Origin of the sequence: Nostoc sp. (genome assembly GCF_036917615.1) — a bacterium.
In the GTDB taxonomy this organism is placed as follows: Bacteria; Cyanobacteriota; Cyanobacteriia; order Cyanobacteriales; family Nostocaceae; genus Nostoc.
In genome coordinates this window covers 57,672-115,342 of record NZ_JBALCZ010000081.1, presented here as the reverse complement: position 1 = coordinate 115,342, position 57,671 = coordinate 57,672, and the positions used below count along the sequence as shown (strand labels likewise).

The window sequence follows — 57,671 nt, the reverse complement described above, 5'->3', positions numbered from 1 at the left end:
TTAATTTTAATTTATATATGGTGTACTAGAAAATTTTTACCTGCATATAGTCCTGACTACAATATCATCGAATTAGTCTGGTATTCATGTAAGGAATATATTGCTCATCGTCTCTTCCAATCAGTAGTCATCGTCACATTACGCGTACCGAAGAAGTAATCCCCCTTCATCCGTTCTACGAATTGGTCACGTTTTGCCAGAAATTCCTCGATTGTTAAATTAACAACATGCAGGCGCATCCCACAGTTAATATCAGAACCGACAGCGCTAGGGATGATCTGACCCACAGTTTCCACAACTGAACCAATGGCAACACCCGCATCACCTGGGTGAAAGTCAGGCGTAGCACAGGCACGACACACGCATCCACCTGACGGGTGGCGGACGCTTGCCAAATTCGCTAACTGCTTCAGTGCCTTAGCTTCTACGGGGAAACCTTCTGGCAGTAGCACTTCTGCTACAGGGGCATCAGGAGAATTAACTAAACGAACTGAATAAGTACGATTGTTGTAAGTTACATCCAAACCCTGCCGCTCTAAAGCACGCAGGAGACGTTTCAGATTTTTTGGCTGCATGAAAACTCAAAATCGAGCCTTAAAAAAGACTCATTGTTGTGAAGAGATTTACGAGACTTGGGTTCAGCAGCCGCGTCTCAAGTGGTGCGGAAGGTCATTTTCCAGAACTGTGGGGAAAACAACTGGTTATATAGCCTTGATAACACAGACTTGCATCGGAAGACAAGTTTATTGTAGTATGTTGTATTTTTAGCGATTTATATACTACGTCTGTAAATAAATTTGAATTTTAGCGAAAAACTTTTAAAATTCTCTAGACTCTCCAGCCGGCTAGAGAGTCTAGGATGAATTCAAGGCGACTTTCTTTGCAGTTATTTCTGACTGTTGACGGTTGTCCCTCAGTCATCCAGTTTGATCTGGCTAGGTTGTTCATTTTATCCCGTAAATCTATGACTCTCCAACTCACAGTTCCCAACATGGCTTGTTCTGTTTGTGCAGGCACCATCACCAAAGCACTTCAGGCAGTCGATGCCAACGCTAGCATTCAGGCTGATCCGACAACCAAGCTCGTCAGTGTAGAAACTCAAGCATCAGAAACAGCAATTAAGGAAGCGTTGGCTGCTGCTGGCTATCCAGTTGCTTAATCTTTAAGATCCTCCCACATCAATCACGGCGGTTCATCTAGTTATGGATACTCTCACACTCAAACTTCGAGGCATGAGTTGCGCCGCTTGCGCCAACAACGTCGAAAAGGCAATTCGCTCTGTTCCTGGGGTAAGGGACTGCAACGTTAACTTTGGAGCCGAACAAGCCGCCATCAAGTACGATCGCTCTCTAGCCAATTTGGAGAAAATCCAAAATGCGATCGATGCTGCGGGATACTCTTCCTACTCACTCCAGGAAGAAATGCTCTTTGAAGAAGATGATGCTGAGAAAGCGAGTAGGCAAGCATTACAACGCGAACTCTCCCTCAAAGTAGTAGTGGGAGGTGTAATCAGCATTTTCCTATTTTTGGGATCGCTGCCCATGATGACTGGGCTGAACTTGGACTTAATTCCAAGCTTCCTGCAAAATCCTTGGGTACAGTTAGTGCTGACAACACCCGTCGTGTTCTGGTGTGGTGGATCTTTTTACCGCAATGGTTGGAAAACGCTTAAGCGCCATACAGCAACGATGGACACGCTGATTACTTTGGGTACAAGTGCAGCGTATCTATATTCTTTGTTTGTTACTGTTTTCCCGAAATTTTTTATTGCTCAGGGCTTGATACCTCATATTTATTATGAAGTTGCTGCCATTGTGATTACCTTAATTTTGCTGGGGCGGTTGTTGGAAAATCGCGCTAGGGGACAAACTTCTGAAGCCATTCGCAAACTCATTGGCCTACAAGCTAGAGATGCCAGAGTTATCCGTGATGGTAGGGAAATTGATGTTCCCATCGCCGAAGTCAGAATCAACGATGTGATTTTGGTGCGTCCTGGGGAAAAGATTCCGGTAGATGGCGAAGTGATTACAGGCGCTTCGACGGTAGATGAAGCGATGGTGACAGGTGAAAGTTTGCCAGTCAAAAAGCAGCCAGGAGATGAGGTGATTGGGGCGACGATTAACGGTGCGGGTGCATTTCAGTTTCGGGTGACAAGAGTCGGAAATGATACGTTTTTGGCTCAAATCGTCAAACTAGTGCAACAAGCACAAGGTTCTAAAGCCCCAATTCAACGCTTGGCAGATCAAGTGACAGGATGGTTTGTCCCAGCTGTGATTGCGATCGCGATCGCTACTTTCGTCATTTGGTTTAATTTCACGGGTAACCTGACTCTAGCAACAATGACAACGGTGGGTGTACTGATTATCGCTTGTCCCTGTGCTTTGGGTTTAGCTACCCCCACTTCTGTAATGGTGGGGACGGGCAAAGGTGCAGAAAATGGCATCTTGATTAAGGGTGCGGACAGCTTAGAATTAGCACACAAAATTCAAACCATCGTTCTAGATAAAACCGGCACTTTGACTCAGGGTAAACCTACGGTTACAGACTTTGTGACTGTTAACGGCACAGCTAATCGTAATGAAATCAAGCTTTTACAGTTAGCAGCAACGGTGGAACACAATTCTGAGCATCCTTTAGCATCAGCAGTTGTAAAATACGCCCAGTCTCAAGAGGTGAGTTTAATAGATGCAAAGAACTTTCAGGCGATGCCAACGGCTACCCACTTCGTGGCTAACGCAGGTAGTGGTGTCCAAGCAGTTGTTTCAAATCAGCTTGTGCAAATTGGTACACAACGCTGGTTAACGGAACTTGGAATTAACACCATCAGTCTCCAGCAGTATAAGAATGCCTGGGAAGCTGCTGGTAAAACAGTCATTTTGATTGCTGTAGATGGCGAACTACAAGGAATAATGGGTATTGCCGATGCCCTCAAACCTTCATCAGCAGCAGTGGTGAAAGCTTTACAAAAGTTAGGTTTAGAAGTAGTAATGTTGACCGGAGACAATCGTCAAACTGCCGATGCGATCGCTCTACAAGTTGGTATCCAGCGAATCTTTGCCGAAGTGCGTCCAGATCAAAAGGCGGCGATTATCCAATCTTTGCAAAGGGAGATAAAGAGATTTCCCAAATCCAAAATCCCAAATTTAAAATCTAAAATTGTTGCAATGGTTGGTGATGGCATAAATGATGCGCCAGCCCTAGCACAGGCTGATGTGGGAATTGCTATTGGTACGGGAACAGATGTGGCGATCGCAGCTAGCGATATTACCCTAATTTCTGGAGATTTGCTGTTAATTGTCACAGCAATTCAACTGAGCCGCGCCACCATCAACAATATCAGGCAAAATCTATTCTTTGCCTTTATTTACAACGTCATTGGTATTCCTATTGCCGCTGGAATTCTATTCCCTATCTTTGGTTGGTTACTCAATCCAATTATCGCCGGAGCTGCGATGGCTCTTTCTTCGCTTTCTGTTGTTAGCAACGCTCTAAGATTGCGTAACTTTCAACCAAAAGTTATCTCATAATTGCAGGTTAATTTAGAAAATGTTGAGTAAAAAAATGCTTTGGGGAAGCCTTACAGCTTTAGTGCTTCTCACTGGAACATCAGGCGTAGCATTAGCAGAAATGCCAGCCCACTCGTCAGGGCAAACCAGCCAATTTCATCGGATTGAGCAACCTTTGGGCTTGAAAGTTGGTGTTGTGATCGGTGGTTTAGCCTTAATTGGACTAGAGTTGTGGTGGTTTATTCTCTATAAAAGTTCTGAGTCATAAATGAGGAATTAAATCCAACATTATTTGGACATTTGTTGGGTAGAACAAAGCTAAATCTAACCTAAATTCATATTTTTATCCTTACTAATCCCAGTGAGTACTACAGCGGATTTTCAATTAGTGCAGTACACAAACTATGTTTCATAGTCAGATATAAAGCCTATTTTACTCCTGACTCCTACTGTAACTTTTATTTTGAATTATCGGACAAATTCTATCCTCATGGTGGTCGCCGATATTCTTCCAGCCTGAAAGTAATCCATCTATTTCAGAACGTAAGGTTAACAATTGATCAATTTGGCGATCAATCTGCAAGACCTTAGCTTTGAGCTTTTCTTTGATTTCACCACAGGGAGCTTGTCCTTGGTCATAAACCTGAAGAATATTTCCAATTTCTTCTAGGCTAAGACCAAGATTTTGCGCCCTTTTAATGAAGGCTAGACGAGTCAGCACATCCAATGAAAACTGGCGAAAGCCTCCCTCTGTTCGTCTTGATGATTTGATTAAGCCTAAACTCTCGTAATATCGAATTGTCCTGATGGGGATTCCGCTTAAATCTGTTACCTGACCAATTAAAAGCAGTTTTTTCTCTTGAGTTAACACCGGAGATTTTCCCTATTTTTGTAATTATTATTACATATTTTCCTAATTTATGACTTACGCATTGTGCAAAAGAATTATGTTGTGTATCAACGTCAACACGTCGTTTCGGGTTTTTATTAATCATTATTTAATGGTAAATAGACCCGCGCTGTAGGGGCAATTGATGAATTACCCCGACGACAGATATGGCTTTTAAAATAATGCATATTTGTTTTTTTCTGTCAACTAATAATTTATATAATTATTCAGCTATTTGAGAGTTAAGCAAAATATCGGCATCAGTGTTTTAAATTTTTATCTAATTAGAGATTTTACTAAGTTTTAATTTTTCAAATATCTATTCTAAATGGATATTAGCTTAGTTAAGCTGATATTGGATTGGCATAATTTTGACATTGTTAACAATATTTGTTCAAAATTTTACCTGCTAAATTTTATCTATTTATTGGGTTACTATTTCTCATGGTACTGAAAGTAACTGTTTTTTTTTAGTTTGCATGTTATTTCTAGATCAACTGCTTCACCTCAAGTGAAACTATAAAAATGAATCTCAACTCGCAGACTTTTAGCTCAACCCGTAAACCTAAAATTTTCAATAATCCAGAGCGTTTTATTGAGGGCTGGTATTGGGTAATACCCTCTCGAAATCTGCGGGTGGGTGAAGTAAAACCTGTCACGATTTTGGGTAGAGAATTAGTGATTTACCGTGGTAAAGACAAAAGAGTAGTTACCTTTGATGCCTACTGTCCACATATGGGCGCTCACCTTGCTGAAGGTAAAGTTGAGGGTAATGCACTACGTTGTTTTTTCCACCACTGGAAGTTTGATGCTGAAGGGATGTGTATTGATATCCCATGTTTAAATACGTCGCTTTCCTTGAAATTACAAACTTGGCCTACTGCTGAAAAGTACGGGATGATTTGGGTTTGGACTGGAGAAATCCCACAACAACCTCTACCTTTTGTTCCAGAGTTGGAACAAAAAGAGTGTGATATCGCCATCCATTCTCACTTCATGATAAACTGTCACCCCAATGTGGTGATGATTAATGCGATTGATGCTCAACACCTAAATGCAGTTCACAAACTGCCAATAGAAATTATTTTTGAAAGACAGGAACTGAACGAGAATGCGATTATCTTCAGTAATACTACACCCGTCAAAGACAATTTATTTTTCATTAAGCTCATCTGTCTTTTCTACAAAAATGCCATAACTTACAGTATTTGCCATTGGACTTACAGTATTTGCTATTGGTACGGTAGCATTGGCATTGTGACACTTGGCCCGGATTTCTTTCATGTCCACATGATGGTTGCAGTTCGCCTTCACAAAGGCGGAAAAACTGAAGGTCAAATTCTGTTCATGACTAAAAAACGTAAAGGAATTTTTGGTTGGTTATCCAATCGAATTGTGCTAGAGCTGACTAAGATTGCAACTAAGTACTTTCTGATGGGTGACATCAAGATTCTCCAAACAATTCAGTTTAATTTGAAAACTCCCATCAAAGTAGATCACTCAATCATGCAGTTTATTAACCATGTTGAAAAACAGCAATCTCTAATGTGGGGGACTTGGCAAGAAGGGCGATCGCGCGATGTGGAGAGCAAGCCCAAGCGTGAGAGATGGCAAGATACAATGAGTAATGACTAATATCATGTCTATATGCCCAAAATTCCGTTAGACTGCTTGGTCAATTAAACGGACACGATATTATACCATTGTCAACAATCTTTGCAACGAATGAATCGTTTGTAGGGGCGTACAGCTACACGCCCCTACTAGCAATGGAAAATATAGCAGGTATTTTGTCAAATTATATAATAATTAATAAAAGTTAAAAGTTCAAGGAAATTCCTTTTAACTTTTAATTTATTCTTTACTGCGCTACTAGATCAATAAAAAGAAGTGGCAAAGCCACTTCCTAATTCCCAGGTAGAACCTAAGTTATGAGTATAACGATTACAAAAAATTGAAATAGTATAAACAAACACCAATTAACTGAATATCTCTGTTTTCCTTGTTTTCTGGGTGGGGAAATCCTGATTTCCATCGGCCAAATAACTGTATATTTACATAATTCTCATGATTGCAATGCAGACTCAATTTTGTCCAGTTCATCGCCAAGATGTGCCAGTTTTGCCTCTTCATCAAGAAGCTGCTGTTCTAATTGAAACTTAACGGCAGTACCAGCCTCAATTGCTACAGCTTTCTTCATCTGCTTAAACTTCTCGCTGCGGATGTCAAATTCTGCTTGAAGTGCGTCTAGTTTTTGTTGCGATCGCCGTCGCCCTCCAGCAGTTAAACTAGTAGAAATTGGACTAGTTTCAATAGTTGCTGCTTCACCAGATAAAAATTTACTTCCACCTGCGTAATAGCAAAGGGGAAAATTATCGCCCAAATCCAGCACTTTATTTACAAATGGGTGCTGCGGCCCTGATGCTCTTTTTGGCACTTGGTCAAACAAGTAAACTAAAATATCAAGAATACGTGCATAGCCATCCTTATTCACCGCTGCTTTACCTTGCAAGGCTGACAATAAGCAATCTGTGAAAGCACTGTAGGGTTGACCCGTGTAAGAATATTCGTCTTCCCGCGAAGAAGCAACCACAACTCGACCGCTTCCTGTTCCTAGCACATTTAACAGTTCCGGCGGTAAGGGTGATTTTACAAAGGCTTCCCCTGGTTCCTTCAAAGCTGGAACGCCACCAGCATGACAGCAATCTAATAAAACTACGAGTTTACGCGCTGTAATTGCTTCAATTTTTTGGGTAAATTCTACACCTGAGATAGCTGTGTCTGCGCGTTGGCTGGGGTCATAGCCGAATGGTACAAGGAAGTATTCATTGGTACGCTGGATGCGTCCACCGTGACCAGAGTAGTAAATGATCACAGTTGCATCAGGATTTTGATTTACTTGGGTGATGATTTGGTCAAAAGCTGTGAGGATATTTTGCCGAGTTGCAGAGGTTTCGGTTAGCAGTGTGACTTGTTCTGGTCGATAGGCGGCGCGACTTGGGTCAATCAGTACATCTTTTAGGGCAGCTGCATCTAGTACAGTGACAGGTAAATCTGCACCTACGCCAATAAGTAATGCATAACCGTTGGTAAAAGTTTGGTTTGTCATGCTGTGGGTGAGGAATGCGATCGCCTTTTATACTCTATATACTTGTGGGAAGATGCTTAGACGTGAAACGGCTTATCGTCAGATATTGCGCTTTGCTGATGTGATTGTTGATTGCGATCGCCGCTAAATTAGATGTTGAGCAGCCGATTATTGCTTACTAGGATTCAAGATAACAATAATTTCTGTAAGCCTAATTCCCAGAGGTTTCCAGTGGGGATTGCTGGAGGAAAAAGTACCATCACCAGATACTGATTGGTAATCATTGGGGAACTTCTCAGAAGCATTGGGAGCCGTGTCTACTCGTAAAATGAGTTTGCCTTGATAACGGGATAATTTACTACTATCTAACAAAATAGTACCGCCGTAGTCCCACGCCAATCCATAAAGTTTAAAGTTACCTAATTTTTTACGTAATTCGTTCAAAGGGGTTCCTACTGCAATACCTTCGCGGGTTTTCCAAGCTGAACCCAGGTTACGCACATCTAGAGGTTTAGTACGAGTGTTATCACTCCAGACTACTAGCAGAGAGCGCCCCTGATTTAGATTTAACTGAGTAGCTGCAAAACTACCCATTCCTTCAGGGCCTGAAATGGTTTTATCAATGAGATGGGATACACCAAACAGCTTCACTAAATCTTGCTTAGTGGTTGTGCGTCTTATCGGCCCGACTCGTTCGCCAGGAACAATCAAGGTGTCTGTTAATGGTTGCGATTTAGCAACAGTAACTGGATGATTGATTTTCTGGGGTAGTGCAAAGGCTGGGTTTGCTGAATAGTTTAGCAGTAAAGCTAAAGTAGCTGTAGTAATGCCTTTGATTGATGAATTCATGGGTTCTATTTTGGGTAGCAGAATATCAGCCAGAAACGTTAAAAAAAAACTCCTTGTTCTTCAGTTTTAACTTCTACAATTTCCCAATTACAGATTCCCGATTTCCCAATAATTTTATTTCATCACTCTAGTTGCGTTGAAAATTGCTAGTAAAGCTACTCCCACATCAGCAAAGACAGCTTCCCACATCGTCGCTACACCTAAAATACCCAATCCAATAAATACAGCTTTAATTGCTAAAGCAAACCCAATATTTTGCCAAACAATTCTGCGGGTTTTTCTAGCAATTTGTATTGCTTCTGCCACTTTTGACGGTGCATCTGTCATAATCACAATATCGGCAGTTTCTATGGCTGCATCTGAGCCTAAAGCGCCCATTGCCATGCCAACATCTGCTCTAGCAATCACTGGCGCATCATTAATACCATCCCCAACAAAGGCAACTTTACCATGCTTGCCGGCGGTGCTGATTAATTTCTCAATGGCATTAACTTTTTCTTCAGGTAATAACTCTGCTTCGTAGGTATCTATGCCAAGCTGTTGAGCAATCCGAGAAGCGATCGCTTGATTATCTCCTGTCAACATTACTGTTTTTTCTACACCCATTTGCTTGAGTGCTTGAATAGCAAGTCTCGCATCTTCTTTGGGTTCATCAGCAATCAGAATATACCCAGCGTAAATATTATCCACTGCTAAATGAATCACTGTTACCTCTAACTGGCAATTATCATGAGCAATATTCTCTTTATGTAATAGGCGATCGCTTCCCGCTATTACTACCCTATTTTCTACCTTGGCTCTAATTCCATAGCCTGCTATCTCTTCATAATCTCTCACCTCAAATTCATCTATTTTTCCAGCATAAGCCTTGCGGATAGATTGAGCGATGGGATGATTTGAGTGCGATTCTACTTTGGCAGCTAATTGCAGTAACTCTTGTTCATTAAAGCCATTTAATGCTACTATATTTGCTACTTTGAACACCCCTTTAGTTAACGTTCCAGTTTTATCAAAAATAACTGTATTGACTGCATTTAAAGTATCTAAAAAAGTAGAGCCTTTAACCAAAATACCGCGTTTAGCAGCACTTCCTATACCTCCAAAGTAACCTAATGGAATACTGATAACGAGTCCACACGGACAGGAGATAACTAGTAAAATTAGGGCACGATAAACCCATTCTGAAGTAGTTGCACCAGAAATTAATAAAGGAGGTAATACTGCAACTGCTAGAGACGTAAAAACTACGATTGGCGTGTAATATCGGGCAAATTTAGTAATAAACTTTTCTGTTTCTGCTTTTTTACTTTTGGCATTTTGCACCAAGTCTAAAATCTTAGCAATGGAAGATTCATCAAAGAGTTTTGTTACTCTAATGCTGATCACACCCATTTTATTGATCATCCCAGCCAAAACTGTCTCTCCCAGCCTCACCGTTCGCGGCACAGATTCTCCAGTTAATGCAGATGTATCAACTTGCGAATTACCATCTATAATCTCACCATCTAAGGGAATCTTTTCTCCAGGCTTGACAACGATAATATCCCCAATCTTAACCGTTTCTGGCGATACTTTCTTGAGTTCTCCCTCTATTTTGATATTGGCATAGTCTGGGCGGACTTCTAATAAAGCTTTAATAGAATTACGAGAACGACTAACGGCAATATCTTGAAACAATTCCCCAATTTTGTAAAATAACATGACTCCGACAGCTTCGGGTAATTTATGAATTGCGATCGCCCCTAGTGTCGCTACTGTCATTAAAAAGGTTTCATCAAATATTCTAGCTCTGAGTAGATTGCGCCCAGCAGTTTTTAAAACACTCCATCCACTTAATAAATAGGCAGGAATGAAAAGCAGATATTCACCTATCGAGTAGAATGTATTGTGTAATTGATTTTCAAAAATTACACCAGGTGCATATAAACTTAAAATCAATACCAAAGGCAATACCTCATTTTTCAGATTGAATTCTCCACCGTGATCGTGATTGTGGTCATGGTTATGATTATCATCAGGATGGTGATTATGAACATGGTTATGATTCTCGTAATGGTGATGTTCACAGTTGGAACAACCTGAAGATTCTGAATGTACTTTTCGCTTCATTTTTTCTGTTAAGGTTAGTAAGTTATTTGATATATGAGCCTTTTCTCAAATGTAATGAAAAAAAGAAGTTTTTACAAGTTGCTAATTTAAGAACGAGAATCTATATCAATATAAAATTTAGGTTTATCGTTGAATTTTTCTACTAATATTTTATTAATATCAAGATTTGTAACTTTCTGAAGGTAGCTATTCTTGTCAGTAGGGGAGAATTATGAAAATTTGAGAGTATAAACAAATGCCTTTCCAGAAAAGCCCATCATTCAGCCCAGCCTACCTGAAGTTCACCGCAGTATAAAAATTCCTAACACCAAGCATCTGGCGTAAGATGCTGGCTTATGCAGGCCCAGGATATCTCGTATCTGTAGGGTATATAGACCCTGCTAACTGGGACTGACTTAGCTGGCGGGGCTAAATTTGGTTATGCGTTGTTAACGGTAATTATGCTCTCCAACTTGATGGCGATTTATAATCCAATCTCTGTGTGTGCGGTTGGGAGTAGCAACGGGGCGAGATTTAGCGCAGGCTTGTCGAGATCACTTCAGTTTGCGTGTCAACTTCGGGTTATGGGTACTTTGTGAGATAGCGATCGCAGCTTATGACTTAGGGGAAGTTTTGGGAAGTGCGATCGGGCTGCAACTGCTTTTTGGCCGACTTTAACCAGGTAAGTAGATCAACCTAATCAAACATCAAATGCTCAGGACATAAAAGCGCGACTTCTGATTAAAAGTTGGGGTTCTGGGTATTATGTTTATACCAATCTAATTTATGATCAAACTGGGTAGATATGGAACTTTCTTAGGTAACAAGTGTCAACCTAGCTATTCTTAGAGAAAACTCACTTGAAGTTTGAAAGTGAATCGAATACCCTAAGCTAGTAGACAATTTTCTCAACGAAATCTATGAACAAAAAAATTTTCCTGAATTTGCTTTCTAGTTCCTCAATTTTTGTGTCGATGATGTCTACGCTGGCAGTATTTCATCCTGCCCATGCTAGTACTAGCATTACACAGAAATTAATGCATACACAAGATGGTCGTACCTGTATCACTAATCCACATGGGCAAAAAGATTTTGTGTGCATTCGAGATTCAGAGAGAAAGCAACCGTATACCTCATCTACACGTTCCTCAACCATTGTCACATCAGTATCAGATCAGAATATTGCCATGTTGAATTTTACTGACGCGGAAAGTGATCGGGCAATTCAGTTATTTGGATGCGACTGTCCATTGTGTATAAATTCTTTGCGTCAGTTGCAGGGTACTGGAAACTTGGTGTACTAAGGTTGAAGAGGACTGTTCGCAAGGTGTAACTTCTGTTAGATATACGTGATTAATCACGTATAAGAAGATATTCAAAACCAAAAAAGCATTTTTAACTACGTACCACTACTATTATTAAGCCAGCACAAGCGGGTTATTCATGTTTTCGACCGAGAAGGTGACATCACAGAGGTTTTTGATAAACTTCGCCACCAAAAGCACACAGGAGTTATGGTTCGCGCGGCTCATAACCGTAGTTTAGATTCTGATAGTGAGCGTCTTTGGTCAAAGTTAGAAGCACAACCTATTAGTTTTGAACAGGAAATCGAATTACCCCAGACGAGCCAGCGTACTGCTCGTCAAACCAAACTGGCTATACGATTTTGTCCGGTCAATCTCCGTACTCCTTACCGTTTTGATAACCGTGACCGCTTGCTAGAGAGACTTAACGGGAAAAGTCAGATAATCAATACCTCGATTCATCCGTCCAGTTTGTTCTGGTTCAAGATAGGTTAATGTTCCTTTCGTTAGCTTGCAACCATTAGGGCTTTTGTAGGAATCTTAATTACAAATTCAGTTCCCTCCCCTAGTTCAGAGATACAGCTAATTTGTCCACCATGTTTTTCGACTATAATCTGGTAGCTGATCGATAAACCTAGTCCAGTACATTTACCAACGGACTTGGTAGTAAAAAAGGGATCAAATAACTTTGAACGCACTTCCTTATTAATTCCACAACCGTTATCAGCAATACTAATTTCAATCCACTCTTGAGTAAGGATCTTAGTACGGATAAGAATTGTCGGTAATTGTTCATTGGACTTCTCTTTTTTATTACTCATAAACCAGAAAGCATTATGATCTTTTAACGCATCAATGGCATTAGTAAGGATATTCATAAAAACTTGATTAAGTTGTCCAGGATAACATTCTATTAAAGGTAATTTGCCGTATTCTGTAATAACTTTGATTTCTGGATGTTCATCTTGAGCTTGCAAGTAGTGTTCCAGAATCATGAGAGTACTATTGATGCCTTCATGAATATCGACATTTTTGATTTCTGCTTCATGTAAACGAGAGAATATTCGTAGTGATAGAACAACTTCTTTAATTCGTTCTGCCCCCACTGTCATTGAATTTAGGATTTTTGTTAAGTCTTTAGTTAAAAAATCAAGTTCATTTTCTTTGATTAACTCTTGAATTTTTTGAGGAGGATTTGGATAATAATCTTGATAATTTTGTATTACTTTAAGCAAAAAATTGGTATATTCATTAGCATAAAATAGATTACCGTGAATAAAGTTAACTGGGTTATTAATTTCATGAGCAATACCAGCAACGAGTTTTCCTAAGCTAGACATTTTTTCAGTATTCACTAGCTGACTTTGAGTTTTTTTTAGCTCATCTAAAGTTTTTTGCAGATGGATATTTGCTTGCTCAAGGTAATCAGATTGACTGATGGTAGATTGCTCAGAAACATCTAATAACTGAGTTAATGTGGTAATTTGTGATGTGAGATGCTGTAAAACATAATTTTGATTTATTGTCTTTTTATTTTTCTGATTTATAACACATTGACTTTGATTAATAAAAATATTGTTGTCGTCGAAAGGTAAGATTATCATCTTGACATTTAATGCTAGCGGACGCAATAAATCTACAGTCGTCCGAGGAACTAATACTTTCAAAAATATCAGAATCACAAACATATTTCCGGAAGGTAATAAACCTCCAAAGCCAACTACAGATTTAACATTAAATGGAATTACAAATGATTTTTGTGAAGGAATATAAGGGCTATTCAAGGCATCAGTAATGTAAAATACATTATACATCCTCTGTTCTAAATCCGTTAATAAATTAGGATCTGGTTGTATTACAGTACCTGGATTTAACCCTAATTGTTGGATAAGTTGAGAAATCATGGGGATACGAGCAATTGCTTCTTCATTTGCTAGGGGAATTACCTTGTGTCGCTCAGATTGGTATCGAGAATTCCATTGTGGTAACTCTCCAGCAGTTGCCAATAATGTCAAGCATTTTAGACTATCATCAGGTATATAATTACCTAATAAATCATCCGTATATTCTTGTAATTCTGATGTTAATTCTCCATAAGAATGAGTTTTAAAAAATCGAATTAGTATGCAGGATTTTTCCCCAGATTTTTTCTCAATTAAATTTTGATACAGATATTGGATAATGTGATTACTAGCCTCTTCCATGCTGTTAGCTGCATTGCCTAAATTCCGTAGAGCTAAACCGCATTCTGACATATCTCTTAAAGTAAATTTTTGCAAGTCATACATCAGATATCTCCTATGCCTTGAGGCAATCATGACAACATAGGCGCTCAGGGGAGGAGATGTTGTTAACTTTCATAATGGAAAATTACCAAAGCCCCTAATTTACCCTATTTTACGCATAAGACAGTTTTATTCTATACAACGCTAATTTAGGAAATTAATAGGTAAGCCTTATAAAAGCTTTACACTTGCTAAATTATTGATGCAATCTAAGCCTCTATATCTGCCATATCTTCTACATATTTTTCAACCCCCCAATAGTCCAGAGCTTAATCCCATTGAGCGTTTATGGGAACACATTAAGTACGAATTGTCTTGGGAACATTGCATACACTTGGATCAATTAAGACACAAGCTCAAACAGGTCTGACTTTTCCCGTTAAGTCTTGAAAAGCTTGCTTACAAAAGATTTAGGGCAAGGTACAAGGTTGACAGTAAAATAAGTCAAGCGTGGTATTAGAGGCGACAAATCATGTTGGACTGGTGGGAGAAAAATTTTGCGACTTGTGAGTTGTTAGTTGGGCTTTAGAAGCGTTGGCGTTCGCAAAGCGTCTCGTAGAGAAGCCCGCCGTAGGCATCGCTCATCTTGGAGGCTATCTTGAACATCGACATAAAACTCCTATTGGTATCCAGGTACTGTGGAGGGGCTGGTTAAAATTGCATGACCTCTGTGAGGGTTAGCAGCTTGCTAAAGGGACTTAACGGGAAAAGTCAGTTTATTCAACCACCTCATTCACAGGGAATCTATCAATCAACTGCATCGCTCGATAGGCATTACGCTGGAAAGAGTCTGGTAAATGGGGAACGTGGGGTATTTGCGATAATAAATCCAACGTCCGCCGTAAAATTCTCACCACATCGCCTTCGTCCAAAGTGGTATTTTCGCAGAGTTCTGTCCACTCCATTCCCAGCGCCCATTGTTCCACGATCGCAATTAACTCAAACTCCAACCATATAGGCAGCGCTACGTTATACCGCCGTTGTAGTTGGAACATTTGGCGGCGAATTCCTTGCAATTTTTTCAAGGCTTCTGCCACTTCATTACTAAGTTCGTAGTTAACCTTGCTATCTGGACGGGGTGTTTCCATCACCAAAGCCGCTGCTGCTGCTGCTAAATGATGCGGATCTAAATTGCCCAATTCACCACTAGCGAATACTAAACCCAGCCACAATTCATTCTCACCTCGAATGGCAGCAGCGATTTGCCCTAATTGTGTGGGGACTAAGTTATCCAAACCGCCAAAGTGTTGCAAAATTGCGATTAAATTGAGAAACTCTTCCCAATGACGTTGTGACTGTTGCTCTACTTGCCCTTGCAACTGTTCGAGTTCGGCTTCTAGTTCCACATAGCGGGCCCGGCGCTTGAAAAGCGTTGCAGCATTGCCTGATTGATGTAGGGGATGAGCTTCTAGTTGCTCTTGGACGGCAGCAGTGCGACTGAGTTGTTCTGCTACTTCTGGTGCCAGATGCAAAGATTCTACCGGATTGGGAATACGTCCGGCGATCGCAAATGTTTCTTGGCTGCCACGGCGTGACTGTCCTGGTTTCAAAGGCATCTCTGGCGGTGGTAGTACATCAGGCGGCACCTCAACTCGCGGCAGTTCGGCATACAAATCAACTACATCCCCTGTTGTTGCCACATACCAGCGGTTATCGTGTCCCAAGCATACCAAGTAAGGAGCTTGACCAGAACCAGGCGATTTTCCCACTAACACTGCGGTTACGGGTGAAGACACTGTGATGTTTTTGCCTTTGAGACTTAACAGAGTTCCTGACACTGCAAAGCCCAACATCATCCCCAATTCTTCTTGTCTATCATCCTGCGCTTGCTCTTGCAGGGTTTTCAATATCTGGCGTTCCACTTTCAGGCGTTGCCGCAATTTTTCATAAACAGCCAGTTCATTTTCATCAACTGCGGCGATTTGCTCATGAAGTTGAGCTAATTGTGTTTGTAGTTCCCCAATCTCATCGTATTCTGGTCTTAAATGCAAGGTGGCCATGTACTGCCCAAAGCTACGCTCTATGAGTTCCCTAGTTTGCTCTAGGGTGTGGGTTTGCAGCAAATTGAGTACCATGCCATAACTGGGCGTAAACTGGCTGACTAGGGGGTCTGGCTTGGATGTTCCCAAATACGCGGCTTCTTTGGCTCCTTCAAAGGGAGTTTGGACTGTCACCACATGACCTTGTTTATCCATCCCCCGGCGGCCGGCTCGTCCCGCCATTTGCAGGAATTCGGAAGCGTTCAACAGGCGGTGTCCAGTGTCGGTACGCTTGGAAAGGGTGGAAATTACCGTTGTCCGGGCGGGCATATTAATTCCGGCTGCTAGTGTCTCAGTGGCGAATACTACTTTAATCAGCCCCTGCTGAAATAGTTCTTCTACCAGTACCTTCCAAGCAGGCAAAATTCCGGCGTGGTGGGCAGCAATTCCCCGGTACAGGGGTGCAATTTGTCCAGAACGTCCTGCTTCAGGATTGCGGGCTAAAAAGTCATCAATCTGTTCCCGTAAAATTTGGGACTCTTCACTATTTACCAGCCATAAATCTCCCACTTCTGCCACCGCTTTATCACATCCCCGGCGGCTGAAGATAAAGTAAATCGCTGGTAGCATATCCCGTTGCTCTAACTGGCTCAAGGTATAAATTATGCCAGGAGCCTCAGGCCTACCACTTCTCCCCTTTTCCCTTTCTCCCCCTCTCCCCTTCTTCTTCTGAAGGCGGGGGTTAATTTTGGTTTTGCTCTCATTCAGCAGGGGAAATAACCCTTTGGGATTGCAAAAGTGAAATTCTAAGGGGACTGGACGAAAATCGGAGTAAATCAGGTCAGTTGGGCCGTGAACGCGATTTAGCCAATCGGTGAGTTGATCACTATTGGCAACCGTTGCTGAAAGGGCTGCCAGTTGAACTTCACGGGGACAATAGATAATTGATTCTTCCCAAACTGTACCGCGCTGGCGATCGTTCATGTAGTGGCACTCATCAAGTATCACTGCTTCAACGTCTACTAATGAGATGCCGATTTGCCCAATCGGTGTGCCATAGAGCATATTTCGGAAGATTTCTGTGGTCATCACCAAAATCGGTGCATCCCTGTTAATCGAAGCATCTCCAGTTAACAGTCCGACTTGATCAAACCCGAATTTCTCTCGAAAGTCACGTAATTTTTGATTCGACAGCGCCTTCAGGGGAGTAGTGTAAAATACACGTTTTCCTCGCGCTAGGGCGCGATAAATGGCGTATTCCCCTACTAATGTTTTGCCCGAACCTGTGGGCGCACATACGACTACGGAGCGTCCGGCGTTTAGGGACGCGATCGCTTCTTTTTGAAACTGATCCAGTTCAAAGGGAAATATAGACCCTAAGTCAAGTTCTGGAGACGGCGCAGGATAATTCACTCAATCACATTGGCAACCAGATTGTTTACTATACTAACGAGTCTTTTGTCAACTTCGTCATTGGTCATTGGTCATTGGTCATTTGCAAAGGACTAATGACTAATGACTCTTATTTATTTTCCCAGTTCTTGCGATCGCTCTGTGGCAGCTTTTACTGCTTCAATTAAAGCTGAACGAAATCCTGCCTGTTCTAGCTTGGCAATCCCCGCAATCGTTGTACCGCCGGGACTGGTAACACGATCTTTGAGTTCTGCTGAGTGCATTTTGGTTTCATGCAACAGTTTCGCTGTTCCCAGGACAGTTTGCAAGGCTAGTTTATTGGCAATTGCTCTAGGTAAACCTGCGGCTACTCCGCCATCAGCAAGTGCTTCTAACAACAGCGCCACGTAAGCCGGGCCGCTACCAGATAGCCCTGTGACTGCATCCATTAGCGCTTCTGACACTTCCACTACTTCCCCCACAGCAGAAAAAACTTGCTGTGCTATTTCGTAGTGCTTGGGGCTGGTGTATGCACCTGAACAAATCGCGGTAATTCCCGCTCCTACAATTGCTGGTGTATTGGGCATTGCTCTAATTACTGGCAATTGCACAAATGCAGCTTCTAGCTGACTTAAAGGTACGCCCGCCAAGATGGAAATGATCAGCGGTGAGTGTTGTGTATTCAGAAGATCAATATGTGCTAATTCTTGAGCGATCGCGCTGAACACCTGCGGTTTCACTGCCAAAAAGACAACTTCTTTTGCCTGGGTGAAAACCTGGCTATTATCTGTCGTCACAGCAACATCGTATTGCTGTTTTAAAAAATCTAGGCGTGAAGGTAGCGGTTCGCTAACTATGACTTCTGATGATTGATAAATCCCACGCACGATAAGGCGGGATAAGAGCGCTTCTCCCATTACCCCACCACCAATTAAGCCAAATTTTATAGTCATTGATCATGAGTCATTAGTCGTTTGTCGTTTGTCATTTGTCACTATGATCAAAACCCAGGACAAATGACAAAGGACAAAGGACTAACAACTAATTTAACTTTATTGTGCCATCCGGTTAGTTTCGTTGCCCCAGGTTTGATTTGGAGAACCTGTAGGACGAGAGGGACGGGCTGGTGGTTGTGGTACTTCATGAAGAACGCCACCTTGGGTGCTAACTTGCACACAGCTTGGCGTAAACAAAAAGATGCTCTCGCCAATGCGCTCTTGATGTCCATCTAGTGCGTAAGTACCACCTGCAACAAAATCCACTGCTCGTTGAGCTTGATCTGGGTCCATGATTGTCAGATTTAATACCACTGATTTGCGTTCTCGCAACGCTTGAATTGCCTGGGGCATTTCTTCAAAGGTGCGTGGTTCGAGTACTAAAACTTCCGAAATTCCGTTAATTGCTCCTGGCATACCAATCACATTCCCCATTGGCTTTGAACCTGCTGCTATATCATCTTCCATTGTAGGCACTGGTTCCCGCCAGCGTCGATTTTGAGCGGTTGCGCTCTCTTGGGGTGCTGGTTGGGGATTTTCTTGCTGATACAGATTTTGATAATTATTATCTCTATCTGGTTCTTCTTCGTAATATTCGTATTCCACTTGCTCATTTAGACCCACAAAGTCTCTGAGTTTGGAAAATATATTGTTCATTGCGTGTGTACTCTCCTGGTGCGAATAGCCGGTATTGACTTGGCTTAAGATTGATTGAGCTAGGAGCGATGCCTATGGCGGTAAACTAAGCTACATCGGTGGATACTTGAGCAAGCCTATTGCTATTTGTAGCTTATACTACGGGTTTTGGCGATGAACTGACACTTGTTGGAAAGGTCTGTGCATCGCCTAAACAGAATAATGAGTAAAGATTATATCCTAAGGTTTGTCCGAAGGAAAGTTCTTTATACCCCATTTTCCCTTGGCGATTGCTCTTGTCAATACTATATCCTTTGTTTCTAATTGCACCAGTCTGTTACGAAATTGTTGTCATCAAATCCTGAGCTTTATTAATACTGAAGAGCAAGGTTGATGACTAGTAGGCTAAGAGCGATCGCCAAACAAAATGGTTCCTAATCGTACCATCGTTGCGCCTGCTTGCACTGCCAGTTCGTAGTCGCCTGACATACCCATAGATAGATGCTGCATTTTAATATGTGACCAGTTTTGCTCCTGGATTTCTTTTGCCAGTTCACGATTGAGTTTAAACACACTCAAAATTTCGGAATCATTTAATCCTGAAGGCGGAATTGTCATCAAACCTTGAATTTGTAAATTTTTGTATTGATTGAGTGTGGGTAAATCAGCCAACAGTTCTGGCACACTCCAACCAGACTTGTTGGGATCGGGGAGAATTTTCACTTGCAGGCAAACCTGGGGACTCACTCCTAGCTGTTGCGCCAATTGATCTAAGCGCTGTGCCAGCTTCAAGTTATCAACGGAGTGAATCCAAGGGAATAGCTCGATCGCTTTTTTGGCTTTATTGCTTTGCAAATGTCCAATAAAGTGCCAGGTAATATCCGGTAAGTCTTGCAACTCGGCTTGTTTGCTGGCAGCTTCTTGGATACGACTCTCCCCAAAATCACGAATTCCTGCGGCATAGGCAGACCGAATGGCCTGGGCAGAAACTTGCTTACTAACAGCAATCAATCGGACTGAAGTTGGCAGTGAGGAGCGAATGGAAACAATACGTTCGGAAATCGAACTGCTCATTGGAAGGTGCGTTGGAAAACACTCTGAAGCTGATCGTACTCCTGAGATTGTCCACTGCGACGCAGGGTACGTAAGCGATTTTCCAACATCATTCTAGCCTCAGTACGTCCTAGAGACTGGAATTTAACACCTTTAACGTCATTTGCTACCAAAAAAAATAAACGCTGGGCATAAAGTGTGGTAAACAAATCCTGGTTCTCATCAACCATACAGATTTTATAGAGTAAACCCCAAGTTGGATGGTTTATGTAAGTTTCTGCGTTTTCTGGATTCATTTCAGAGTCAAGGTGTAGTCAAGGTGGGAGTATATATATCTTTTCGCAGTGAATTCCAAACATTCAGACGATAATACCTTCCTTTCGCCAGAATATTTCTTTAAAATGCAAAACTGTGGTTATGAAGACCTTGATCTAGTTCTGAATGGGCAGATGAAGCTAGTAGTAGTGAGGCGAAATGGTACAACAGAAGCCGCGAAGCATAGATTTTACAGAGTAGAGGCTGGTCGATAAACATCACCATCTGCTTTGGTGACCCTAATTTCCCAATATGTCGAGACAAAGCACAAAACAGTCCTGATCCTCTTGTTGAAAGTTTGGCGTGGCCAGGAAAAACACCCTTTGAAGTTCCCAACGGCAACAGCGAACTTTTCAACTTCTTTCCATACTGCCACAACTGTCGCCCAATGGCGCAAAATAGCTAATTTAACACCAGAGTGGGGAGTGGGGAGGAGAAAGAAAACTATTCCCTATTACCTGTACCCTATACCCTTATTGAGGATTCAGCATTTTCAGTGCTGCCAGTTGTGCCTGAGCTTTGTGCAGAGATTCATACCATTCTCTCTCAGGATTGCTGTCTGCGACAATTCCTGCGCCAACTTGTCCCCAAACGATGTTGAGTGCTGAGTGCTGGGGGATGAGTCTTGAGTGGGGAGATGAGGGAGATGAGGAAGATGAAGAAAAATTTACTCCCCCTGCCTCCCCTACCTCCCCTGCTCCCCCTGCTTCTTGGGACACGGGAGCCATTAGCAGGGTGCGAATTAAGATATTCAAGTCTAAATGACCGCGCCAATCTAAATAGCCACAGGAACCGTAGAACAAGCTACGCCGCACGGGTTCTAATTCTTCAATAATTTCCATGCAACGGACTTTGGGACAACCTGTGATTGTGCCACCTGGGAACGTGGCGCGAATCAAATCAATGGTAGTGTATTCGCCTTTTAAAGTACCTTTGATGTTGCTGACAAGATGCATCACATGGCTATATCGCTCAATTGTCAGCAATTCGTCAACAGTAACCGTTCCCCATTCACAAACTCGCCCTAAATCATTGCGTTCCAAATCCACTAGCATGATGTGTTCTGCAAGTTCTTTGGTGTTGCTGAGTAAATCTTGTGCCAGTTGAATATCTTGTTCTAGTGTGACACCACGCGATCGCGTCCCAGCGATCGGTCTGGTTTCGGCTTGTTGATTTTGCAACATTACTAACCGTTCCGGCGAACAACTGATCACTTCCCCCCAAGGCGTCTGCCAATAGCTAGCAAAAGGAGAAGGATTGATTTTTTGCAAGGCTTGGTAAATTTCCCAGCCAGAAGCCGATGTAGACGCTTGAAATCGCAACGAAAGATTTGCCTGAAAGATGTCTCCAGCTTGAATATATTTTTTCGCCTGGTTTACAGCTGTTTCATAATCTGCCTGAGATGTTAAAAAATCAGGGAGGGAAGGCGAAAGGGGAGACAAGGAAGATGAGGGAGAAAGTAGAATTTTCTCCCCCTTCTCTTCTTGTCTGTTCTGCAACTTCTCCTGTAATTCATCGAGTCCACTTGCATCACTGGCGGCTAGCCAAAGAATTTGTTGCACGTGATCCAAAACGGCAAAACAATCTGGTTCGTACCAGAAAGCTATGGGAAATGGCAGGGGATCAATTTTATCACGGGGTAGCTGTTCAATTTCCCATGCGACATCGTAGCCTAGCCAACCCAACCAACCGCCGATGAAGGGGAGGTGGGAAGATGGGGAAGCAGGGGGAGTAAATTCCTTTTTGTCCCCCTCATCGCCCCTTATCCCTTGCTGTAACAACTTTTCTAGGAAGGGAAAAACCTTTCCTACTTCTGGTGTCCACATTTGTGGAATACCATCGACTATGCGAGGAGTACCTGCACAGATAGAATATCGGCTGAGTTGGGGATGGTAGATTGGCGTTGGGTAGGGACTTTCCAGTAGGGTAGCAATTCCCGGTGCGGCGGTGGGGCGAAAAAGAGCAGCAAAAACTTCCGAACCTGTGCGCTTTTCTAAGGGTAGCGATCGCCAATACCAAGCCTTGGTCATACTGTTTAAAAGCGTTGTCAATAGTTAGTTGACAGTTTCCAGCAGTGAGTACAAATAACTACGACTACTGACCACTGACAAAATGCAATTACCTATTACCTATTACCATTTCCCGGTGCAAAGTTAGACTTCAGTTCCGATCGCTAGCCGTATTCCCCAGAATAAGATTAAAGTTGCAATAGCAAGCCAGTCAAGCCTTTTTAATCGTAAGTCGTGCCACTGGACTCGATGCTCATTGGGACTGGTAAAACCCCGCACCATCATTGCATTCGCCATTTGATCGGCTCGTAAGAGCAGATTTTCTAATAGTCTTTCTGCGACTATCATCCAAACCTTGAATGCTCCTTTTAATCCCAGCTTTTTCCAATTAATTGCCCTTGTCATCACGGAGCGAAATAAGTTTTGCACTTCTTCTAAAACCAGGGGAATAAAGCGCAAGGACAAGGTTAAAGTTAAAGTAATTTCTGTGACAGGCAACTTGAAGCGTCGCAGGGGTTGCATTAAGCTTTCTATACCAGATGTGATTTCTTCTGGTGCGGTTGTCAGCAGATACAGGTTAGTGCTGTAAATCACGGTAAATATAAGTGTACTCAAGCGTACTGCTAAACTCAAGGAGTAGCGAGTCACTTTGACTGGCCCTTTATGAAATAGCACGTAGTATTTTTCATCAGGGCAAGTTTCTTCGACATTATTGGAGGTAGTTACTCGGGATTTTTTTTTATCACCTGCTTTATCTGAACCAGTATTATTGGGGGTAATTTCTTGGGATTTTTTTTCATCAGGTAGCACATTACAGCTAACTGGGAGGCGGGGCTGATAATCTACACCCAATCCATCAGGACTGACGGCTGCGATCGCTAAGACAAAAAATGATAGCATTAATAGCCAACCCATTTGCTGCCGCCATACTCGTCGGGGAATTCTAGCAATTAAGGTGGCAATAATCAACAATACCACCAGCAGCACACGCCAAAAGTTATTGGCCAAAACATAGCTTGTTAAAAAGCTCATTAACCAAGCGAACTTGACTCGCGGATCGATTTTATGCAGCCAAGTTTGGGGTTGTTCTAAATAAAGTCCAAGTGGCAGCGATCGCAATAAATCCATTTTAGAGTTAGGAGTTAAGAGTTAGAAGTTAGGAGTTAGGAGTTTTGACTTTAACTCATAACTCTCAACTTTTAACTCCTAACTTAATTTGACGCGAGTTGCTCTATTAACATTACCACTTTCGACATCACGGACTTTTTTACTCCGCCACAGTAGAATAATTGGCGTGCCTTTAAATCCTAGCTGTTGCCGAAATTGGCGTTCAATGTAGCGGCGGTAGTTGTCGTTGAAGCGTTTGGAATCATTGACAAAGAGGGCGATCGTTGGTGGTTGGCTACTTACTTGTGTACCATAATAAATTTTGCCCTGACGCCCACCACGAGATGCTGGCGGTGAATGCCAGCTCACAGCATCTGTTAAGACTTCGTTAATTACTGATGTGCTGACACGACGTTTGTGTGATTCAGCCGCCGTTTTTACCAATTCTAGAATCTTTTCTACCCGTTGTCCTGACAAGGCGCTAACAAAGATTGTTTCTGCCCATTCGGTAAAATGTAATCGTGATTGCAGAGTTTTTTCGTAGTCGTAGATTGTGTAAGAGTCTTTTTCGACAGCATCCCACTTATTAACGACGATGATGCAAGCTCGACCTTCCTCGATAATCCGCCCAGCTAATTTTTGGTCTTGCTCAGTGACTCCATCTACAGCATCTAGTACTAATAAAACCACGTCAGCGCGGCGAATCGCTTTGAAAGCACGGTTAATACTAAAGAATTCCGTGCCGTATTCTATGTGTTTCTTTTTGCGAATGCCGGCGGTGTCAATCAAGCGGTAGGTTTGTGCGTCTCGTTCAATGACGGTATCAATAGCATCGCGGGTGGTGCCGGAAATTGGGCTGACAATTGCCCTCTCTTCCCCGACAAAAGAATTAAGTAAGCTCGATTTACCCACATTCGGGCGTCCCACAATTGCTACTTTGATTTCATTAGTTTCTGGGATGTCTTCAATAGTAGGTATGTGATTAATTAACTCGTCGAGTAACTCTCCTGTCCCACTGCCATGAATTGCGGAAATGGCGTAAGGTTCGCCCAATCCCAATTCCCAAAATTCGGCAGCTTGGATTAAGCCTTGTTCTGGGGATTCACATTTATTTACAGTTAGTAGCACAGGTACGCGTTGTTGGCGCATCCATTCGGCGATTTCTAAATCTGCCGATGTGGGGCCTGTTTGACCATCTACTACAAAAATAGCGGCACACGCTTCTGCAAGCGCTGTCATTGCCTGTTGGCGAATCAGTGGTAAAAATTCGGTATCATCATTAAAAACTAAACCACCAGTATCAACCACTAAAAATTCGCGACCATTCCAGAAAGCTGGCATGTAAGTGCGATCGCGTGTCACTCCCGGTTCATCATGGACAATCGCCGTTTGTTCCCCGGCGAGTCGATTAACCAGGGTGGATTTGCCCACATTTGGGCGTCCGATAATTGCAACAATTGGCAGTGCCATAAAACCAGGATAAGTGAGAGACGTAGTATATCACGTACTTACATTTTACTCACTTTAAACTTGAAGTTTTAATAATTTCCCAAATCTTCACGGTTTGAATATCGTAACGGAGTTCAATCAATGGAACAAGGAAAATTGTCTCAGGCAATTGACCATCTTCAAGAAGCGACCAGACTTGATAAATCTTATGCTATGGCTTTTTTGGCTTTAGGTGATGCCTATCATAAGATCGGGGAAAAGGCAAAAGCTCTTGAACAATATAAGAAAGCTGATGATTTATTTCCACCACCTTCACCCTCAAAAGATAGTGAAGGTGGTGAAGATAGTGAAGATATAGATTTGGCTTACAAAATCGATACCGTGCTGCGACAGGCAGCTATTGATTATGAAGGAGGCAAGTATCAGGAAGCTCATAATCTGTTGAATAATAAGGAAGTATTTAGAACACAACCAGTTATACAAATTTTAAATCTCGCTTTTATTCAGGGATATCTTAATAATGGTAGCCAAATGAAAAAAAATTATTAAATGAAGCACTAAAAAATGTAAATACTGAAATAGTAGACGCAGAAAGAAATGAAAAGCTCCGAAAATATTTTGATTTTACAAGAGCAGCTTTTTAATTAGTCGCAATTGGCAAACAATACTATGGCTTAAGTTATCAAAATGATAACAAAGAAATGATCATGCTCGTGCATCATCTGTAAGGATGGATCTTTGCAAGATCAGCCCAGAAGACTGCCTTTCACGAACAGTTTCACCTAAGAAACCGCCCGCAACTAATCCAACACCTCAAAAGAAGAGTTCTATAGATCCAGTTACTCCAGATTCAACCTTCAGTTGTGATCCAAAAACTAGTAACTTAACACTACGCACAACTAACGGCAAACAGCACATCTTAATAAACTGGCAATCTATAGCTTTTACTCCTTCGGGTTACAATCCACAGATACGTTGTCAACAGGTGTCTGCAAGGTTACAAAAATTCCAAAAAGAAGGCAGATTAAATCCCAAAAATATCACTTCCAGCGTGAGAACCTACAAAATCCAAAAAGATGGAGGTTCGATACCATACTCCCTGAATATTTTATGTCTTGCAAAGTCATCAAGTGACGCAGCAGCAAAAATATGTGCAGAAGATGGACTAATTATTACCCTAGAACGCGGCGAAAAACCTGAACAAATACTTAAGTAATTTCGACAAGCATTAGTACAAAAGTTTACTGGGCAACCACTGCTTAAAGATGTTAAATCTAAAACTGAAACTGTGCCTGAACCTTAGTAAGATGTTCCACATTTAACTTGCATAACGCGGGTAGGCATATCGTCATCAGGTTAACTTAACCAGGGGCGATCGCACAGACTTCTAAACTATAAACTGTTAGTCAAAAATAGGTAAATTATGAAGAGACAACTTCGCTTGTCAGCAATTGTAACATCTCTTGTCTTTCCATTACTATCACTTCAATTAGTAAGTGCTAGCCAAATCAAAATTGAGGAACAGTATAAAAATTCTCAATTGGTTACAATCAATATTCCAAACTTCAAGCCAGAGGCACGGTGGGATAAGCGCGGAACCATTGATTTAATCATTCATCAAGCGATGCTCGCAGCACCAATAGATCAGATTCTCCGTGCAAATGAAGGTCGAATGAAAGACACAAAGTTTCAAAAGTTTGATGTCAGTAATATGCGTTTTTCATTAGTAGAAGAACGTTTGGATCAGTGTGGCAATAGACCAAACTGTATTCCTAGGATCATTCAGTTTCAAGTTGCTTTAGAGTCAACGGTCACTGGCAATTTCAATTCAGAGAAAAGCTTGCATGTACAATAAGATGCCATTATACTCCGTGGAGTTCAGTAAGCGGTACTTTCTCTCAACCCTTCTACTTTAAGGTGAATAACTCAAAATTAAATCTTCAGCCTGGTGGTATAACTATTCGAGGGGAGCGGTGGTATACAGAGTCTGCCAATACAATTGCTGGCTTATTTGATGTACATGGTAAAGTCCGACAAGATTTATCAAGTCAGGTTCAGAATATTAACGGAATGAACTTGCGCCAACTTCTAATTCAATATGGTAGTCAGGTTACAAACTATCAGCAACAAGATGTAATTGAGAGAATCAATATGAGTATTAGGAATATTAAAGCTAGAGTCTCAGGAAGCAATTTGATAATTTCAGTTGGAATACCAGTAGGATAATGGAACATTGGTAGTTTTTTGAATTTATAATTCGTTGTCACTAGTCACTGCTATCTAGCATTCACACTCTTCATAAAACTATAATTTTGTGCGATGACTCAGTTTTTTTACACACGTAGCAAATAAGCCATGAAAGCGCCAAAGGCTATTACTGACTGTATGAAACGCTTGATGTCCGAGCGCAAATTAGTTTGTACTCGTAGTGATTTTCCTGGGTGTAGCCAAATTCCTGATGAAGGATTTGCAGGTTGGCAGACGCAGGATATACGAACTGATGTGAGCGAGGAAACTGCTGCTCAGGCTTGTCGCAATGCTCAGTAGATAATTTGTGGATCATGAGAGCGTTCGCGCTTTCTATGACTCAATGATTTTGTGCGATTGCCTATGGTATTGGCAAAGCCAATCGCACTTTAATCATGCGATAACTTATATGAGTGCAATTGCTTTCGTTGGATGTTAAATTATCAATAGATTAAAATTTTAACTGTCAATAACATCCTCAGTTTTATTTATTACTATGAATATTAATCAGCCACTTCAGTACATCCTAAAACTGTGTCTGCTGACGACAATTCTGAACGGTCTAACTATCAATGTTGTCGCTGCCGAAGTACAAACTTTTGGTCAAGCTGGTAGACATGGAGTAGATGGTCGCTCTGGACGAAACGGCATCTCAGCATCTGACCAAAAAATCCACGCCAGCCAGCAACTACAAACAGTTGACCTCTTCGGTACAGATGGCGAAGCCGGAGAATCTGCTACCTCTGGTGAACACGCCTCTGGATGCCAACAGCCCAAAAAAGCAGCTAACGTATGCGGTGCAGAAGGTGGCAATGGCGGGAATGGTGGTGATGGGGGAAATGGTGGCAAAGGAGGAAATGTCACTCTTTACTTTGAGTCACTTTCTCAACTCAAGAATGTAGTTTTACGTAATGGAGGCGGGAGAGCCGGTTCTGGGGGAAATGGCGGACAGGCTGGTGATGGATGTAACTGCACTCAACCGCGCCGGACTGTGAACTATTGCACTTGGGCATTAATGGCGCAACCGCTGAATGTAGCTAACGCTACCTGGGCAGAAGTAGAACGGAAATTATTTCGCTGTTCTGGCGATGCGTTCTATGATGAAAAAGAAAATCGCCCCCAGCCCCAGCCTCCGGATGCGAATTACGGTTATGGCTGGAAATACATTGATCTGTCAGAACAGAAAACTTTTACTTGTGAAAATGGGCAGAGTGGTAAACAGGGACACAAAGGTGCAGATGGGCAAGCAGGCAGTTATGGTCAGCTTTCGTTAGTCCAGGGTGATGATATTCCCAAAGAACAAATCAGTTATAGCGATCGCATCAGCCTGTTAGCTGATAAAACCATTCCTCTCCTCAAAAACAACTGGTTGGAGAAGACAGGACTACGGAGTTTACTTGGTAATGGTTCTGATGTCCGGGATACTTACGACTTGTTACAAACCGTCCAAGGTGACTTTAAAGTGGCTTGGCAAGCCGCTAAACGCCCACAAGAGTTAGGAGATCCTGAGATGAAAGCTGTGATTACGGAATCGGGGCAACTGCAATTTGATATTCCAGGCACATTGGAATACAAACTCAGTAAATCACAAAACCAAACTGTGGTTGCTATCACTGGAGGTATTCACCCCGAACGCTTGGGACGCTTTAAGTTTAAGGGACTTGACCGCTTCCGCGATCCCCGCAACTTTACTCTTTTAGATGAAGGTACGCTTCTAAGCGAGTTAAAAGCGGTTAAATTCACAATTATTCTGTACCAAAACGACTCCAAAGTTAGTGAGATTTCTTATCCATTTGCTCCCCAACCACCCTATCCTGAAGGTTTATCAGTCTGGGGCAATCTTTATAAGGTCAATTTAGGCGATCGCTTCGATTCTTGGCTGCAAGCAGGGCAACCTATTCAGTATGAAATTCGGATTGAACAGACTACCCATTCTGGAGCAACCTATACCTCTGGAATGAAAATCAACTTAATTGTAGATAAAGTTACTCCCTCTCCTAATATTCAGTACTATTCACCCTCAGAAAGCTGAAAGTCTTTGAGAATGTGGAGTATCTTGAAATCAGACGCGGTATTGCCTATAAGAGACTTGTTGATCACAAAGCATGAGTACGTTTTTCACCCGAAAGCTTTATGTCTAATGTTTTAGGACATTTTCTTATGTCGAACTTAGGTTTAAAAAATAAAAAAGGTAGGATTTCCTACCTTTTACCCAAAAAAAGCATTTTGTAACCAAATACCAATTTAAATATCACACACGCTTTTGACAAATCTATTGCAAAACTATGACGAGTGTATGACGTTTAATTTGTAATTGACTTCGCTATTATTCCCAGTTGCAACCCAGGCGGATAGCCCCCTTCTTCTTTGATTCGCTTAATTTCAGCATCCGTCATTCGCAAATTTAACTTTTGTGCCAACGATCGCACAATATCTCCCCGATCAATTACACCAGCTACAGCGCCAGCCGGAGAAAGTACGGTAATTCGAGGTAACTGTTCATTTTCCAGCTTGTTAATTACCTCAGCTATCGATGTTGATTCCACAACGGTAGGTATTTCTGTCAGGGGATGCACAATGCTGTGTAAAGTTTGGGTTTCCCATTCACTTCTTTGAGTTAAACGGAAATCGTCAATGGAAACTAGACCGCGGTAACGTCCATCAGAAGCCGCAAAATAAACCTGTGAGGGAGCGCTTTCCAAGAGGTATAAATCGGCAAAAGAGCGCAATGTCTGGTCAGCATCAATTACCCGAAAGTCACGGGTCATTGCATCAGCCGCCACTACCTTGAGTAGGCTTTCTTGTAATGTAGTCATGCTGTCATAGCTGTTGGCGTTGCGGACAGCAAACCAACCTAACAGCGCAATCCACAAACCAACTACTAACTCCCTTGTCAGAAAATCTACAACAAATCCTAAAGCGATCGCACCATAACCCAAAATTTGCCCCGCCTTTGCAGCCCAGTGTACGGCTTGAAAACGATTCCCTGTTATTTGCCATAGTGCTGCTTTTAACACTTGCCCTCCATCTAGAGGTAAGCCGGGAATCAGGTTAAATAGAGCCACCACCAAGTTAATTCTCGCCAAATCTCCGACCATGACACTGAGTGGACTAGTATCCGGTATTACAGTAACTACCAGCCGAAGCAGGAAAAATAGTATGATACTCACCAAAGGACCAGCGATCGCTACTTGAAAAGCTTTGAAAGGAGTTTTAGATTCTTCTTCAATAGCAGCAATCCCGCCAAATAGAAATAGGGTAATTGAATTAACTTTAATGCCTTGCGATCGGGCTACCAAGCTGTGACCCAACTCATGTAACAACACTGAACCAAATAGCAGCAGTGCCATAACTATTCCAGCACTCCAAGCTATAACAGTCCCCCATTCCTGATAAGCTACCCCAAAATTCAGGGTTGCCAACCCTAAAATCACAAACCATAAGGGGTCTAAAAACAGGGGAATTCCAAATAAAGACCCAATTTTCCAATTTGTTTGCATTATACTGTCCTAAAACTAGATATCGTCAGTAATTTTTATACTGCAATACTTGCGTATATCCTTATACGTATATTTATGAGCATTAATTCGGTACTACCGAATTACGAAATGCTCTTATTTCTAGAATAGACAATTAATGCCTGTGAGCAAAACTCTGGAGTGGGGCATTGGGGATTGGACATTGGGCATTGGCTATTTCCTCCTCTGCTCCCCTGCTCCTCCTTTTGAGTGTGTCAGATGGAAAAAATCAAATTTAGGAGTTTTGTATTTATCGCGGCGTTACAAGTAACGCCGCTGTGATCGCAAAACTACAAACGACCGATGTTAGTCAGTCCTAAAACGATACCAATGCCGATAATATGACCAAAAGCCATCGCTGCAACGAATGTTGGAATACTGACGGGCAGGATAGGGAACTTAGGGCCAACTAAGGGTTTTTCAATCCTAGTACTTAGCAAAAGTACTACTAAGCTGCTGATGCTGATGATGATCCCTACTGTAGGATTCCACGCAGGTGTTGCGGGAACAGATGCAGCTACTGCTAGTAAAATAGATGAAATCAAGCTTTTGTCTCCTAAAATATAGACCTACAAAATTATAAAATTACCAAGGCACAAAAGTTTTTCGGATAGTTTAGACTTTCTTGATAATTACTTTAAATTTGTTAAATTTTCATGCGCGTTAAGATTTGCGGCATTACTCAACCACAGCAGTCTATAGCGATCGCGTCTCTGGGCGCAACGGCACTAGGATTTATTTGTGTGCCAACCTCATCTCGCTACGTGACTACATCCCAAATTCGGGCAGCGGTGGCACATCTTTCGGCAAATATTGACACAATTGGTGTTTTTGCCAACGCCAGCATTCCCGAAATCAGTCAGATAGTTGTTGATTCTGGGTTGACTGGTGTCCAGTTGCACGGAGATGAATTACCGAATTTTTGCTACCAGTTACGTCAAGCTTTACCCAATGTCGAAATTATTAAAGCACTTAGAATTCGTAGTCTTGAGCATCTTGACACAGCAGATGATTACATAGAATACATAGATACTTTACTACTCGATGCCTACCATCCTCAACAACTTGGTGGTACAGGCAAAACCTTAGATTGGACGATGCTAGAACAATTTAGCCCCACTTGCCCTTGGTTTTTAGCAGGAGGACTAACAGCCGATAATATTGTGGAAGCCCTGAGTCAGGTTAATCCTAGCGGCATTGATTTATCTAGTGGTGTGGAACGCGCACCTGGAGATAAGGATTTAGATAAAGTAGCACTTCTATTTCAGAGCCTAAAAAACATTGATTTACCTAGAAGTTAAGAGTGACAAGTTGTGAGTTAACTCCTAACCGGAGCTTTCGGAGTCTCCGGCTTTGCTCTTAATTCCTAACTTCTAACTCAGCACTTAAAAGGATGCTGGTTGGTGGCGAATCAAGTTAAAAAATTCTTCGCGGGTTTTGTGTTCCTCTTGGAACACACCAACCATTGCACTAGTGACAGTCCAAGAACCAGGTTTCTGGACGCCCCGCATGACCATGCACATATGGCTAGCTTCCATTACAACGGCTACGCCTTGAGGTTCCAGAATCGTCTGAATTGCTTCGGCAATTTGGCGGGTTAACCTCTCTTGTACTTGCAAGCGGCGGGAATACATCTCAACAATCCGGGCCAGCTTACTCAGTCCGACAACTTTTTGGTTCGGGATATAAGCAACATGTGCTCTACCCATAAATGGCAGCATATGATGTTCGCACAGACTAAAGAAATTAATATCTCTAACTAGTACCATCTCGCTATGCCCTTCATCAAAAATGGCATCGTTAACGAGTTCTTCAAGGGATTGGTTGTAGCCACTGGTAAGAAACCGCATTGCCTCGGCTACTCGCTTGGGTGTTTTGAGGAGTCCTTCGCGTTCGGGATTTTCCCCAACTCCCAATATTAGTGTCCGCACAGCGTTCTTCATTTCCTCCATCTGTTCCTCTGTTGGCGGGAACACATCCGCTTGTCGCCCATTATGGGTATTGCGATCTGGTCTAGGAGTTATGGCTTCTGCCAAGTCGGGAATCAGAGGCGATTGAGAGCAGTTAGAACCGTTGGAACTAGCGATAGTCATGATTCAGTCTTGGTTATGGTTTAGTCATTAGTCATTAGTCATTGGTCATTAGTCATTTGCAAAAGACAAAGGACAAAGGACGAAGGACTAATTAGAGTGCGCCAGCACTGGGCATTAGGGTCAATTCGTCAATAACTGCCTGTTGTGGTAACAGGACTGCATGGAGAATTGACTGAGCGACAATTTCCGGGGTTAACATTTTGGAACGGTCTAAGTTGGCATGGACTGTTTCTGTGTCCCAAAGTTCGGTATTGACTGCGCCAGGACAGATAGCTGTGACACGAATGCCGTAGGTGCGTTCTTCTTGTGCCAGGGTTTGAGAGAGGGCAATCAAACCAGCTTTGCTGACGCTGTATGCTCCCCAATTGGGAAACGGTTGCTTGGCGGCAATTGAGGCGACGTTGATAATTGTGCCTGTGCCCCGATCGCGCATTGAAGGCAAAATCCCCACAATGCACTGAAATACGCCAGTAAGATTCAAGTCAATTACCTGCTGCCAGTCCTCTAGGGGGGTTTCGGTTAAGGTGCCTGTATAGGCTATGCCAGCACTGTTTACCAGAATGTCTATATCACCAAAGTCAAGGGCGATCGCTTGGATCTTTTCTTTTACTTCAAATAGCCGCCCTAAATCTACAGCGTAAGCTTTTGCTTCCACCCCAGTATGCTGTAGAGCTTCTCTTACCGCCTCCAACTTATCCAAAGAACGGCTGACTAAAGCCACATCTATTCCCGCCTTTGCAAAGGCTAAAGCCGTTGCTTTCCCAATTCCACTACTTGCCCCTGTAATCAGGGCGCGGCGTTTTTGCTCAACACTCATGGTGTCTCCCAATTTTTTGGTAGTTCCCAAAGCCTATTACCACCCCATTATTTATACTTATCGGTTTGAATAGATTAAAGGAATCTAAAAATTTGATAATTTTCATTAGGCAGATGCTATGATGCAGCACAATAGTTACCATGTTGTGGTTTTAGCAGTGAACACAACAAATTGTTGCCTACAAAACCACGCGGTACATCGTACATTCAAATTAGATTATTTACATAATACAAAATCCACCCAATCAAATTGAGTAGATTTGCCAAACATACAAATGCCTATGGCTAGATTGTTAAAAATCTTTAAGCACATAGGCAATTATAGCATTGCTACTCTACTAATCAATCACTATGCAGTGTAGTTAGTGGGCAACTTCTGTAAAAACACCAATTTTGCGGAATTTTTCATAGCGCATTTGGCGGCGTTCTGGAGCGGTTAAACGATTGAGTTCGTCTAAATTTTCCATCAGCACTTGCTTGAGAGTGGTAGCAGCTTTTAAAGGGTCGGAATGAGCGCCACCAGTGGGTTCAGGAAGTATTTGGTCGATAATTCCCAACTTTTTCAGGTCATGGGAAATAATTTTTAGCGCCACAGCAGCTTGGGGAGCCTTACCGGCATCTTTCCACAAAATAGCAGCGCAGGCTTCGGGAGTGGCGACTGTATAAACGGAGTGTTCAAACATAAGTAGGCGATCGCCTACACCAATACCGAGTGCGCCACCAGAACCACCTTCACCGATAACTGTGCAGATAATTGGCACATCTAAGCAAAACATTTCCCGCAAGTTGTAAGCGATCGCTTCTCCTTGACCTTGGTGTTCTGCTTCTACCCCAGACCAAGCTCCCGGCGTGTCGATAAAAGTTAGTATCGGCATACTAAACTTATTGGCGTGTTCCATTAACCGCATCGCCTTGCGGTAGCCGCCAGGGTAAGGCATTCCAAAGTTACGGGCAATATTGTCTTTAGTATCGCGACCTTTTTGATGACCCAACATCACCACAGGTTGCCCACTCAGACGACCGACACCACCAACTAAAGCCGGATCGTCACCACCACAGCGATCGCCATGCAATTCCATCCATTCATCACTAATAGCCTGAATGTAATCGAGAGTACTGGGGCGACGCGGATGACGAGCGACTTGCAATCGCTGGGACGGGGATAGACTAGTGAAAATTTCCTCACGCAGTTGCATGGCGCGTGCTTCTAGTTGACGAATTTGACCAGAAACATCGACGCCATTTTCTTCTGCAAGTTGCCGAATTTGATCAATTCGGGTTGCCAGTTCTGCTAGGGGTTTTTCAAAATCTAACAGTAGCGGTTTACGCTCGGTAGTTGCCATCGTAGGGGTTATGAATTACGAGTTATAAGTTTTTCAGAGTGAGGATTGAGCAGTGAGAAGTGAGGAGTCAGGAGTGAGGTTTTAGAAGGTGTGGACTTATGAAAGTTATTAACTCTTAACTCCTGTACAGACGCCATTAATCGCGTCTGTACTCCTAACTCTTAACTGTTAAACCAGCAGCGGTCTAAATCCATGTTTTACTGATACCCGACCAATCTGCTCCATTTTGTCTACGGTAATCTGATTGCGTCCCCACGAAAAGTTCGTGTATAACTTCTCAAATTCCAACAGCATTGATTCGGCAAAACAAGCAAACAACTGGCGGGCTGGCACGTCCATATTGACGATTTTCATAATTTTCCAGTCAATATCCAGGGAATGCTCTACAATTCCACCATTTAACACGTGTACACCAGGATACTGAATTTTCGTCGATAAGTTTTTAGGATAGCCACCATCAATCAACAAACAGGGTTGTTTCAAAGTCGTGGGGTCAATTTCCACCCCTTTGGGCATACTGGCAACCCAAACTACAACATCAGCTTGGGGCAGTGCTTCTGTCAAACCCATGATTTTTCCTCGCCCCAGTTCGCCTTGCAACTCTTTAAGACGTTCTTGGTCACGGGCTATCAGCAGGAGTTCTTTGACATCTGTTTTCGCATCTAGCCAGCGTGTAACTGCACTCCCAATATCACCAGTTGCTCCACATATAGCAACAGTCGCGTTTGATAGATCAATTCCCAGTTGTTTTGACGCTTCTTCCACCTGCTTACAAATAATGTAGGCAGTATGCGTGTTTCCTGTGGTGAACCGTTCAAACTCTAGTTTGATGTTACGGACTTGGCTGAACTGCTCTAACTTAAAATTTTCAAAAATAATCGAGGAAAATCCGCCTAAAGCTGTGATGTTAATACCATGCTTTTGTGCATGGGCCATAGCGTTGAGGATTTTGCGCGTTGCAGCTTTGATGCGGCGACTAGCTAGCATCTCCGGCAGAAAGCAAGATTCTACATACCGTCCTTCAATTTGTTGCCCAGTTACACTAGTGACAATAATGCTATCAACAATTTGCGGCGGGGCGCTGCACCAAAAGTCTAGCCCTTGATCGGCATATTCTGGGTATCCCAATTCTTGAGCTACTGCTTGAGCGTGTTCTAAACTAGTCAGATGTCCAATTAGACCAAACATGTAATAATTATTAGGCTTATGCTGTCTTGAGCGCGTGTAAATTTCGTGGAGTTAGGAGTTAGGAATACGATTCATAATTTCTCACTGTTCATTCCTCACTGGAGGCGGAGCATCATCGGCTCCGCTTCTAACTTTTTATTAAGCGGCTATGAGTCCGTAGGCTGACAAGCGCATAATATCGCGAGTCGTAAAACCGATGTTACTCAATGCTTCACCATACTGAATCATAAAGCTTTCTACCAAAGCATCTTTTTCCATTGCCATTGTGTGAGCATCACCTTCTATTTGGTTGAGCATTCTCCAGACGATAGGTAGGTTCTGGCGATTTGCTTGCTCTAGTTCAGCTTTGGATTCTGCAAAGTGTTCTTTCAACCAAACTTCTCCAAAGTTGAGATGGCTATATTCTTCTTTGACTACTCCCTCAGTGATTTTGCGGGCAAAATCGTCGGCAACGTGGATGTAAATTTCATATGCTGCGATCGCAAAACATTCAATAATCAAAGACTGAATCAACAGACAAGTAACGACGTTACCGGATGCCGCTGCTGTTTGGAAATTTTGGTGTAGCCCAGAGAAAAACTCCTTGGCGAATTGCAAATCTGGGGTTACTTGCAAATTGCGCCCACAAGCTTCAAATCCTTTCTTGTGGCGGCTTTCCATTTTAGATAGGCGAATCAATTCATCATGAGATTTCGGCAGCAGTTGAGCTAGTGTGATGTAATTCTCATGGGCTTCTTGTTCCCCTTCAATCACGATCGCATTAATCCGGCTATAAGCATCTTTGTATGTTTCGCTCTTGAAATCTAATCCTTTAAATTCGTCTGTAAGCTGCTGCATGGTATGTTTACTCCTGTAAAACTGAATTATTTGATACCAGGATTCAATCTACCCTATGAACTCAGGGTAATAATCACTGTGGTTAAATTTAACTTAACAAGTAGACTATGTTTATAGATTAATTGTTGCTGGGGGCAATGCCCTAGTACTAGCGAAATAAATGCTTTGCAGCTCAAGTAATGTCCAAACAAAACTGGAATCTGAAATCTGGGGATTTTTTGAGCCTAGTAGTCTTACTGCTAGGGGCATTTATCGTTCTACTCCCGCTGTTTGTAGTCTTTCTCACCTCCTTTGCACCGTCGGTTGCCAGCCCGGAAAATTTGTCCAAAAATAACTGGTCTTTAGCTAATTACCGCGTTGCATGGCAACAGGGAAAATTTTTGCTGGCGTTTGCTAATTCTACCTTGGTAGCGATCGCTGTGACGGCGTTTCAGATTGTCACTTCCGCTTTTGCTGGTTACGCCCTAGCACGGCTGAAGTTTCGGGGACGCCAAGCACTGCTATTGGTGGTTTTAGCAACATTGGTGATTCCCTTTCAGTTATTGGTGATTCCCATCTTTTTGGTTTTGAAGTGGGGACACTTGATAAATACCTATGGGGCGCTGATTTTGCCCACTGCTGTCAACGGGTTTGGCATTTTCTTGTTACGTCAGTATTTCCAGACAATTCCCGTGGAGTTAGAGGAAGCCGCAGCTATAGATGGGGCGAACCGACTGCAAATTTTGTGGCGGGTGATGTTACCTTTAGCCCGTCCGGCGTTGGTGACGCTGTTTTTGTTCACCTTCATCGGCGAATGGAATGATTTGTTTAAGCCTTTGGTGTTTACGACACGTCCTGAATTAAGGACGGTACAGCTGGCGTTGGCTGAGTTTCAAGAGCAATTTACGAATAATTGGCCCTTGATGATGGCGGCGGTGACTATAGCGACAGTTCCAGTGATGGTATTATTTCTCATCGGTCAGCGTCAGTTTATTCAGGGTATTGCTGCGACGGGGATTAAGAATTAGCGGGGAAGTTGGCGGTGAGTAAAAGCCCGTCTTAGATTGAAATCTCAGGCTAACACCCACATCAAAACGTCGGCGGACATCTGTACACTCTTAATAGCTTATCAATACTTAAAGGAAATCTCGTAAGCAAACATGAACTTTTGTAACAATCAGCGTAATCCTTACTAGCCAAGCTGAAGCAATAATTATACACATTCCGTAAGGAAAGCAAACAGTCATGAGTTCTCAATCAGTCATAAACCCTCAAATATTACAGCAGTTACAAGACGAGATTCAGCAGAAACTGGGTGAAAGCCTACAAAACGCTGACTTACACTCAGTGCTTGAAAAGTACGGCCTATTAAAAGATAGAGTCCTGAGAATTCATTTGCAGTGTAACCTCGACCCAAATCAACTCAAATCTGATGATGCAGTTGATGAACAGCAACCCAATACCTTATTGCCAGTAACCCCAAGAGTTCCAATACCAGAAATTGTGTTATTGAAAAAAGCATTGTGTATCCCTTGCCCATCAAATGGCAGTCCATTAGGCTGTAACTGCTAAATAATTTAATCTTTGGACTGTAAAGAGTTTATTCTAGTGAGTGTAAAAATACTAAACTTTGCATTTATGTATAGGACTCAAATTTGATTTTTGAAATACACGTAGGGTGCTTTACGCCAAAGGCTAACGCACCATCTGAAGGTTTTGGTGCGTTAGGCTACGCCATAACACACCCTACATATACTTAGATTTTTTCAGAAATCAAATCGGATTTCTATAGTTAGGCTACAGAGCTACCATCAGCGTAGTAGCATACCTAATTAGCAAAAAGCAGTATTTTAATAAACTCTTATTTTTTTGAGCGCAAGTTTTTAATGTCTCAAAATCGAAACAGTTGGTATTGGGAGTTAGGGATAGTGAGTACTTTAGTAATTGCTGGAGTGCTCACTTTGGCTGAGAGTTTTGCCTTAGCTCAAATTCAAAAAGATGCCACGCTTGGATCTGAAAGTTCAATCATTACACCAAAGCTAATCGATGGTCACCCAATAGACCAGATTGATGGTGGGGCAGTTCGGGGTACAAACTTGTTCCACAGCTTTGAACAGTTTTCTGTCTCTGCGGGAAGGACAGCCCACTTTAACAATGCAAAAGATATTCAAAACATCATCAGTCGGGTGACAGGCAATTCTATTTCTAATATAGATGGCATTCTGAAAGCTAATGGCACAGCCAACCTGTTTCTGATTAATCCTAACGGCATTGTTTTTGGTCCCAATGCTTCTTTAGACATCAGGGGCTCATTTGTGGCTAGTACAGCTAGTAGTTTGAACTTTGCTGATGGTATAAAGTTTAGTGCTACATCTCCTCAATCTACACCTCTGCTGACACTAAGTGTTCCTTTCGGCTTACAATTTGGAGCAACTGCGGCTCCCATCCGCAATCAATCCCAAACAAGTTCAAATAAGGCAATTAATATCTTAGGACAAGGTGTTGGTCTAGAGGTGCAGCAAGGCAAAACCTTGGCACTTATAGGCGGTGATATAACGCTAGAGGGCGGAAATTTAACGGCAAAGGGAGGAAGAGTTGAGTTAGGAAGCGTCGCTCCTAATAGTTTAGTTAGTCTCAGTTCAACGAATCAAAGTTGGGCATTAGGATATGAAGGTGTTCAAAATTTCCAGAACATTGAACTAACCCAGCAAACTCAGATTCCATCTACTGTAGATACCAGTGGCGAAGGTGGTGGCAATATCCACCTGCAAGGTAAGCGTGTGCTGGTAACTGGCGGTTCACAAATTTTGGCTAATACCTTGGGAGCGCAACCAGGACAAAATTTGACAGTGAACGCTTCTGAGTCTGTAGAACTTGGACGAAATACGGTATTGTCTACTGGAACTTTCAAGACTGGAAACTCTGGAAATATAAATATCACTACCAGGAAGTTGATTCTCACAGATACAGCGCAAGTATTAATGTTCAATGTCGGCTCGGGATTGGCAGGGCAATTGACCATAAACGCCTCAGATTCCGTAGAACTAATCGCCGGCAGGCCCATTTCTCCCTTACCAGATGGTAGTGATTTCATCTCCAGTGGATTATTTAGTGCAACTTATGGCGCTCAAAATGCTGGCAGCATAATAATCAATACTGGAAAGTTGCGTATCTACGGAGGGGCAACAATATCAACAAGTTCTGAAGGCATATTTAAGACTTCTTCTAACCAATTTATACCAGCTACAGGAAATGGCGGAAACTTAACGGTGAACGCCTCTGAGTCAGTAGAATTAATTGGAACTTCGCCAACTGGTTCTAAGCTCAGTAGCTTGTTTTCTGGGACTCAAGGGACTGGAAATGGCGGCAACTTGACCCTAACGACAAAGCGATTGATTATCAAAGATGGGGCGGCAATAACTGTGAGCAGCCAAGCTCGAAAGGATGTAATTTACCAAGGGGGTGTACCCAATTTAGGTCTAGCAGGCGAACTCAATATAACCGCTCCTTCCATCCTGCTGGATAACGGAAAACTCACATCTAATAGTGAGTCAGGTAAGGGGGGTAACATTGGGCTACAGGTGCGGGACTTATTACTGATGCGTCACAACAGTCAAATATCCACTAATGCCGGGGATGATAAAACTGGCGGTAATATCACCATCTATGCACCTAATGGCTTTGTTGTCGCCACTCCCTTCGGAAATAACGATATCACCGCCAATGCCAACTTTGGCTCTGGTGGTAAAATCACAATCACTACTAAGAACATCTTTGGGTTTGTGCCCCGCACCCGTGCAGACGTAGAGAGGCTTGACCCAATAGGCAAACTCAACCCGAATAACCTGCCAACAAGTGACATCACGGCATTTTCTCAGCAAAACCCTTCATTAAACGGCACAGTACAAATCAACTCACCAGATGCTGACCCCAGTAAAGGATTAGTGGAACTGCCCGTAAATGTGGTTGATGCTTCAAAGCAAATTGCTGCTGATTGTAATTCTGGTGGAAAAATGGGAAGGGGTTCATTTATTAGGACTGGGCGTGGAGGACTAATAGCCGAGCCCACGCAGCCATTGATGGCTGATGATGCAGTGCTGGCAGATTGGATCACACTCAAGCCAGAAAGTCAGAATCGTGCTGGCGGTATTCAGAAAAGAGCAGTTGTTCAGGCGCAGCAAAACACAGAAGAAAAATCACAGAAAGTGAATTCTGTCAATGAACCTACTCAAATTGTGGAAGCCCAAGGGTGGATTATAGATGCCAATGGGAACGTGGTTCTGGTTGCTCAAGTACCCACGGCGACGCCTCATAACTCATCGCTTACCGCTCCATCTTGCGCTGCTCATTAGAATATAAGAGAAGTGATCCAGTCTCTGAATTAACGTTCAATTCCGGTAACTTTGCAGCCATGCGCGATCGCAATTACTCCCCCGAACTTGTGATTCCATTGCCAGTAGCCTTATATAAGGGCATGAATTTAGAATTTGAGTGGGATAAGCAAAAAGCCAGTCTGAATCTCAACAAGCACCACATCAGCTTTGAAGCGGCTAAGACAGTCTTCAACGACTCTCTAGCTTACATATTCGACGATGAATGGCACTCTGTTGGTGAACGGCGGGAAATCATTATCGGACGTGACCAAGACAATCGCCTGTTATTAGTCTGTTTCACTGAAAAAACAAACGTTATCCGTATCATTAGCCTATGTCTAGCAACCAAGAAAGAACGAAGAGATTATAAAGAATTTACAGGCTTCTGAATCCCACAACAACGCCAATGATGACTTGCTTCCAGAGTATAACTTTGACTATCATAGAGCCAAGCCTAACCGTTTCGCCAGTCAGGAAAAAAAAGTTCCTATAATTTTTGACTCCTAACTCCTAACTCCTAACTCCTAACTCCTAATTCCTAACTCCTAACTCCTAACTCCTAACTCCTAACTCCTAACTCCTAACTCCTAACTCCTAATTCCCCACTCCCTAACTCGTCTCCTGAATTTGCAAACGAACAGTGTGTTCAGTCGCACCACTAAGTTGCAATTCCATGATTTCACCACCCAGAGGTTCCAAGCAAGTGAGGAGCGATCGCAAGTTGGGTGTACTTGCACCTGTATCTACATATAATCGATCTGCTAAATTACCAATCCGTTTCCAAGTCATGTAAAGTTTAGCGATCGTTTGTTCAATTTGCGATGCTTGATTTACCAAATCAGCAGCTATGCTCAAACAGCCGACTCTTTGGGCTTCTTCTAAGGCTGTTTCAATATCAACATCTTCCTGCGTCAGCGCCTGAACTTGAGCCGCCCCTTTGAGATATTTTGCCAAGTTACGCGCTTCGGTAGTTACCTGTTTGAGGGTATCCACATCCGGGTTAGCAGCAATTTCCTTTTGGATAAATTTTTGATGCGATTCTGGCAGTTTTTCCATTTCCTTCACCAGTGGGGCGATGTAGCGTGGGGGAAGGGTGTTATCTGCTGCTTTTTCTTTGACTGCTTCGGGTAACAAATCTGAGGACATGGCTGTCCATTCATCGCTGAGTTGACGCACTTCGCGCCTAGTGATGCGATCGCCTTTTTGGGCGGCTTCACTCACCATCTGTTGCACTTGGGGGGATGCTTTGGAGGTTTCGACAAAAGCCCGTTTACTGAAGTTGTTCACAGAATTTGGGTCAAGCTTACCGTCTTCGATGAGAGTATCGGCACTATTCGCCAGTTGAATCCAGGCATAAGCTTGACTTTTGCTGATTTCCCGCTCTTTTAGCCATCGCAGAAAGCCCGTACCGCGTCCGTCACCACCCACTTTCTCTCTGTCGCGGATAGCCCGTAAAATTCGCCCCCGCCAGATTTCAGTTTGCAAATCAAAGCGATCGCATACCTGCCAAGCTATTTCTAGCTGCTGTTGAAAATCTGACTCTAGAATCTGTTCATCTTCTGGATCGGGCAGTTCAAAGCTGATATCTACTGGCTGTTGTAAGGCAGCAGCAAGGTCGTTGATGGAGTCGGTGTCTTGCACGATTGATGACTAACTAGTGGACGCGATCGGCTTATTATGCCACAATCTGTGGACTCTTACTTAAGGAGGAGTACGGTATTTGGAGTTACAGCAAATATAGTAGGAAGAGGTAAACCACCTAGCGAAGTCTTTAATTGATCAGAGACAATAAAAATAAAACGATGAACCAGGTAGACTACCTCCGAATTAGTTTAATCGATCGCTGCAATTTTCGTTGTCAATACTGTATGCCAGAGGGAGTAGAACTAGACTATATTCTCAAGCAACAGTTGTTGAGTGATCAGGAACTACTCACCTTAATTCAAGAGGTATTTATTCCAGTAGGCTTTAATCGGTTTCGTTTGACTGGAGGTGAACCCTTATTGCGTCCGCGTGTGGTGGATTTGGTTAGTGCGATCGCAACTCTCCCCCAAACTGAAGATATCTCAATGACCACCAACGGGTTTTTGCTGGCTCCGATGGCACAAAACCTTTACAATGCTGGTCTGCGACGAATTAATATTAGTCTTGACTCACTTGATCCCGACATTTTTGACCAAATTATCGGTAATCAGGGCCGTTCTCGTTGGCAACAAGTTTGGCAGGGGATTCAAGCTGCCCATCGCGTCGGATTCGACCCCCTGAAGCTGAATGTGGTGGTAATTCCTGGCGTCAACGATCACGAAATTCTCGATTTAGCTGCCCTGACAATTGACAAACAGTGGCACGTTCGATTTATTGAATTTATGCCTATTGGTAATGTGCATTTGTTTGGCGATCGCGGTTGGGTATCTTCAGCCGAGTTACGACAACGTATCTGCGATCGCTGGGGCTTGACAGAATCCCAAGTTCGTGGTGCTGGTCCTGCTGATGTCTTTCAAATTCCCGGTGCGAAGGGGACACTGGGATTTATTAGTCAGATGTCAGAATGTTTTTGCGATCGTTGTAATCGGATGCGCCTGAGTGCCGATGGTTGGCTACGTCCCTGTTTATTGAACGAAACTGGTCAAATAGATTTAAAAACTGCTCTGCGTTCTGGGATCAGCACCGCTCAATTACAAGAGCAAGTCAGGCATTTACTCGAAATCAAGCCAGAAATTAACTTTAAAGAGCGCGATTCTGGCATTTTAGGTACATATACCCGCACCATGTCGCAAATTGGCGGATGAAAATAGTGAGGAGTTAGGAATTATCGTCTTTCAACTCATAACTCATAACTCCCAACTCCTAACTGCTTAAGCTTGTCGTGAGTAGTATTCCACCACAAGTAGTTCATTAACTTGTAGTGCCACCCATTCGCGTTCAATAACACTGTTGACTCTACCAACCAACTTATTTTTGTCAAACTCCAAATGACTGGGGAGGTTGGCCAAACCGGGATATTGCAAGTTAGCTTCCACCAACTTCCGTGATTGTGCGCGATCCCTGACCGCAATTACTTCACCAGGACGGCATTGGTAGCTGGCAATATTAACCACACGACCGTTAACAGTTACGTGACCGTGATTTACCAGTTGACGAGCAGATGGGATAGTTGGGGCTATACCCAAGCGGAAAACGGTATTATCCAAGCGCATTTCTAGCAATTGCAGCAGGACTTGTCCGGTAGAACCAGTAACACGTCTGGCTTTCCGCACATAGCGCAGCAATTGCTTTTCAGTCAAACCGTAGTTGAAGCGGAGCTTTTGCTTTTCCTCTAGACGGATAGCATACTCAGAGCGCTTCTTACGGTTCTGACCATGCTGACCTGGCGGGTAAGCGCGTCTGGCGCTTTTACGAGTCAATCCTGGTAAGTCGCCCAAGCGACGGACAATTCTGAGGCGTGGCCCTCTATATCGGGACATGAGTTTCCTTAATCTAATCCTGTTTAAACTTTACCCAAACATTCAATTTTGACATTCCACTGATTAGAAATCAGAGATTCTTGGTTCTTTGAGACTGCTTGCCTTGGTATGACGTATCCTACCAATGTAGAGGCATCTTGTTTGCACCAGTTGCTTTAAGTCGGTAGAGCCGACGCACTAGCTTCCAAGCTTGAATTCCGACGTGCCCCGCCGTACTCCTGCCAATAAGTTTTTTGTGTTTATTTAGTTTCGTAGGCTACTCAATCATCAGATTGGTTTACGCAGTATTCTTACTCTGAAATACTTTTTACGTTGCCTACTTATCTTTCAAACAGTTATATTAACACAATTTTCAGCATAATTAATTATGTCTATGCCTTGCTTCCGCTGAAATTCTTTTATTGCAGAGGATTTTTAAAATATTTGAGTTAGCATAACCTTGGGTGTTTGGAGAATGGCAATGTCAATGAGCAAAAAAGTGGTTAACAAAGGTAAGAACAAACAAGGTAGTTCCACCTCCAAGATTTTAATAGTACCAGTTTTGGCTATAGCTGGATGGTTGACAACGATCTTGCCTAATGTGGCTGTTGCTGCCTCCTACAGCAATGATTATAGTGTCTGTGCTGGTCGCGTTCTGAAGGTGGGTGTAACAGCAGAAGCGGCATCAGAAGCTTGTGCAAAGGCACTGCGTCCAAGAGATTTGGCTGCTTGTGTGGTTAAAATTGAAAAGCAGACCCAAATTGCAGCCACAGATGCGCTTTATTCTTGTGGAAAGGCCCGGCGTCCTGAGGAGTTAGCTACCTGTGTAGTCGGTGTCAGTTCAAGTACTCAGGAAGCAATTAATCCGGCAGCTTTAGATTACTGTGGTCGCAGTTTGTTACCCGTGCGCTTTGGTCAGTGTGTAGTTGGCTTACGTAGTCAAATCGACCTTCCCCCTACCCAGGTATTGGATACTTGTATTAGTGCTAGTGACAGCGTTATCGGTGCTTCATCTTCGTCTACACCACCCACTTTAATACCTACGGGATCAAGTCCAAGTTTCGATACTACCCCAGTTCCAACACAACCGCTTATTCCAACGCAACCGCTTATTCCAACGCAACCGCTTGTTCCAACGCAACCGCTTGTTCCAGCGCAACCCGGCACTAATTAAATTACAGTGCTTTGTAATTGACTGAAAATACAGGTTAATTTTTTGTAGGGTGGGCATTACAATGCCCACCCTCTATGACTTGAGCGACACTATTCATATAAAACTTGCCATAATTGCCCTCTGCTTGCAAATTCTGCAAACTAAATACTTACAATACAAAAGTCACAAGCAGTTTTGTGACTTTTGTACTACTAGTAAAGTTTTATAGTGTAAATAGACCAGCCATACCCCTACTTTTAAGTGGACTTAGACAGATGACAGGTGGTTTGAGGCGCAGGTGGGCAAATAAACCTGAACACTTTTACTCAAGCTTTAAAAGTCTTCAAAACAGCTATGTATAAGTTGATTTTTCGATTGGTTAACCCTTCATCGTGACGTTTTTGCTGCGAATATCGCCAGTTTGGGCTTCATTTTGGCTTAATTTTGGTCTAAGTCCGGTTAAGCAAGAGACAAAACCAGTGAAAAACTTACTTTATAAGCTTTTTGAATTTTGAATTTTGCGTAGCGGTATTAGTACAGCTTGGCAAAAATCCAGCTAAGTAGATGGATCTAAATAAATATAAGATAGTTCGTCATTGCATTCGCCTTTGGCGTTCCCCTTAGCGCAGCCTCTCGTAGAGAAGGGTACGAAGTGTTCGCGGTAGCTTCTCCAAGAGTTGCAATCACAAAGACTGAGATTGCTTCACTCCACTGCGTTACGTACCCTATGGGAAGGCTTACGCCAACGCAATGACATTTTATATTTAATTTCGCCCAGTTACTTACCATCTAATTAACTAAACAATTGATTAACCCTCTTGTTAAAGGTAGACAAACTGACGCCACAGGTACTAGTCTTCTTTTTCGCCAAAAGCCGTCTGTAAAATCACCGCAATACCTCCGTCTTGGTGATATTTATCTGCCCAGGCACGGATAACTTCATCCAATTCTTCCATAGCCTGCTCCATTTTTTCTGGGAGGATATCAAGTTCTTCCAGCAAGCGCATGGCATTTCGTCGCCGTTCTGCCCAATTTTTCATCATCCGGAAATACCGAGCGGTATCTTCCACCATGATGTAAGTGCGTTCTTGATCGTCTGCTGGGGCATAAAAAGGACGGGTAAGAGCGTAGAAGGGCATTCCCCAAGGAGAATCAACGCGTGTTACCGTGCCTGAGTAGAGTAGACGGCGCTTGATATGCTCACCCAAAGCTTCACTCAAAGGCATTTGGTGTTCGGGTGGCAAGTCTTCTTGCGATCGCTTGTGCAAAAACTCAATCAAATCCAGAAACTCAAAAGAGCTAACTAACTGGGCATCAGGTAGATTACTTGGCAGTTTCTGCTCAATTTGTCTTTTTTCTTCACTTGTCAGACTGCTACCAGGAACGCGCGATCGGCCCGGTTGCCAAGGATACTTTTCTAGCCAGACATAAGGCAATTGAATCAAATAGCGAGGTTCCTGAGAACCCAGCATTTTTAACAGTTTGCCTTCTGTTAGCGCCTGTCTGACTTCTTCTACAATAATTTTTACCCGTTTCGGCTCCAAGTGGTGCAAATGCCCTGTCATTCGCAGGTTTTGTCCCTGCTCAAGATAGGTCATGTAAATTGCACACTTTGCTGCTGTTGCGGCTGCGTCTAAAAATGCCCCATGCCTGTGCCCACTCGTCCGCATGGCACTAAAAGCCAGATAAAGCATGATCTGATCCATCGCACTGGGGTCAAGACGTTTGATCAGATCTATGTCGTTACTCATATTACAGACAATTGAATAGCACGTTTACACAATTTTTAATCAAGTGAAAATAGGTAGTATACACCTGGCTGAAGGCTATCTTTACTTCAGACTATATTAGTATGCGATAACGATGATATCGGTGGTAGCGCAAACTACCATTTGAGCATATTTTCTGGTACAAAAGCAGATTCGGTAGTTGTGACTATAACTGTCTCTGCATCTAACCGGAAAATTACAGACATCACCAAGTCCAGCTTGACGGCGGTTTACGTCCCAAAAGTCAACTGTGTTGCAAGTAATCTACAAAGCCTTTAAGTTCTTTAGGGTTTTTCTCATCTTTCAAGAGCAACAACGTCAAGCTGCTTACACTTAACTATGGCACTATGCCGACTCGGAGTAAAAACTAGTTTGCACGGTTTATCTGGGATATCTGTTACTCAAAAAAGATGGTTTTTTTAGCTTTGGCGAATTATTTATTTTTAGTACACAGGTGGCTAGAAATAATTGGGAGTGGTCTAAAAAGAAATCGCTTACCAGGTGTAGCCACATTTAGAGGTTGAGCCACACGGATCTTTGTGAACTATCAATCCCGTTTACAACCTCCAGTGATGTCTTTGCAGTATCAACCGTTGGCTTGAGCGAAGATAGTAGACATCAAGTAAAGCAAATAATTCCAATTTCAAAATACCTATTGTTTTTTCAAATATCGTTTCTCATCATATCATTGTTTTTGGAATTTGTAATAAGATTATATATTTTAAACTTTATAAATAATGCCTATTTAAATAATTTATATTCTGGTTCAATCAAGGTTTGATGATATTTTTATGTTTCTCCTACAATCCAAGTTTTATTTATCCTTGTTTGTTAATAGTTTGACACAGAAACCCGCGATTAATTCAGACTAAATCGCGTCGCCATAAGGCTTTGTTGCTTGTGCTAATAACCGAACAATTAGTTACTAGCCATAAATATAATAAAACATATTGGATTTCATCTGATGATTGTTTAGAGATGTTTTTTCAATGAATTTATATTTTTTTCATGAAATATTTTTAAATTTTCATGATTTAACTAATTCATTGACGACTTTCAACTATGTTTTTACCTCGCTGTTTTATATATTTGAGAGACTTTAATTACGTAGATAGTTTTTTGCTAGAAAAGCAGGATAATCCGCAGCAAGCTACGATCTAAGCTTCTTTCTCTTGGTGTCTGGGCGATCGCAGACCAAATTGACTAGTACAGACCGACAGAAATAAATATACCATCTTACCAACCTCAATAAATAAGTGGGCGTGAATAATTAAAGGTTTGTGGTAAGCTACTTCAGCCCTTACTAGGAGGCAATTTAATAAATTTTACATTGCGTAACATAGTTTAATTTATTCTTGCCCACTCACTTAGGCTCCCACGGTTAAAAAACGGGTTACTCTAAACACTTCTGCTACTTCTTGATCTCCTAGTTCCAAAAGGTGCTGCAATGGTCTTAACTTCTTGCCAATCTCCTCTGTGAGCAAGTACTTGTGCTTAATTGCTAGAGTCAGTACTACTCGTACTGCTTATATATACGTGTTTTCCCTACCTGTATCAGGCTAAATCCATAAAAATATATTACAAGTCAAGTTATTCTGATTACTGCTTATATACAAGTGTTATCCCCACCTGTATCAAGCTAAATCCATAAAATATATTATTAAATAATGAATATTAATATGCTCATAGCGCTTCGCATACCCTGTAGGAAGCCGCTACATGTCTATGAATCTGACTTTTCACGCTATCTGGAAAACCTGACTCCATTCCTCTCTCCTGCTCTTGAGAGGCTTTGAATTTTTCCCCTTCCCTATTAGGGAACTCGGGGCCCCCACAGAGTCGGGATTAGGGTCAGGGGGCTGGGGGGTTAGGTTTCGCTTCTTATCTTCCACATTACCTGAATTGTCAGGTCTATGAATCAGGGGTAGGGTAACACAGCTAGTTGTGCTACTCTACCAATTGCTCTGCTATACAGAGACGTTGGATTGCAACGTCTTTACACGGAGCAAATCTCCACTCAATCTGATTGACGCTAACTACTCCGATTTTTTTATAGATATAAAAATTTAGTATCTAAATATATACAATACCTGTGATCGCATTCGTTTAGAGAAGTTATAAGTAGGCGTATTAGCCTCAGGATTCATCCTGAGAGGATGGGAGGTGAAGTAGCTCCCACCACACCTAAGCTGATTGAACTGGCCATTTAATTGGTGGGACTAGAGGGTTTAACCTGATTTCGCATTGTTTCAAAGCTGAAAGCAGCCGCGCCAAAGGTTACTAACAACACTCCCAGAATTTGTACAATATCCAAATTTTCTTGAATGATTAACCCAGCGAAAATCACGGTTAAAACTGGGATGCTACCACCGATGATCGCCGATCGCGAGGCACCTAGTTTACTAATGCCAACATTGTTCAGCAAATAGCCTGCAAGAGTCAGCACACCCAAAATAAATGCGCTTAAAACCAGTTCCAGCATCTTAGAGGGGTCAACTACCAAGTTCCAACTGCTTGGTAAAGGTAGCATCAAGCAGATAAAGCTCAAGAACAACATGGTAGCGAAGTTAATTAAAGTAAAAGTTACAGGATGCAGTTTGCTAGCACAAACCCGCGTCAGAATTATGTAGGCAGCAAAAGCCACGCCCGAAAGAATGGCGGCGCTGCTTCCCATTGAAATATTACCCAAACTTATGCTGGGAGAACCCCCTAAAACCAACAATTCACCGCAGCAAATCGCGGCGATCGCACTGATGCGGAATATGGTAGGGCGATCGCGAAACAGAAACCACGACAATAGACCACTAACCATCGGATAGACAAAGAACAGTGCGATCGCCATTCCAGTTGTGACTTGAGCGATCGCAATGTATATCAGCACCTGAGACAAAAATAAAAAGCACCCACTCACAATCGATAACAGCAAAATCTGCTTGGTAGCTGCATTCGCAGGTGTGGGATTTCCTCGGACTGAAGCGGCCAAGTTTTCCAAGTCTTGCCACAATCGAGGATGTAGTATGGGAGACAACAGTACCATCAGTGGTACTACTACCATAAATCGTAGCGTCAAAATTAACAGAGTATTGCCCAAAGTCGGTCGTAGCAACCGCTCTACCTCTAATACTCCAAAAATCTGGGAACCTTCGTGGAAAATCACCTTGATGGCTACGTTGTAAAGCGACGACACTACTGCCGATAAGACAATCAGCAAGAAACCGATTTGGAGCGGCGATAAGCCGGAGGAATTATGCGATCGCGATTCTGGAGGTTTTGCTTCCGGCTGCGGCTCTAGCGCAGTCGCAGATGAAGATTTAGCTTTGCTCTGTGACCCGTTTCTGCGGAGGACAGAAGTTGGTTCAGCAGCGTTTCTCCTTTGTGAAGATTGTATTGCTCTCGGCTGTAGCACGGATGCAGTCGGAGGCTCTGATGTAGTTTTGTTTTCCGGTAAGTCCTTATTGAGGAGAGAAATTGGTTCGGTGGCATTGTCCTTTGGTGGCGGAACTACAGCAGCAGTCGGCTCTGATTTAGTTTCCGTTTGAAACAAGTCCCTGCTGGGAATAGGAATTGGGTTCGCGGCGTTTTCTCTAACAGCAGTCGGCTCTGATTTAGTTTCCTTTTGAAACAAGTCTTTGCTGGGAATAGGAATTGGGTTCGCGGCGTTTTCTCTAACAGCAGTCGGCTCTGATTTAGTTTCCTTTTGAAACAAGTCCTTACTGGGAACAGGAATTGGGTTCGCGCCGTTTTCTCTAACAGCAGTCGGCTCTGATTTAGTTTCCCTTTGGGACAAGTCTTTGCTGGGGACAGAAATCGGGTTGGCGGCGTTTTCTCTAGCAACTGGAGGCTGTGATGTCGTTTCCCTTTCTAAAAATTGATTAGGGATCGGGGAAATTGGCTCAGGGGAATTTCTTACTACTTCGCCAAACGGTGGCGGGGATGTCTCAAAAGAACTGTTTTTCTCTGGCTCCGTAAACTGTAAAACAGTAGGTGTACCTGCTACTGGTTTGCGTGAAGTTTTTTCTATAGTTTTTTCTAGTTCTCCATGCAGGCGATTAACAAACTCCGCCAAAATCGTTTCCCCTTGCTGCTGCTGGCTATACATCCGTGACAACTGTTGGGAAAGATTACTTTGATAGTTCTTCAGTTCCTGTTGCAGCGAGTTAAAGGTAACAGTAACGGTATCATCCAGGCTGTCAAACATGTGTTCGACTTTTTCATTGATTTCACCTACTACATTGCCGCTCACTTCGGCGGACTTCAGCGCAGCTTGTTCGTAAGATTTGCCCTCTATGGTTTGGTTAGCTAAAGTTGCCAGAGAGGATTGCAGTTGTGAAGATATATGCTTTGCCAGAACTTCTGCCAGTTGACGAATTAACACTTGCTGCTCAGTGATTTGGCGCACTTGTTGTAAATGCTCTTTTTCCTCTACCAAGCTTTGAATGTCATCAGATAACCGATTTTTTTCTGACTGAAGCCGCTTTACGTCTTCCTGCAATCCTCTGAGGACATTCTGCTGAAGATTTTCTAAGTCTTCAACTACAGCCCAAAGAGCATTTTCTGCTGCTCTAGATAGCTCGCCTCTGACTTTCGGGTTTTCTGGTTGCTTCTCGAATCGCCCCATTAGCTTCTAACCTCTAACACCTTGACGATAAAGCTGCTTCCGGTACACTTTATTGGCGTTCATCTTTATTTCCTGTATTTTGTCAGATAAATTAAAAGTTTTAACAGTACTTCCGCATTTCAACGTAATTCTGTCATAGTGGACACAGGTTGGCAAAGGCATTAAATTTGCTCGACTGCTTACTACACGGTCTTCTCTTCAGCATTGACTAGTATTTGGCCATTCGATTTTGGATTTTGGTGAGGTAGCCCTTGTCTTCTCTACGAGACGCTCCGCGTTGGCGTTGGCGGAGCCTCTCGCAGAGAAGGCGGTTCCCGTCGTTAGCGCTGGCGGTAGCGTCCCTTGCGCGTCTGGTAGAGAAGAACGAGCGTCTGGGGGACTGCCGAACCCGAAGGGATTTTGGAATTATTGCCACGACTGGAAGTCGCTTGAACTAAGACCTTTTTTGTTTTTGGTCAGTTTAATTTCCATGAATATATTTGCCAATGAGATTTTTACTTTTAAAGAAATCTCACTCAAAATAAATATTTATTGTTTTGCTGCCAATAGTAATTGTCAAAGACTTGCAGATGCGTGCGCGTAGGCGCAAAGCGAGTTGTCGCCAGACATCGCCACAAAATTGTCTGACTTGGAAAACTAGCTGTAAATTCGGATGGAATGTAACTTGTCTGACAGTTTACATCTCTCAATGAAGATTAAAGTATTCTTTCTGTGGAAATTCAAAGTTACGCTATCCCCTGCACAACATTCTAATGAATGAGCGGCAATTCTGCAAAAGCACGCTTTTTTGGCATTGTTGCAGTCTAGGTTTTACTTTGAGTAGATGCAGTAGAGGAAAAAGTTAGGAAAATATTAATAATTCTTAGAAGAATAAAAGCCGGGCGATGCTAAAGATGGCAGCGCTAAGGACAGCACTCACGGGGATTGTAATTAGCCATGCGGCAGCAATACCTTTTAGTGTTTTGAATTTAACCCACTTGATATTTTGCACTAGTCCAATACCAATTACACCGCCGACGAGAGCGTGGGAGGTGGAGACTGGTAAACCTAGCCGGGAGGCGATGAGGATGGTGGTAGCAGTCGCAAGTTCGGCACAAAATCCACTACTAGGTTGCAAGGCAATAATGTTTTCGCCAATCGTGGCGATGACTTTTTCACCCCAGACAGCTAAACCACCAACAATACCAGCACCACCAAGGATTAAAATCCAAATGGGGATAGTGATACCATCTGTAGGTACGCTACCAGTGCGATTAATGTAGACGATCGCAGCTAAAGGAGCGATCGCATTTCCCACATCATTAGAACCATGAGCAAAAGCTACAAAGCAAGCACTTAGCAGTTGGAATCGCGCGAATAAGCGCTCAACTGGACTGCTGAATGCTGTTAGCGGTAGCGGAGCGTTTAGCCCGTGCTGAATGCTGACTTCTTCCTTTGCTTCCCCTGCTCCCCCTGCTCTCTTATCCCCCGTCTCTCCTAACTGTCGCCAACTAATGATTGTCAGTCCAACTGCTGCTACTGCACCGGTTAACAGTGGGATGTCGTAAGCAGGGATGGTAAAACCAAGCTCAATTACAAAATTGGTTAGCGGTTCAGTCAACGATGGTAATACAATCACGCCAAATACACCTAGCAGTAAAGTACTCAACCAGGGAATCCACTCTTGTAACTGCACTACTTGATTAGGTTGATCTAAAATCCAGTGCTTGATTTGACTGTAAAATAAAGCAGCGATCGCACCACTAATTAACGGCGTTAAAATCCAGCCAATAGTAATTAAGCCAATTGATGACCAATCAATTGCATCTACTCCCAAAGCTACCCAACTAAATCCGGCGATCGCACCAACAACTGCGTGAGAAGAGGATACAGGTAAACCGCGTGATGTGGCAATTTGCAACCACACACCACAGGAAATTAGTACCGTTACCATCCCAACAACGAATATTTGGGGTGTAGCTGCGAATAAGGCGGGATTAGCAATTTTCGTCGCTAGAGTTTCTGTTACCTCATGCCCAAACAATACAGCACCTGTAAACTCTAATACCCCAGCAATAATTAGCGCCTGTTTGAGGGTGACAGCTTTGGAACCTACAGAGGTTCCCATTGCGTTAGCAACATCGTTTGCTCCGAGATTCCAGGCGACGTAGAAAGCTAGTAGAGCTACTGCAACTAGGGTAATAACCATTTTGTTTGGACTAATGGGGGGATGACGGACAATACGCTTGGCTTAGTAACATTTTGCCTCAATAGATCCCTCAGCTCCCCTTAAAAAGGCTTGCTCTAATTCCCTCCTTTTTAAGGCGGGTTAGGGAGGATCAAGCCTTAAACTAAGGGTATTGAGATCAGGGAAAAAGATACGAGGAGGCGGAGAATAATTTCTCTGCGTCTCCATGTCTCCGTTATTTTACGGATAAATTAGGATTTTGTAAGTATCCGGTGTGGGTGCGATCGCAACTTCTACAGCTGCTGATAAATCTTTTAATGGATAGCGATCGCTAATCAATGCTTGCACGTCAATCTGCTGATTAAATACAATATCAGCTGATAGATTCTGAAGCCGATAAGATGAGCTATAACTGCCTATCAAGTCAATTTCTCGACGGTAGAGGATATTAGGGTTGATCGGAATTTCTACCTCATCGGGGAATTCAGCAAAAAACAAGATTTTGCCACCTTTGCGGCTACAATCAAGTGCTTGAAAGAAGGCTTTATCACTAGGAACAGCCAGCAGGGTAACATCAACACCCAGTCCACCAGTTAGGGCATGGATTTTTGCTGGTAAATCGGCGTCACGAGCATCAAAAGCCGCCTCTGCACCGACACTCAAGGCTTTTTCAATTCTAGAGGGCAGTAAATCGGTAGCGATCGCTTTTGCTCCGAAATACTTCACCAACATAATGAACATTAACCCAATTGGCCCAGCACCAGTAACTAATACAGTTTGTCCTGGGGCAATTTGAGCTTTTTTCACAGCTTTCAAGCAGCAGTTAGTCGGTTCTACAAAACTCGCTTCTTCAAAACTGATGCGATCGGGGATGGGAATTAGCCCGCCGTTTTGGACAATATGTCCGGGAACCTTGACATAATCGGCAAAACCGCCACCACTGGCGTTAAAGCCTGCGGTTGTGGAGATGTTTTTGTAGACATCACACATGGAGAAATTATCATTTAGGCAGTAGGCGCAACGCATACAGGGGATGTGGTGCATCACCGCTACCCGTTGTCCAACTTGCCAACCTTTAACATCATTGCCTAATGCTGCGATCGTACCGGCAGTTTCATGTCCAAAAATGCGCGGCGGTTCATACAGTGGATAACGAATTTTTTTTATATCTGACTGACACAACCCCACTACCCGCACCTGTACCAGCACTTCATCTGGTTCTAGGGTTGGAACTGGGATATCTTCGTAAGACAGTTGATTGACGCCTCTAAATACTTGTGCTTTCACGTTGGTTTTTCACCGCTCAATGATACTAGATGTAACATTAGCAGTCAACGTTAGGCTATCAGTTTTGAGATTTCTGTGTTTTAGTTTGTTCTAGTTCTGTTTCTAAGCTTTGTTCAAAAGTTTGGAATGCCTCAACATCCGCCACTGAAAGATATCCCCCAATACTGCCATTCTCAAGCCTGAGAATCTCACCCCGGTTGTCTTTAGTAGCCGTAATTGTTAAAATTCCTCCTTTTTGCCAGAGTCGATACCGTTCACCTTCAAAGCACCGACCACCTTCTGGTGCTTCTTTTGCCAACTGACTCTTCAAAGTTTTTTCAGCAATTTGCACAATTTTGTCAGAATAAAATTGGCAGCGAATACTACAAGTAAATTTTGGTACTCTATTCTTTCTTTTTAAATTATTTTTTTCTAATTTTTCCAAGGTCTCAGGAACACTCCTTGGAAGTTTAAGCGCATTAGACTGCTCCCAAATAATTTTAATCATTGTTCCTGAATATTGCTCATCAAGGTAAACCAAAAAATCATCTGGATGCCAAGCCTCAATATCCCAAGGCTTTAAAGCTTCTGCTGGAAAGTCATCTAAATCAGCAGTAACAATTACTTTTGCCTTGGCAACTATAGCAGCAGCGACAACATGGTAATCACCTGGATGATTTGTCATTGATGCAACTAGATGTTCTGGTACTTCCACTATTGCTTCAGGAAAGTTTGTCTTGATTTGTTCTTGAAAGTATGCTGCTTTAGCATCTGTTTTCATTCTTCCATCTTTTACAAGGTTACGAGTAGCACCATCCAGAATTTGTTGTGAAAAATGAAGTTCGTATAACTCCGCCTCAGCAGCACGCATAAGGGTATCACATAAAGGCATAGGGTAGATAACACAGGAATCCAAAACAACCGAGAGTACCATTTTACTGAGCTAATTCGCTACTCTCCTCATCATAGAACCCCTCATCTTCTAAAAACTGAGTAAATTGCTTAAGTCCTTCCCTACGCTTACTATCGCGCTGTTTCTTATATTTCATCAAATCATCAAAACGAACCCGTCGATGTGAACCCACCTTAATGTGAGGAATTTCACCTTGTTCTAATAATTTGATCAGGTATGGACGTGATACGTTAAGATGTTCGGCCGCTTGTTGTGTCGTCAATTCCTGTTGTTGAGGAATTATAGATATAGCCTTACCTGATGCCATTGCGTGAACAACTTGAAGCAGCACTTGATAAATCGGCTCAGGAATGTTAATTTTTTCTCCGTTAGCTCCTACCAGTTTCGCCTGAAAATCTTTAACGCTTAGTACGCGCTCCAGTTCTTTGATCGATTCAGCCTCTAGCTGTGGAGAGATTACAGAATTTAAAGACATGTTTTGTGTTAACACCATATTTTTCTCCTACTATGTTGTAGGATTTGTCGTTAGCAGTGCAATTTACACTGGCTATCTTATTAGGAGTATACACTACATAAACGAAATATCCGAAAAAAGTTATCTTGTTTGATGCCTAACTATCTGGGGAGAATATGTCGAAACTCCAGCGAGGTTAAGGGATGATTAATCAGACATGCATAGCTGATGTCTTAGTTGTCGGTGGAGGAACCGGAGGAACTGCGGCTGCTATCCAAGCGGCACGACGGGGAGCCAAAATTATTCTGGTGAGATAGTCTAGTAATCTGTCAAGTTTGATTTGATAGATTCGTAGTTGCCGCTGTCTTCGCTAAAGCGCCAACTACGAACAATCCGCACCTCTCAATTATTTATTGACAGACTACTAGGGTGTGTTACGGCTTTCGGAACGCTGTTAACGCTGTATTATTTTTGAATATTTTCTCAGATTTACTCCAAGACGATAGCAATGACTATTCGCCATGCAACTGAAACTGACTTGCCTGCAATT

The 57,671-nt window shown here is 42.7% G+C and carries 52 protein-coding genes and 4 pseudogenes (1 of these 56 only partly in view); 27 read left to right on the top strand and 29 right to left on the bottom strand.

All coding sequences use genetic code 11. The annotated features are described in order from the left end of the window. Positions 1-30: 30 nt before the first annotated feature. Positions 31-126 (top strand): annotated as a pseudogene (locus tag V7K85_RS29920) (transposase); the annotation flags it as partial. On the opposite strand, the gene V7K85_RS29915 reads toward V7K85_RS29920, so the two are convergent. Beyond that, complete coding sequence (locus V7K85_RS29915; RefSeq protein WP_334819313.1) at positions 105-575, bottom strand: RtcB family protein; 471 nt, start codon at positions 573-575, stop codon at positions 105-107. The pseudogene V7K85_RS29920 and the gene V7K85_RS29915 sit on opposite strands and share 22 nt — an antisense overlap. Before the next feature lie 389 nt (positions 576-964). Here V7K85_RS29915 and V7K85_RS29910 point away from each other — a divergent pair, with 389 nt between their 5' ends. Genes V7K85_RS29910 through V7K85_RS29900 form a run of 3 tightly spaced genes read left to right on the top strand, consistent with a single transcriptional unit; the run spans position 965 to position 3,774 of the window. Continuing rightward, complete coding sequence (locus V7K85_RS29910; protein WP_334819322.1) at positions 965-1,159, top strand: heavy-metal-associated domain-containing protein; 195 nt, start codon at positions 965-967, stop codon at positions 1,157-1,159. Positions 1,160-1,202: 43 nt separating this feature from the next. Next, positions 1,203-3,527, top strand: coding sequence for a heavy metal translocating P-type ATPase (locus V7K85_RS29905; RefSeq protein WP_334819311.1), 2,325 nt, complete (start codon positions 1,203-1,205; stop codon positions 3,525-3,527). A 19-nt stretch (positions 3,528-3,546) separates the two neighbouring features. Beyond that, the gene (locus V7K85_RS29900) at positions 3,547-3,774 is read left to right on the top strand and encodes a hypothetical protein (RefSeq protein WP_334819309.1); all 228 of its coding nucleotides are present in this window, start codon (positions 3,547-3,549) and stop codon (positions 3,772-3,774) included. Between the two features lie 165 nt (positions 3,775-3,939). Here the strand turns inward: V7K85_RS29900 and V7K85_RS29895 are convergent, their stop codons facing one another. Next, positions 3,940-4,377, bottom strand: a complete 438-nt coding sequence (locus V7K85_RS29895; protein WP_334819307.1) for a heavy metal-responsive transcriptional regulator — start codon at positions 4,375-4,377, stop codon at positions 3,940-3,942. 543 nt (positions 4,378-4,920) lie between these two features. Here V7K85_RS29895 and V7K85_RS29890 point away from each other — a divergent pair. Further along, the gene (locus V7K85_RS29890) at positions 4,921-6,030 is read left to right on the top strand and encodes an aromatic ring-hydroxylating dioxygenase subunit alpha (RefSeq protein ID WP_334819305.1); all 1,110 of its coding nucleotides are present in this window, start codon (positions 4,921-4,923) and stop codon (positions 6,028-6,030) included. A 430-nt stretch (positions 6,031-6,460) separates the two neighbouring features. Here V7K85_RS29890 and V7K85_RS29885 read toward each other — a convergent pair whose 3' ends face one another. Continuing rightward, complete coding sequence (locus V7K85_RS29885) at positions 6,461-7,504, bottom strand: caspase family protein (RefSeq protein WP_334819303.1); 1,044 nt, start codon at positions 7,502-7,504, stop codon at positions 6,461-6,463. Between V7K85_RS29885 and V7K85_RS29880 the strand changes: the two genes are divergently transcribed. Next, the gene (locus V7K85_RS29880) at positions 7,482-7,631 is read left to right on the top strand and encodes a hypothetical protein (protein ID WP_334819301.1); all 150 of its coding nucleotides are present in this window, start codon (positions 7,482-7,484) and stop codon (positions 7,629-7,631) included. The two genes, V7K85_RS29885 and V7K85_RS29880, sit on opposite strands and share 23 nt — an antisense overlap. A 20-nt stretch (positions 7,632-7,651) precedes the next feature. Here the strand turns inward: V7K85_RS29880 and V7K85_RS29875 are convergent, their stop codons facing one another. Beyond that, positions 7,652-8,332 (bottom strand): hypothetical protein, encoded by a 681-nt coding sequence (locus V7K85_RS29875; protein WP_334819299.1) that lies wholly within the window; start codon positions 8,330-8,332, stop codon positions 7,652-7,654. Between the two features lie 114 nt (positions 8,333-8,446). Then, on the bottom strand, positions 8,447-10,441 hold the full coding sequence (locus V7K85_RS29870) for a heavy metal translocating P-type ATPase (protein WP_334819297.1): 1,995 nt from the start codon (positions 10,439-10,441) through the stop codon (positions 8,447-8,449). A 465-nt stretch (positions 10,442-10,906) separates the two neighbouring features. Between V7K85_RS29870 and V7K85_RS29865 the strand changes: the two genes are divergently transcribed. The 3 genes and pseudogenes from V7K85_RS29865 to V7K85_RS36710 form a co-directional block, all read left to right on the top strand. After that, entirely contained in the window at positions 10,907-11,098 is a 192-nt protein-coding gene (locus tag V7K85_RS29865; RefSeq protein WP_334819320.1) for a divalent metal cation transporter, read from the top strand. A 242-nt stretch (positions 11,099-11,340) separates the two neighbouring features. Next, the gene (locus tag V7K85_RS29860) at positions 11,341-11,724 is read left to right on the top strand and encodes a hypothetical protein (RefSeq protein WP_334819295.1); all 384 of its coding nucleotides are present in this window, start codon (positions 11,341-11,343) and stop codon (positions 11,722-11,724) included. Positions 11,725-11,850: 126 nt separating this feature from the next. Beyond that, positions 11,851-12,117 (top strand): annotated as a pseudogene (locus V7K85_RS36710) (hypothetical protein); the annotation flags it as partial. A gap of 113 nt (positions 12,118-12,230) precedes the next feature. Here V7K85_RS36710 and V7K85_RS29850 read toward each other — a convergent pair. After that, positions 12,231-14,012 (bottom strand): sensor histidine kinase, encoded by a 1,782-nt coding sequence (locus V7K85_RS29850; protein WP_334819291.1) that lies wholly within the window; start codon positions 14,010-14,012, stop codon positions 12,231-12,233. A gap of 199 nt (positions 14,013-14,211) precedes the next feature. On the opposite strand from V7K85_RS29850, the gene V7K85_RS29845 reads away from it, so the two are divergent. Continuing rightward, the gene (locus V7K85_RS29845) at positions 14,212-14,379 is read left to right on the top strand and encodes a transposase (RefSeq protein ID WP_334819289.1); all 168 of its coding nucleotides are present in this window, start codon (positions 14,212-14,214) and stop codon (positions 14,377-14,379) included. A 346-nt stretch (positions 14,380-14,725) separates the two neighbouring features. Here V7K85_RS29845 and V7K85_RS29840 read toward each other — a convergent pair whose 3' ends face one another. The 5 genes from V7K85_RS29840 to pipX all read right to left on the bottom strand — a co-directional run bounded on the left by V7K85_RS29840 (position 14,726) and on the right by pipX (position 20,360). Further along, complete coding sequence (locus V7K85_RS29840) at positions 14,726-17,401, bottom strand: DEAD/DEAH box helicase (RefSeq protein WP_334819287.1); 2,676 nt, start codon at positions 17,399-17,401, stop codon at positions 14,726-14,728. 113 nt (positions 17,402-17,514) lie between these two features. After that, entirely contained in the window at positions 17,515-18,333 is an 819-nt protein-coding gene (gene proC, locus V7K85_RS29835) for a pyrroline-5-carboxylate reductase (RefSeq protein ID WP_334819284.1), read from the bottom strand. 99 nt (positions 18,334-18,432) lie between these two features. Beyond that, positions 18,433-19,032, bottom strand: coding sequence for a cell division protein SepF (locus V7K85_RS29830; protein WP_334819281.1), 600 nt, complete (start codon positions 19,030-19,032; stop codon positions 18,433-18,435). A 384-nt stretch (positions 19,033-19,416) separates the two neighbouring features. Continuing rightward, positions 19,417-20,085 carry a YggS family pyridoxal phosphate-dependent enzyme gene (locus tag V7K85_RS29825; RefSeq protein WP_334819278.1) on the bottom strand — a complete coding sequence of 223 codons (669 nt, stop codon included), beginning with the start codon at positions 20,083-20,085 and terminating at the stop codon, positions 19,417-19,419. Continuing rightward, on the bottom strand, positions 20,082-20,360 hold the full coding sequence (pipX, locus tag V7K85_RS29820) for a transcriptional coactivator PipX (protein WP_109010971.1): 279 nt from the start codon (positions 20,358-20,360) through the stop codon (positions 20,082-20,084). The genes V7K85_RS29825 and pipX overlap by 4 nt, the downstream gene beginning before the upstream one ends. 48 nt (positions 20,361-20,408) lie before the next feature. On the opposite strand from pipX, the gene V7K85_RS29815 reads away from it, so the two are divergent. Continuing rightward, a complete protein-coding gene (locus tag V7K85_RS29815) occupies positions 20,409-20,594 on the top strand; it encodes a hypothetical protein (RefSeq protein ID WP_334819275.1) in 186 nt (61 codons plus the stop codon). Between the two features lie 258 nt (positions 20,595-20,852). On the opposite strand, the gene V7K85_RS29810 is transcribed toward V7K85_RS29815, so the two are convergent. The 3 genes from V7K85_RS29810 to der form a co-directional block, all read right to left on the bottom strand. Further along, the gene (locus V7K85_RS29810; RefSeq protein WP_334819272.1) at positions 20,853-22,409 is read right to left on the bottom strand and encodes an anthranilate synthase component I; all 1,557 of its coding nucleotides are present in this window, start codon (positions 22,407-22,409) and stop codon (positions 20,853-20,855) included. A gap of 123 nt (positions 22,410-22,532) precedes the next feature. Further along, positions 22,533-23,516, bottom strand: a complete 984-nt coding sequence (locus V7K85_RS29805; RefSeq protein WP_334819269.1) for an energy-coupling factor transporter transmembrane component T family protein — start codon at positions 23,514-23,516, stop codon at positions 22,533-22,535. Positions 23,517-23,594: 78 nt separating this feature from the next. Next, positions 23,595-24,965: a ribosome biogenesis GTPase Der gene (gene der, locus V7K85_RS29800; RefSeq protein WP_334819266.1), complete on the bottom strand. Its 1,371-nt coding sequence runs from the start codon at positions 24,963-24,965 to the stop codon at positions 23,595-23,597. 120 nt (positions 24,966-25,085) lie between these two features. Between der and V7K85_RS29795 the strand changes: the two genes are divergently transcribed. The 6 genes from V7K85_RS29795 (at position 25,086) to V7K85_RS29770 (ending at position 29,223) form a co-directional block, all read left to right on the top strand. After that, the gene (locus V7K85_RS29795) at positions 25,086-25,493 is read left to right on the top strand and encodes a tetratricopeptide repeat protein (protein ID WP_334819263.1); all 408 of its coding nucleotides are present in this window, start codon (positions 25,086-25,088) and stop codon (positions 25,491-25,493) included. Between the two features lie 181 nt (positions 25,494-25,674). Further along, positions 25,675-26,160 (top strand): COP23 domain-containing protein, encoded by a 486-nt coding sequence (locus tag V7K85_RS29790; protein WP_334819260.1) that lies wholly within the window; start codon positions 25,675-25,677, stop codon positions 26,158-26,160. Positions 26,161-26,367: 207 nt separating this feature from the next. Then, a complete protein-coding gene (locus V7K85_RS29785) occupies positions 26,368-26,799 on the top strand; it encodes a hypothetical protein (RefSeq protein ID WP_334819257.1) in 432 nt (143 codons plus the stop codon). Between the two features lie 62 nt (positions 26,800-26,861). Beyond that, positions 26,862-27,170 carry a hypothetical protein gene (locus V7K85_RS29780; protein ID WP_334819255.1) on the top strand — a complete coding sequence of 103 codons (309 nt, stop codon included), beginning with the start codon at positions 26,862-26,864 and terminating at the stop codon, positions 27,168-27,170. A gap of 129 nt (positions 27,171-27,299) precedes the next feature. Next, positions 27,300-27,491 carry a hypothetical protein gene (locus V7K85_RS29775; protein ID WP_334819252.1) on the top strand — a complete coding sequence of 64 codons (192 nt, stop codon included), beginning with the start codon at positions 27,300-27,302 and terminating at the stop codon, positions 27,489-27,491. 196 nt (positions 27,492-27,687) lie between these two features. Then, the gene (locus V7K85_RS29770) at positions 27,688-29,223 is read left to right on the top strand and encodes a hypothetical protein (RefSeq protein WP_334819249.1); all 1,536 of its coding nucleotides are present in this window, start codon (positions 27,688-27,690) and stop codon (positions 29,221-29,223) included. Positions 29,224-29,494: 271 nt separating this feature from the next. Here V7K85_RS29770 and V7K85_RS29765 read toward each other — a convergent pair whose 3' ends face one another. Then, on the bottom strand, positions 29,495-30,691 hold the full coding sequence (locus V7K85_RS29765) for a site-2 protease family protein (RefSeq protein ID WP_334819247.1): 1,197 nt from the start codon (positions 30,689-30,691) through the stop codon (positions 29,495-29,497). 308 nt (positions 30,692-30,999) lie between these two features. Continuing rightward, positions 31,000-31,254, bottom strand: coding sequence for a photosystem I reaction center subunit PsaK (psaK, locus tag V7K85_RS29760; RefSeq protein ID WP_334819244.1), 255 nt, complete (start codon positions 31,252-31,254; stop codon positions 31,000-31,002). A 111-nt stretch (positions 31,255-31,365) separates the two neighbouring features. Here psaK and V7K85_RS29755 point away from each other — a divergent pair, with 111 nt between their 5' ends. Then, positions 31,366-32,010 carry a phosphoribosylanthranilate isomerase gene (locus V7K85_RS29755; RefSeq protein ID WP_334819242.1) on the top strand — a complete coding sequence of 215 codons (645 nt, stop codon included), beginning with the start codon at positions 31,366-31,368 and terminating at the stop codon, positions 32,008-32,010. 84 nt (positions 32,011-32,094) lie between these two features. Here V7K85_RS29755 and folE read toward each other — a convergent pair whose 3' ends face one another. The 5 genes from folE to V7K85_RS29730 form a co-directional block, all read right to left on the bottom strand. Further along, positions 32,095-32,802 (bottom strand): GTP cyclohydrolase I FolE, encoded by a 708-nt coding sequence (gene folE, locus V7K85_RS29750; protein WP_334819240.1) that lies wholly within the window; start codon positions 32,800-32,802, stop codon positions 32,095-32,097. Positions 32,803-32,893: 91 nt separating this feature from the next. Then, positions 32,894-33,619 (bottom strand): SDR family oxidoreductase, encoded by a 726-nt coding sequence (locus V7K85_RS29745; protein ID WP_334819238.1) that lies wholly within the window; start codon positions 33,617-33,619, stop codon positions 32,894-32,896. Positions 33,620-33,980: 361 nt separating this feature from the next. Beyond that, a complete protein-coding gene (locus tag V7K85_RS29740; RefSeq protein WP_104907940.1) occupies positions 33,981-34,961 on the bottom strand; it encodes an acetyl-CoA carboxylase carboxyltransferase subunit alpha in 981 nt (326 codons plus the stop codon). Between the two features lie 168 nt (positions 34,962-35,129). Beyond that, entirely contained in the window at positions 35,130-36,149 is a 1,020-nt protein-coding gene (locus V7K85_RS29735; protein WP_334819235.1) for a long-chain acyl-[acyl-carrier-protein] reductase, read from the bottom strand. Positions 36,150-36,287: 138 nt separating this feature from the next. Next, positions 36,288-36,986: an aldehyde oxygenase (deformylating) gene (locus tag V7K85_RS29730; RefSeq protein WP_334819233.1), complete on the bottom strand. Its 699-nt coding sequence runs from the start codon at positions 36,984-36,986 to the stop codon at positions 36,288-36,290. A gap of 179 nt (positions 36,987-37,165) precedes the next feature. On the opposite strand from V7K85_RS29730, the gene V7K85_RS29725 reads away from it, so the two are divergent. From V7K85_RS29725 to V7K85_RS29710, 4 genes are all read left to right on the top strand, one after another. Continuing rightward, the gene (locus tag V7K85_RS29725) at positions 37,166-37,993 is read left to right on the top strand and encodes a carbohydrate ABC transporter permease (protein ID WP_334819231.1); all 828 of its coding nucleotides are present in this window, start codon (positions 37,166-37,168) and stop codon (positions 37,991-37,993) included. A 217-nt stretch (positions 37,994-38,210) separates the two neighbouring features. Next, positions 38,211-38,537 carry a hypothetical protein gene (locus V7K85_RS29720; protein ID WP_334819229.1) on the top strand — a complete coding sequence of 109 codons (327 nt, stop codon included), beginning with the start codon at positions 38,211-38,213 and terminating at the stop codon, positions 38,535-38,537. 314 nt (positions 38,538-38,851) lie between these two features. Further along, positions 38,852-41,317, top strand: a complete 2,466-nt coding sequence (locus V7K85_RS29715; protein WP_334819227.1) for a two-partner secretion domain-containing protein — start codon at positions 38,852-38,854, stop codon at positions 41,315-41,317. A gap of 59 nt (positions 41,318-41,376) precedes the next feature. Further along, positions 41,377-41,727 (top strand): BrnT family toxin, encoded by a 351-nt coding sequence (locus tag V7K85_RS29710; RefSeq protein ID WP_334819224.1) that lies wholly within the window; start codon positions 41,377-41,379, stop codon positions 41,725-41,727. Positions 41,728-41,947: 220 nt separating this feature from the next. Here V7K85_RS29710 and V7K85_RS29705 read toward each other — a convergent pair whose 3' ends face one another. Beyond that, the gene (locus V7K85_RS29705; RefSeq protein WP_334819222.1) at positions 41,948-42,979 is read right to left on the bottom strand and encodes a hypothetical protein; all 1,032 of its coding nucleotides are present in this window, start codon (positions 42,977-42,979) and stop codon (positions 41,948-41,950) included. Positions 42,980-43,140: 161 nt separating this feature from the next. Here V7K85_RS29705 and moaA point away from each other — a divergent pair, with 161 nt between their 5' ends. Then, positions 43,141-44,127 carry a GTP 3',8-cyclase MoaA gene (gene moaA / locus V7K85_RS29700; protein WP_334819220.1) on the top strand — a complete coding sequence of 329 codons (987 nt, stop codon included), beginning with the start codon at positions 43,141-43,143 and terminating at the stop codon, positions 44,125-44,127. A 66-nt stretch (positions 44,128-44,193) separates the two neighbouring features. Here the strand turns inward: moaA and rpsD are convergent, their stop codons facing one another. Further along, complete coding sequence (gene rpsD, locus V7K85_RS29695; protein ID WP_334819218.1) at positions 44,194-44,802, bottom strand: 30S ribosomal protein S4; 609 nt, start codon at positions 44,800-44,802, stop codon at positions 44,194-44,196. Between the two features lie 460 nt (positions 44,803-45,262). Between rpsD and V7K85_RS29690 the strand changes: the two genes are divergently transcribed. Both V7K85_RS29690 and V7K85_RS29685 read left to right on the top strand, forming a co-directional pair. Beyond that, positions 45,263-45,955, top strand: a complete 693-nt coding sequence (locus tag V7K85_RS29690) for a hypothetical protein (RefSeq protein ID WP_334819216.1) — start codon at positions 45,263-45,265, stop codon at positions 45,953-45,955. A 251-nt stretch (positions 45,956-46,206) separates the two neighbouring features. Then, a pseudogene (locus V7K85_RS29685) lies at positions 46,207-46,376 on the top strand (IS701 family transposase); the annotation flags it as partial. Positions 46,377-46,785: 409 nt separating this feature from the next. Here V7K85_RS29685 and hetR read toward each other — a convergent pair. The 6 genes from hetR to V7K85_RS29655 all read right to left on the bottom strand — a co-directional run bounded on the left by hetR (position 46,786) and on the right by V7K85_RS29655 (position 57,160). Continuing rightward, positions 46,786-47,685 carry a heterocyst differentiation master regulator HetR gene (gene hetR / locus V7K85_RS29680; protein ID WP_334819213.1) on the bottom strand — a complete coding sequence of 300 codons (900 nt, stop codon included), beginning with the start codon at positions 47,683-47,685 and terminating at the stop codon, positions 46,786-46,788. A 2,224-nt stretch (positions 47,686-49,909) separates the two neighbouring features. Beyond that, positions 49,910-52,321 (bottom strand): EamA family transporter, encoded by a 2,412-nt coding sequence (locus tag V7K85_RS29675; protein WP_334819211.1) that lies wholly within the window; start codon positions 52,319-52,321, stop codon positions 49,910-49,912. A gap of 862 nt (positions 52,322-53,183) precedes the next feature. Next, positions 53,184-54,509, bottom strand: coding sequence for an inorganic phosphate transporter (locus tag V7K85_RS29670; RefSeq protein WP_334819209.1), 1,326 nt, complete (start codon positions 54,507-54,509; stop codon positions 53,184-53,186). A gap of 219 nt (positions 54,510-54,728) precedes the next feature. Continuing rightward, positions 54,729-55,775: a zinc-dependent dehydrogenase gene (locus V7K85_RS29665; RefSeq protein ID WP_334819207.1), complete on the bottom strand. Its 1,047-nt coding sequence runs from the start codon at positions 55,773-55,775 to the stop codon at positions 54,729-54,731. A 58-nt stretch (positions 55,776-55,833) separates the two neighbouring features. Continuing rightward, the gene (locus V7K85_RS29660) at positions 55,834-56,625 is read right to left on the bottom strand and encodes a PIN domain-containing protein (protein ID WP_442940631.1); all 792 of its coding nucleotides are present in this window, start codon (positions 56,623-56,625) and stop codon (positions 55,834-55,836) included. A gap of 64 nt (positions 56,626-56,689) precedes the next feature. After that, positions 56,690-57,160, bottom strand: coding sequence for a helix-turn-helix domain-containing protein (locus V7K85_RS29655; RefSeq protein WP_334819202.1), 471 nt, complete (start codon positions 57,158-57,160; stop codon positions 56,690-56,692). Between the two features lie 164 nt (positions 57,161-57,324). On the opposite strand from V7K85_RS29655, the pseudogene V7K85_RS29650 reads away from it, so the two are divergent. Continuing rightward, positions 57,325-57,432 (top strand): annotated as a pseudogene (locus V7K85_RS29650) (FAD-dependent oxidoreductase); the annotation flags it as partial. 197 nt (positions 57,433-57,629) lie between these two features. Beyond that, positions 57,630-57,671: the 5' portion of a GNAT family N-acetyltransferase gene (locus tag V7K85_RS29645; protein WP_334819200.1), read on the top strand. It continues 465 nt past the right edge of the window; only the first 42 of its 507 coding nucleotides appear in the window; it begins with the start codon at positions 57,630-57,632; its stop codon lies off the right edge, out of view.

Excerpts from the sequence above, each read along its gene's own strand:
- V7K85_RS29915 (WP_334819313.1), bottom strand. The coding sequence starts at position 575 with ATGCAGCCAAAAAATCTGAAACGTCTCCTGCGTGCTTTAGAGCGGCAG.
- V7K85_RS29910 (WP_334819322.1), top strand. The coding sequence starts at position 965 with ATGACTCTCCAACTCACAGTTCCCAACATGGCTTGTTCTGTTTGTGCA.
- V7K85_RS29905 (WP_334819311.1), top strand. The coding sequence starts at position 1,203 with ATGGATACTCTCACACTCAAACTTCGAGGCATGAGTTGCGCCGCTTGC.
- V7K85_RS29900 (WP_334819309.1), top strand. The coding sequence starts at position 3,547 with ATGTTGAGTAAAAAAATGCTTTGGGGAAGCCTTACAGCTTTAGTGCTT.
- V7K85_RS29890 (WP_334819305.1), top strand. The coding sequence starts at position 4,921 with ATGAATCTCAACTCGCAGACTTTTAGCTCAACCCGTAAACCTAAAATT.
- V7K85_RS29885 (WP_334819303.1), bottom strand. The coding sequence starts at position 7,504 with ATGACAAACCAAACTTTTACCAACGGTTATGCATTACTTATTGGCGTA.
- V7K85_RS29875 (WP_334819299.1), bottom strand. The coding sequence starts at position 8,332 with ATGAATTCATCAATCAAAGGCATTACTACAGCTACTTTAGCTTTACTG.
- V7K85_RS29870 (WP_334819297.1), bottom strand. The coding sequence starts at position 10,441 with ATGAAGCGAAAAGTACATTCAGAATCTTCAGGTTGTTCCAACTGTGAA.
- V7K85_RS29860 (WP_334819295.1), top strand. The coding sequence starts at position 11,341 with ATGAACAAAAAAATTTTCCTGAATTTGCTTTCTAGTTCCTCAATTTTT.
- V7K85_RS29850 (WP_334819291.1), bottom strand. The coding sequence starts at position 14,012 with ATGTATGACTTGCAAAAATTTACTTTAAGAGATATGTCAGAATGCGGT.
- V7K85_RS29845 (WP_334819289.1), top strand. The coding sequence starts at position 14,212 with ATGCAATCTAAGCCTCTATATCTGCCATATCTTCTACATATTTTTCAA.
- proC (WP_334819284.1), bottom strand. The coding sequence starts at position 18,333 with ATGACTATAAAATTTGGCTTAATTGGTGGTGGGGTAATGGGAGAAGCG.
- V7K85_RS29830 (WP_334819281.1), bottom strand. The coding sequence starts at position 19,032 with ATGAACAATATATTTTCCAAACTCAGAGACTTTGTGGGTCTAAATGAG.
- V7K85_RS29825 (WP_334819278.1), bottom strand. The coding sequence starts at position 20,085 with ATGAGCAGTTCGATTTCCGAACGTATTGTTTCCATTCGCTCCTCACTG.
- pipX (WP_109010971.1), bottom strand. The coding sequence starts at position 20,360 with ATGAATCCAGAAAACGCAGAAACTTACATAAACCATCCAACTTGGGGT.
- V7K85_RS29810 (WP_334819272.1), bottom strand. The coding sequence starts at position 22,409 with ATGACCAAGGCTTGGTATTGGCGATCGCTACCCTTAGAAAAGCGCACA.
- V7K85_RS29805 (WP_334819269.1), bottom strand. The coding sequence starts at position 23,516 with ATGGATTTATTGCGATCGCTGCCACTTGGACTTTATTTAGAACAACCC.
- der (WP_334819266.1), bottom strand. The coding sequence starts at position 24,965 with ATGGCACTGCCAATTGTTGCAATTATCGGACGCCCAAATGTGGGCAAA.
- V7K85_RS29795 (WP_334819263.1), top strand. The coding sequence starts at position 25,086 with ATGGAACAAGGAAAATTGTCTCAGGCAATTGACCATCTTCAAGAAGCG.
- V7K85_RS29790 (WP_334819260.1), top strand. The coding sequence starts at position 25,675 with ATGGATCTTTGCAAGATCAGCCCAGAAGACTGCCTTTCACGAACAGTT.
- V7K85_RS29785 (WP_334819257.1), top strand. The coding sequence starts at position 26,368 with ATGAAGAGACAACTTCGCTTGTCAGCAATTGTAACATCTCTTGTCTTT.
- V7K85_RS29775 (WP_334819252.1), top strand. The coding sequence starts at position 27,300 with ATGAAAGCGCCAAAGGCTATTACTGACTGTATGAAACGCTTGATGTCC.
- V7K85_RS29770 (WP_334819249.1), top strand. The coding sequence starts at position 27,688 with ATGAATATTAATCAGCCACTTCAGTACATCCTAAAACTGTGTCTGCTG.
- V7K85_RS29765 (WP_334819247.1), bottom strand. The coding sequence starts at position 30,691 with ATGCAAACAAATTGGAAAATTGGGTCTTTATTTGGAATTCCCCTGTTT.
- V7K85_RS29755 (WP_334819242.1), top strand. The coding sequence starts at position 31,366 with ATGCGCGTTAAGATTTGCGGCATTACTCAACCACAGCAGTCTATAGCG.
- folE (WP_334819240.1), bottom strand. The coding sequence starts at position 32,802 with ATGACTATCGCTAGTTCCAACGGTTCTAACTGCTCTCAATCGCCTCTG.
- V7K85_RS29745 (WP_334819238.1), bottom strand. The coding sequence starts at position 33,619 with ATGAGTGTTGAGCAAAAACGCCGCGCCCTGATTACAGGGGCAAGTAGT.
- V7K85_RS29740 (WP_104907940.1), bottom strand. The coding sequence starts at position 34,961 with ATGGCAACTACCGAGCGTAAACCGCTACTGTTAGATTTTGAAAAACCC.
- V7K85_RS29735 (WP_334819235.1), bottom strand. The coding sequence starts at position 36,149 with ATGTTTGGTCTAATTGGACATCTGACTAGTTTAGAACACGCTCAAGCA.
- V7K85_RS29730 (WP_334819233.1), bottom strand. The coding sequence starts at position 36,986 with ATGCAGCAGCTTACAGACGAATTTAAAGGATTAGATTTCAAGAGCGAA.
- V7K85_RS29725 (WP_334819231.1), top strand. The coding sequence starts at position 37,166 with ATGTCCAAACAAAACTGGAATCTGAAATCTGGGGATTTTTTGAGCCTA.
- V7K85_RS29720 (WP_334819229.1), top strand. The coding sequence starts at position 38,211 with ATGAGTTCTCAATCAGTCATAAACCCTCAAATATTACAGCAGTTACAA.
- V7K85_RS29715 (WP_334819227.1), top strand. The coding sequence starts at position 38,852 with ATGTCTCAAAATCGAAACAGTTGGTATTGGGAGTTAGGGATAGTGAGT.
- V7K85_RS29710 (WP_334819224.1), top strand. The coding sequence starts at position 41,377 with ATGCGCGATCGCAATTACTCCCCCGAACTTGTGATTCCATTGCCAGTA.
- moaA (WP_334819220.1), top strand. The coding sequence starts at position 43,141 with ATGAACCAGGTAGACTACCTCCGAATTAGTTTAATCGATCGCTGCAAT.
- rpsD (WP_334819218.1), bottom strand. The coding sequence starts at position 44,802 with ATGTCCCGATATAGAGGGCCACGCCTCAGAATTGTCCGTCGCTTGGGC.
- V7K85_RS29690 (WP_334819216.1), top strand. The coding sequence starts at position 45,263 with ATGTCAATGAGCAAAAAAGTGGTTAACAAAGGTAAGAACAAACAAGGT.
- hetR (WP_334819213.1), bottom strand. The coding sequence starts at position 47,685 with ATGAGTAACGACATAGATCTGATCAAACGTCTTGACCCCAGTGCGATG.
- V7K85_RS29675 (WP_334819211.1), bottom strand. The coding sequence starts at position 52,321 with ATGGGGCGATTCGAGAAGCAACCAGAAAACCCGAAAGTCAGAGGCGAG.
- V7K85_RS29670 (WP_334819209.1), bottom strand. The coding sequence starts at position 54,509 with ATGGTTATTACCCTAGTTGCAGTAGCTCTACTAGCTTTCTACGTCGCC.
- V7K85_RS29660 (WP_442940631.1), bottom strand. The coding sequence starts at position 56,625 with ATGCGTGCTGCTGAGGCGGAGTTATACGAACTTCATTTTTCACAACAA.
- V7K85_RS29655 (WP_334819202.1), bottom strand. The coding sequence starts at position 57,160 with ATGGTGTTAACACAAAACATGTCTTTAAATTCTGTAATCTCTCCACAG.